The sequence below is a fragment of the Peribacillus sp. NPDC096379 genome, from assembly GCF_044762875.1.
Lineage (GTDB): Bacteria > Bacillota > Bacilli > Bacillales > DSM-1321 > Peribacillus.
Map to the genome: position 1 here is coordinate 403,483 of NZ_JBIWFD010000001.1, position 57,671 is coordinate 461,153.

55 protein-coding genes and 2 pseudogenes (2 of these 57 only partly in view) are annotated in these 57,671 nt (G+C 37.6%); 48 read left to right on the top strand and 9 right to left on the bottom strand.

Annotated features, from left to right (window positions below; translation table 11 throughout):
- From ACIQZI_RS02060 to yunB, 8 genes are all read left to right on the top strand, one after another.
- Positions 1-1,178, top strand: partial view of an NAD(P)/FAD-dependent oxidoreductase gene (locus ACIQZI_RS02060; protein WP_403071992.1) — the 3' portion only. Its footprint begins 4 nt before the window's first position; only the last 1,178 of its 1,182 coding nucleotides appear in the window; the start codon falls outside the window, past its left edge; it ends in the stop codon at positions 1,176-1,178.
- 265 nt (positions 1,179-1,443) lie between these two features.
- Positions 1,444-2,439, top strand: coding sequence for a sugar-binding protein (locus ACIQZI_RS02065; protein WP_403068754.1), 996 nt, complete (start codon positions 1,444-1,446; stop codon positions 2,437-2,439).
- Positions 2,436-3,881 (top strand): sensor histidine kinase, encoded by a 1,446-nt coding sequence (locus ACIQZI_RS02070; RefSeq protein ID WP_062176506.1) that lies wholly within the window; start codon positions 2,436-2,438, stop codon positions 3,879-3,881. The genes ACIQZI_RS02065 and ACIQZI_RS02070 overlap by 4 nt, the downstream gene beginning before the upstream one ends.
- On the top strand, positions 3,878-5,362 hold the full coding sequence (locus tag ACIQZI_RS02075; RefSeq protein ID WP_403068758.1) for a response regulator transcription factor: 1,485 nt from the start codon (positions 3,878-3,880) through the stop codon (positions 5,360-5,362). The genes ACIQZI_RS02070 and ACIQZI_RS02075 overlap by 4 nt, the downstream gene beginning before the upstream one ends.
- Before the next feature lie 113 nt (positions 5,363-5,475).
- The gene (locus ACIQZI_RS02080) at positions 5,476-6,750 is read left to right on the top strand and encodes an ABC transporter substrate-binding protein (protein WP_403068761.1); all 1,275 of its coding nucleotides are present in this window, start codon (positions 5,476-5,478) and stop codon (positions 6,748-6,750) included.
- Positions 6,751-6,896: 146 nt separating this feature from the next.
- Entirely contained in the window at positions 6,897-7,862 is a 966-nt protein-coding gene (locus ACIQZI_RS02085; RefSeq protein WP_403068764.1) for a carbohydrate ABC transporter permease, read from the top strand.
- 1 nt (position 7,863) lies between these two features.
- Positions 7,864-8,685, top strand: coding sequence for a carbohydrate ABC transporter permease (locus tag ACIQZI_RS02090; protein ID WP_403068767.1), 822 nt, complete (start codon positions 7,864-7,866; stop codon positions 8,683-8,685).
- Between the two features lie 91 nt (positions 8,686-8,776).
- Positions 8,777-9,553: a sporulation protein YunB gene (gene yunB / locus ACIQZI_RS02095; protein WP_403068770.1), complete on the top strand. Its 777-nt coding sequence runs from the start codon at positions 8,777-8,779 to the stop codon at positions 9,551-9,553.
- A gap of 382 nt (positions 9,554-9,935) precedes the next feature.
- Here yunB and ACIQZI_RS02100 read toward each other — a convergent pair whose 3' ends face one another.
- The gene (locus ACIQZI_RS02100; protein ID WP_403068773.1) at positions 9,936-11,774 is read right to left on the bottom strand and encodes an ABC transporter permease; all 1,839 of its coding nucleotides are present in this window, start codon (positions 11,772-11,774) and stop codon (positions 9,936-9,938) included.
- A 16-nt stretch (positions 11,775-11,790) separates the two neighbouring features.
- Entirely contained in the window at positions 11,791-12,552 is a 762-nt protein-coding gene (locus ACIQZI_RS02105; RefSeq protein WP_403068776.1) for an ABC transporter ATP-binding protein, read from the bottom strand.
- 407 nt (positions 12,553-12,959) lie between these two features.
- On the opposite strand from ACIQZI_RS02105, the gene ACIQZI_RS02110 reads away from it, so the two are divergent.
- The 7 genes from ACIQZI_RS02110 to ACIQZI_RS02140 all read left to right on the top strand — a co-directional run bounded on the left by ACIQZI_RS02110 (position 12,960) and on the right by ACIQZI_RS02140 (position 17,300).
- Positions 12,960-13,553 carry a TetR/AcrR family transcriptional regulator gene (locus tag ACIQZI_RS02110; protein ID WP_062176529.1) on the top strand — a complete coding sequence of 198 codons (594 nt, stop codon included), beginning with the start codon at positions 12,960-12,962 and terminating at the stop codon, positions 13,551-13,553.
- Positions 13,550-13,900, top strand: coding sequence for a DMT family transporter (locus ACIQZI_RS02115; protein ID WP_403068780.1), 351 nt, complete (start codon positions 13,550-13,552; stop codon positions 13,898-13,900). Before ACIQZI_RS02110 ends, ACIQZI_RS02115 begins: the two co-directional genes overlap by 4 nt.
- Entirely contained in the window at positions 13,900-14,211 is a 312-nt protein-coding gene (locus ACIQZI_RS02120) for a DMT family transporter (RefSeq protein WP_062176533.1), read from the top strand. The genes ACIQZI_RS02115 and ACIQZI_RS02120 overlap by 1 nt, the downstream gene beginning before the upstream one ends.
- A 399-nt stretch (positions 14,212-14,610) precedes the next feature.
- Positions 14,611-14,913: a hypothetical protein gene (locus tag ACIQZI_RS02125; RefSeq protein ID WP_403068783.1), complete on the top strand. Its 303-nt coding sequence runs from the start codon at positions 14,611-14,613 to the stop codon at positions 14,911-14,913.
- A gap of 204 nt (positions 14,914-15,117) precedes the next feature.
- On the top strand, positions 15,118-16,053 hold the full coding sequence (locus ACIQZI_RS02130; RefSeq protein WP_403068786.1) for a phosphotransferase family protein: 936 nt from the start codon (positions 15,118-15,120) through the stop codon (positions 16,051-16,053).
- A 181-nt stretch (positions 16,054-16,234) separates the two neighbouring features.
- Positions 16,235-16,564: a PadR family transcriptional regulator gene (locus ACIQZI_RS02135; RefSeq protein WP_403068789.1), complete on the top strand. Its 330-nt coding sequence runs from the start codon at positions 16,235-16,237 to the stop codon at positions 16,562-16,564.
- 16 nt (positions 16,565-16,580) lie between these two features.
- Positions 16,581-17,300, top strand: a complete 720-nt coding sequence (locus ACIQZI_RS02140) for a pentapeptide repeat-containing protein (protein ID WP_403068792.1) — start codon at positions 16,581-16,583, stop codon at positions 17,298-17,300.
- A gap of 231 nt (positions 17,301-17,531) precedes the next feature.
- Here the strand turns inward: ACIQZI_RS02140 and ACIQZI_RS02145 are convergent, their stop codons facing one another.
- Genes ACIQZI_RS02145 through ACIQZI_RS02155 form a run of 3 tightly spaced genes read right to left on the bottom strand, consistent with a single transcriptional unit; the run spans position 17,532 to position 21,149 of the window.
- Positions 17,532-18,611, bottom strand: coding sequence for a Ger(x)C family spore germination protein (locus ACIQZI_RS02145; protein WP_403068795.1), 1,080 nt, complete (start codon positions 18,609-18,611; stop codon positions 17,532-17,534).
- Positions 18,601-19,692, bottom strand: a complete 1,092-nt coding sequence (locus tag ACIQZI_RS02150) for a GerAB/ArcD/ProY family transporter (protein WP_403068798.1) — start codon at positions 19,690-19,692, stop codon at positions 18,601-18,603. Before ACIQZI_RS02150 ends, ACIQZI_RS02145 begins: the two co-directional genes overlap by 11 nt.
- A 23-nt stretch (positions 19,693-19,715) precedes the next feature.
- Positions 19,716-21,149: a spore germination protein gene (locus ACIQZI_RS02155; protein ID WP_403068801.1), complete on the bottom strand. Its 1,434-nt coding sequence runs from the start codon at positions 21,147-21,149 to the stop codon at positions 19,716-19,718.
- A gap of 232 nt (positions 21,150-21,381) precedes the next feature.
- Here ACIQZI_RS02155 and ACIQZI_RS02160 point away from each other — a divergent pair, with 232 nt between their 5' ends.
- The 17 genes and pseudogenes from ACIQZI_RS02160 (at position 21,382) to ACIQZI_RS02240 (ending at position 36,826) form a co-directional block, all read left to right on the top strand.
- Positions 21,382-21,585, top strand: coding sequence for a hypothetical protein (locus ACIQZI_RS02160; protein ID WP_403068804.1), 204 nt, complete (start codon positions 21,382-21,384; stop codon positions 21,583-21,585).
- Between the two features lie 399 nt (positions 21,586-21,984).
- Positions 21,985-23,199 (top strand): MFS transporter, encoded by a 1,215-nt coding sequence (locus ACIQZI_RS02165; RefSeq protein ID WP_403068807.1) that lies wholly within the window; start codon positions 21,985-21,987, stop codon positions 23,197-23,199.
- Between the two features lie 239 nt (positions 23,200-23,438).
- Positions 23,439-23,651 (top strand): annotated as a pseudogene (locus ACIQZI_RS02170) (helix-turn-helix domain-containing protein); the annotation flags it as partial.
- 45 nt (positions 23,652-23,696) lie between these two features.
- A complete protein-coding gene (locus ACIQZI_RS02175; RefSeq protein ID WP_403068813.1) occupies positions 23,697-24,059 on the top strand; it encodes a transposase in 363 nt (120 codons plus the stop codon).
- A gap of 148 nt (positions 24,060-24,207) precedes the next feature.
- The gene (locus ACIQZI_RS02180) at positions 24,208-25,248 is read left to right on the top strand and encodes a LacI family DNA-binding transcriptional regulator (RefSeq protein ID WP_403068816.1); all 1,041 of its coding nucleotides are present in this window, start codon (positions 24,208-24,210) and stop codon (positions 25,246-25,248) included.
- A gap of 164 nt (positions 25,249-25,412) precedes the next feature.
- Positions 25,413-26,411 carry a Gfo/Idh/MocA family protein gene (locus ACIQZI_RS02185; protein WP_403068819.1) on the top strand — a complete coding sequence of 333 codons (999 nt, stop codon included), beginning with the start codon at positions 25,413-25,415 and terminating at the stop codon, positions 26,409-26,411.
- 14 nt (positions 26,412-26,425) lie between these two features.
- A complete protein-coding gene (locus tag ACIQZI_RS02190) occupies positions 26,426-27,676 on the top strand; it encodes an ABC transporter substrate-binding protein (protein ID WP_403068822.1) in 1,251 nt (416 codons plus the stop codon).
- 44 nt (positions 27,677-27,720) lie between these two features.
- Positions 27,721-28,608 carry a carbohydrate ABC transporter permease gene (locus ACIQZI_RS02195; RefSeq protein WP_403068825.1) on the top strand — a complete coding sequence of 296 codons (888 nt, stop codon included), beginning with the start codon at positions 27,721-27,723 and terminating at the stop codon, positions 28,606-28,608.
- Positions 28,605-29,435, top strand: coding sequence for a carbohydrate ABC transporter permease (locus ACIQZI_RS02200; RefSeq protein ID WP_403068828.1), 831 nt, complete (start codon positions 28,605-28,607; stop codon positions 29,433-29,435). Before ACIQZI_RS02195 ends, ACIQZI_RS02200 begins: the two co-directional genes overlap by 4 nt.
- A gap of 20 nt (positions 29,436-29,455) precedes the next feature.
- Positions 29,456-30,418 carry a sugar phosphate isomerase/epimerase family protein gene (locus ACIQZI_RS02205; RefSeq protein ID WP_403068831.1) on the top strand — a complete coding sequence of 321 codons (963 nt, stop codon included), beginning with the start codon at positions 29,456-29,458 and terminating at the stop codon, positions 30,416-30,418.
- Entirely contained in the window at positions 30,406-31,581 is a 1,176-nt protein-coding gene (locus ACIQZI_RS02210) for a Gfo/Idh/MocA family protein (RefSeq protein WP_403068834.1), read from the top strand. The genes ACIQZI_RS02205 and ACIQZI_RS02210 overlap by 13 nt, the downstream gene beginning before the upstream one ends.
- A gap of 215 nt (positions 31,582-31,796) precedes the next feature.
- Entirely contained in the window at positions 31,797-33,131 is a 1,335-nt protein-coding gene (xylA, locus tag ACIQZI_RS02215; protein ID WP_403068837.1) for a xylose isomerase, read from the top strand.
- A gap of 108 nt (positions 33,132-33,239) precedes the next feature.
- Complete coding sequence (xylB, locus tag ACIQZI_RS02220; RefSeq protein WP_403068840.1) at positions 33,240-34,742, top strand: xylulokinase; 1,503 nt, start codon at positions 33,240-33,242, stop codon at positions 34,740-34,742.
- 607 nt (positions 34,743-35,349) lie between these two features.
- Positions 35,350-35,780 (top strand): annotated as a pseudogene (gene tnpA, locus ACIQZI_RS02225) (IS200/IS605 family transposase).
- Between the two features lie 139 nt (positions 35,781-35,919).
- Positions 35,920-36,282, top strand: coding sequence for a transposase (locus ACIQZI_RS02230; RefSeq protein WP_403068843.1), 363 nt, complete (start codon positions 35,920-35,922; stop codon positions 36,280-36,282).
- Between the two features lie 11 nt (positions 36,283-36,293).
- Positions 36,294-36,488 carry an LCP family glycopolymer transferase gene (locus ACIQZI_RS02235; protein WP_403068846.1) on the top strand — a complete coding sequence of 65 codons (195 nt, stop codon included), beginning with the start codon at positions 36,294-36,296 and terminating at the stop codon, positions 36,486-36,488.
- 14 nt (positions 36,489-36,502) lie between these two features.
- Positions 36,503-36,826, top strand: a complete 324-nt coding sequence (locus ACIQZI_RS02240) for an LCP family protein (protein WP_403068849.1) — start codon at positions 36,503-36,505, stop codon at positions 36,824-36,826.
- Positions 36,827-37,062: 236 nt separating this feature from the next.
- On the opposite strand, the gene ACIQZI_RS02245 is transcribed toward ACIQZI_RS02240, so the two are convergent.
- Positions 37,063-38,208: a CAP domain-containing protein gene (locus tag ACIQZI_RS02245; RefSeq protein ID WP_403068852.1), complete on the bottom strand. Its 1,146-nt coding sequence runs from the start codon at positions 38,206-38,208 to the stop codon at positions 37,063-37,065.
- A 297-nt stretch (positions 38,209-38,505) separates the two neighbouring features.
- On the opposite strand from ACIQZI_RS02245, the gene ACIQZI_RS02250 reads away from it, so the two are divergent.
- Both ACIQZI_RS02250 and ACIQZI_RS02255 read left to right on the top strand, forming a co-directional pair.
- Positions 38,506-38,817, top strand: coding sequence for a rhodanese-like domain-containing protein (locus ACIQZI_RS02250; RefSeq protein WP_403068855.1), 312 nt, complete (start codon positions 38,506-38,508; stop codon positions 38,815-38,817).
- A gap of 308 nt (positions 38,818-39,125) precedes the next feature.
- Positions 39,126-39,308, top strand: coding sequence for a sporulation protein Cse60 (locus tag ACIQZI_RS02255; RefSeq protein WP_403068858.1), 183 nt, complete (start codon positions 39,126-39,128; stop codon positions 39,306-39,308).
- A gap of 193 nt (positions 39,309-39,501) precedes the next feature.
- Here the strand turns inward: ACIQZI_RS02255 and ACIQZI_RS02260 are convergent, their stop codons facing one another.
- Entirely contained in the window at positions 39,502-40,773 is a 1,272-nt protein-coding gene (locus ACIQZI_RS02260) for a BaiN/RdsA family NAD(P)/FAD-dependent oxidoreductase (protein WP_403068861.1), read from the bottom strand.
- 233 nt (positions 40,774-41,006) lie between these two features.
- On the opposite strand from ACIQZI_RS02260, the gene ACIQZI_RS02265 reads away from it, so the two are divergent.
- Positions 41,007-42,629 carry a putative polysaccharide biosynthesis protein gene (locus ACIQZI_RS02265; protein ID WP_403068864.1) on the top strand — a complete coding sequence of 541 codons (1,623 nt, stop codon included), beginning with the start codon at positions 41,007-41,009 and terminating at the stop codon, positions 42,627-42,629.
- Positions 42,630-42,853: 224 nt separating this feature from the next.
- Positions 42,854-43,567 carry a pseudouridine synthase gene (locus ACIQZI_RS02270; RefSeq protein ID WP_403068867.1) on the top strand — a complete coding sequence of 238 codons (714 nt, stop codon included), beginning with the start codon at positions 42,854-42,856 and terminating at the stop codon, positions 43,565-43,567.
- Between the two features lie 128 nt (positions 43,568-43,695).
- Here the strand turns inward: ACIQZI_RS02270 and ACIQZI_RS02275 are convergent, their stop codons facing one another.
- Positions 43,696-43,917 (bottom strand): DeoR family transcriptional regulator, encoded by a 222-nt coding sequence (locus tag ACIQZI_RS02275; RefSeq protein ID WP_028392313.1) that lies wholly within the window; start codon positions 43,915-43,917, stop codon positions 43,696-43,698.
- 351 nt (positions 43,918-44,268) lie between these two features.
- Between ACIQZI_RS02275 and ACIQZI_RS02280 the strand changes: the two genes are divergently transcribed.
- The 5 genes from ACIQZI_RS02280 to ACIQZI_RS02300 all read left to right on the top strand — a co-directional run bounded on the left by ACIQZI_RS02280 (position 44,269) and on the right by ACIQZI_RS02300 (position 49,583).
- The gene (locus ACIQZI_RS02280; protein WP_403068870.1) at positions 44,269-45,561 is read left to right on the top strand and encodes a M48 family metallopeptidase; all 1,293 of its coding nucleotides are present in this window, start codon (positions 44,269-44,271) and stop codon (positions 45,559-45,561) included.
- 197 nt (positions 45,562-45,758) lie between these two features.
- Positions 45,759-46,952, top strand: coding sequence for a GTP-binding protein (locus ACIQZI_RS02285; protein WP_403068873.1), 1,194 nt, complete (start codon positions 45,759-45,761; stop codon positions 46,950-46,952).
- Between the two features lie 385 nt (positions 46,953-47,337).
- Complete coding sequence (gene coaA / locus ACIQZI_RS02290; protein WP_062176583.1) at positions 47,338-48,288, top strand: type I pantothenate kinase; 951 nt, start codon at positions 47,338-47,340, stop codon at positions 48,286-48,288.
- A 38-nt stretch (positions 48,289-48,326) separates the two neighbouring features.
- Entirely contained in the window at positions 48,327-48,782 is a 456-nt protein-coding gene (locus tag ACIQZI_RS02295) for an RrF2 family transcriptional regulator (RefSeq protein ID WP_403068877.1), read from the top strand.
- 90 nt (positions 48,783-48,872) lie between these two features.
- Positions 48,873-49,583, top strand: a complete 711-nt coding sequence (locus ACIQZI_RS02300) for a DsbA family oxidoreductase (RefSeq protein WP_403068880.1) — start codon at positions 48,873-48,875, stop codon at positions 49,581-49,583.
- A gap of 119 nt (positions 49,584-49,702) precedes the next feature.
- On the opposite strand, the gene ACIQZI_RS02305 is transcribed toward ACIQZI_RS02300, so the two are convergent.
- The gene (locus ACIQZI_RS02305; protein ID WP_062176592.1) at positions 49,703-50,125 is read right to left on the bottom strand and encodes a VOC family protein; all 423 of its coding nucleotides are present in this window, start codon (positions 50,123-50,125) and stop codon (positions 49,703-49,705) included.
- A gap of 387 nt (positions 50,126-50,512) precedes the next feature.
- On the opposite strand from ACIQZI_RS02305, the gene ACIQZI_RS02310 reads away from it, so the two are divergent.
- The 7 genes from ACIQZI_RS02310 to dat form a co-directional block, all read left to right on the top strand.
- On the top strand, positions 50,513-50,947 hold the full coding sequence (locus ACIQZI_RS02310) for a DUF4064 domain-containing protein (protein WP_403068884.1): 435 nt from the start codon (positions 50,513-50,515) through the stop codon (positions 50,945-50,947).
- Between the two features lie 226 nt (positions 50,948-51,173).
- Complete coding sequence (locus tag ACIQZI_RS02315; protein WP_062176597.1) at positions 51,174-52,619, top strand: DEAD/DEAH box helicase; 1,446 nt, start codon at positions 51,174-51,176, stop codon at positions 52,617-52,619.
- A 414-nt stretch (positions 52,620-53,033) separates the two neighbouring features.
- Positions 53,034-53,564, top strand: a complete 531-nt coding sequence (gene lepB, locus ACIQZI_RS02320) for a signal peptidase I (protein WP_403068888.1) — start codon at positions 53,034-53,036, stop codon at positions 53,562-53,564.
- Positions 53,565-53,994: 430 nt separating this feature from the next.
- On the top strand, positions 53,995-54,942 hold the full coding sequence (locus tag ACIQZI_RS02325) for a VanW family protein (RefSeq protein ID WP_403068891.1): 948 nt from the start codon (positions 53,995-53,997) through the stop codon (positions 54,940-54,942).
- Positions 54,943-55,199: 257 nt separating this feature from the next.
- Positions 55,200-55,889, top strand: a complete 690-nt coding sequence (gene pssA, locus ACIQZI_RS02330; protein WP_062176605.1) for a CDP-diacylglycerol--serine O-phosphatidyltransferase — start codon at positions 55,200-55,202, stop codon at positions 55,887-55,889.
- A gap of 141 nt (positions 55,890-56,030) precedes the next feature.
- The gene (gene pepV / locus ACIQZI_RS02335) at positions 56,031-57,443 is read left to right on the top strand and encodes a dipeptidase PepV (RefSeq protein ID WP_403068895.1); all 1,413 of its coding nucleotides are present in this window, start codon (positions 56,031-56,033) and stop codon (positions 57,441-57,443) included.
- A gap of 19 nt (positions 57,444-57,462) precedes the next feature.
- Positions 57,463-57,671: the 5' portion of a D-amino-acid transaminase gene (dat, locus tag ACIQZI_RS02340; RefSeq protein ID WP_403068898.1), read on the top strand. 661 nt of this gene lie beyond the right edge of the window; only the first 209 of its 870 coding nucleotides appear in the window; it begins with the start codon at positions 57,463-57,465; its stop codon lies off the right edge, out of view.

The window sequence follows — 57,671 nt, forward strand, 5'->3', positions numbered from 1 at the left end:
CAAAACATATTGTTATCTTAGGTGCAGGTTACGGCGGACTACTTACTGCTTTAACTGTTCGTAAATATCTAAGTAAAGAACAAGCAGAGGTAACTGTTGTAAACCAGTTCCCAACACACCAAATTATCACTGAATTACACCGTCTAGCAGCACATAATGTTGCTGAAGAAGCGGTTGCAATGCCATTGGACAAACTTCTAAAAGGCAAAGATATCGATCTTAAAATTGCAAAAGTTGAATCATTTTCTGCAGACAATAAAGAAGTGAAATTATCAAATGGTGCTACTTTATCATATGATGCTCTAGTTGTCGCTTTAGGAAGTGTAACGGCATACTTCGGTATCCCAGGACTAGAAGAAAACAGCATGGTATTAAAATCAGCCAATGATGCGAACAAAATTTACGCACATGTTGAAGACCGCATTCGTGAGTATGCAAAATCTAAAAATGAAGCAGATGCAACCATTGTAATTGGTGGCGGTGGGCTAACTGGTGTTGAATTAGTTGGCGAACTTGCTGATATCATGCCTGAGCTTGCGAAAAGCCATGGTGTAGATCCGAAAGAAATTAAATTAAAGCTTGTAGAAGCAGGTCCGAAAATCTTGCCTGTACTACCAGAAAATTTAATTGAACGTGCAACTGCAAGTTTAGAAGCGCGTGGCGTTACATTCTTAACAGGTCTTCCTGTAACAAATGTTGCTGGTAATGAGATTGATTTGAAAGATGGTCAAAAAATCATTGCGAATACATTCGTTTGGACAGGCGGCGTACAAGGGAATCCACTAGTTGGTCAGTCTGGACTTGCAGTCGATCGTGGCCGTGCGACAGTTAATGAATATCTACAATCATCTTCTCACGCAGATGTATTTGTTGTCGGTGACAGTGCTGTTGCCTTCCCTGAGGAAGGTGGTCGTCCATACGCACCAACTGCACAAAACGCTTGGCAAATGGGTGAATTAGTAGGATATAACTTATTCGCATATTTACAAGATGCAACGTTTGAAAAATTTGCACCAATTAATTCTGGTACACTTGCAAGCCTTGGCCGCAAAGATGGTGTTGCAACAGTCGGTGGCAACGATATTCCACTTAAAGGTCTTCCAGCTACACTAATGAAAGAAGCAAGTAATATCCGTTACCTTGCACATATTAAAGCTTTGTATAGCTTAGCTTACTAATTGAACGGTAAAAATACCCGTTGTTGCTTATTGAAATAAGTAGCAATGGGTTTTTTTATAACAACACTTGGATTATTTTACCGATTATGGAATTTTTGCTTTAATTCGAAAAAATCTTCATTGATTGCTCCATAAAAATAGAGGAGTTCTAAAGAATTTGGAGTAATTCTTTATCCAAAGCTGTTATTTATTCATAGTAGATCGCTTTGATTGACTCTTCTAGAGTACTTTTGTACTCAAACGACGGAGAAGGAGATAGATTACGATGTTAATAAAGCGCTTACTTTATTTGGTTGTTTTCCTTGCTTTTTTATTGGCATCTGGATGCACCATTTATTTTGGCAAGGAAACCTTTCATACCCATGAGAGTTTAGCTCAAACAAATCATCAGTTTAGTTATCACTTTGTGCTAATACCCGAAGAAGTGGATAACGAATATTGGCGGCTTATTGAAGAAGGCGCTCGTGAAGCTGCTACCATATACAATGTAAATTTAGAGTATCTAGGCCCAAAGCAAGCCGATAGTGACGAGCTTTTAAAAACGATCGATGTGGCGATTGCTGGGAAAATTGATGGAATTTTAACGCAAGGAATGAAAGACCAGGAGTTTATTAGTCTACTTAATAAAGCGGTCGGAAAAGGAATCCCTGTTGTGACGGTTGATACGGATACCCCAAATAGTGAGCGGACGAGCTATATAGGAACTGATAACTATTATGCAGGTTTTTTAGCGGGGAAGGCGTTGATAGCTGATACGACAGGTGAACAAAAGGTAGCCATTATCACCGGTCGCTTCGCGGCTGCTAATCAGAAACTTCGAGTACAGGGCTTTATGGATGCAGTGGAACGAGAAAAACGGATTGAAATTGTTGATGTTCAGGAATCGAATATCACGAAAATTGGTGCAGTGAAAACGACACATCAGCTACTTATGAAACATCCTGAGGTGACGGCGTTTTACGGAACGAGCGCACTGGATGGTATCGGTATTGCTCAAGTAGTGGAGTCGAAGAACATAAATAATCTTTATATTCTTGCGTTTGACACACTTCCTGGAACGCTTAAATTAATGGAAAAAGGAATAATAGATGCAACAGTTGTTCAATATCCGAAGCAGATGGGATACAAAGCAGTTGAAGCACTATTTGAATTAAAGCAAGGAAAAGAAAGGGAAGAAATTAAACATACGGATACGACGGTTATTCATAAACAAGACTTACCTTTTACTCAAGCCACGTTCATTGGGGGAAGACGTCCATGAACTCGATTCGTTCGAAACTTGTCATCTATTTTTTAGTGTTTGTTGTTCTATTTAATTTCGTATCTTTTGCTATTTTTTTTAGCAGCAAGCAAATGGTTTCAGAATATCATGAAAGCTTTCGGGGATTTCTGCTCTTAAATGAAATTTCACAGCAGTCCAGTAGGATTTATGAAACAATTAATGCGTATGTAGTGGAACGAAATGATACATATATTGTAGAATATCGGGAAATACGAGGGAAGTTTATCGGAAATGAAAAACGTCTAAAAAATGCAGCGATAAGCGGAGTAAACCATCAATCGCTTGAAACGTATCGAGCGATGATGAACAGCTTGCTTGATGAAAGCGAAGCAACCATTGCTTCTGTTCAATTAGAGGATGTAGATGTATATTCGTTTCATTTAAAAGAAATTCAAAATATCTCCAATTATATTCAGGAAAAAACATTAAGCCTATTAAACGTAGAGCTTACTGAGTATCAAGATTTCTACGACAATATGGAGAAGCGGAATACGTCATATCAATGGTTTACGATTAGCTTATTCACCTCTACCATTCTCCTTGCATTATTAATCGCAGTATTTTTTTCAAGAGGTCTTACTAGACCCATTTATAGCCTAACAAAAGCTGCTAAAGAAGTGTCTGCTGGAAAACTGGACGGTGAGCAGGTTTTGATTCAGTCGAATGATGAGATGAAAATTCTGAGTGAATCTTTTAATCAGATGAGAACGAATATCCGCCAGCTTATCGTTGAAATCAGGCAAAAATCCGAACTCGATCGGCTGTTAAAGGAATTAGAGCTTAAGCATTTACAAAATCAAATCAATCCCCATTTTTTGTTTAATACGTTAAATACGATTTCAAGAACGGCCTATCTAGAAGACGCCCATCTCACTTCAAGACTGATAGAATCTGTTTCTACTATATTGCGCTATAGCTTAGAAGACTTGGATAAACCGGTGACTCTACGTGATGAAGTGAAGGTTGTCCAAGAGTACTTCTATATTCAAAAAAATAGATTTATCGATCGGATTATGTTTTCCACAACGATTGATGAAACATGTCTCGATTTGGGAATACCGAGCCTTATTTTGCAGCCAATCATTGAAAATGCTTTTATTCATGGTGTTGAGGACCTCGAGGATAATGGAGAAATTTCTTTACATATTTATCGCCAACCGGATTATGTCGTCGTGGAAGTGAAGGATAATGGAAAAGGCATGGATCAAGAAATGGTGTCTGCTTTGATGAATGAAAAATCTTCTGTTGAAGGTCACCACGAAAAGCGTATGGGACATTCTACGGGAATTGGTTTCAAGAATGTACATAAACGACTGCAATTATTTTATCAACAGGCTGATTTAATGGAAATTGACTCAAGTTCAGAAATCGGTACGACGGTCAGAATTCTTATTCCTGAAAAAGGGTGTGATTGTGGATGAAAGTTGTCATTGTAGATGATGAATTGGTGGAGCGAAAAGCAATGAAAAAGCTTATTGAAGAAAATTTTTCCGATATTAAAGTGATCGGTGAAGCAAAGAACGGCAGAATAGCGATTGAACTCGCAGATGAATTACAGCCGGATGTTATGTTCATCGATATTAAGATGCCCGGACTGAATGGATTAGAAGCCATTGGGCTCATTCGCAAAAGTCAACCGCAGATCAAGTTTATTGTAGTATCAGCTTACGCTACCTTTCAATATGCAAAGGAAGCGATGCAGGAAGGTGTTAAAGAATATCTATTAAAGCCAGGCAAAAAAAATGAAACCATTGAGACGATTCACCGTGTCTATAAGGAATTCCAAATAGAGAAGGAATCAGACGCATTGTTACAACAAACCTTTTTAGAGGCAAGAAAAGTAGCAGAGCAACATGTGCTAATGAAGATTATGCAACAGGATCGTACGGAAGAAACAGAGAAAATGGTTCGAGATTTGTTTCCTGAGATGAAAGTGGGCTTTTTTCACGTGTATTCTTGTTCGAATCAGCATCAATATCAACTACTAAGTCATGGTCTATCACAACTTTCACCGCATCCATATATTATCGGCGAGTTAACAAGTGAGCGAGTAGCTGTCCTTTTTTTCTTAAATGAAAATCTTTCTTCACAAGGAAAAGTTCATGCATTAACAGTGGCGCGGGATGTAACGGTATTCGTAAATAAAAGGGAGCAGGTACAAATGCGGTGCGGAATTGGATATCCAGCAACCATCAAGAAGCTTGCTAAATCTTATCAAGAATCGGCACTTTCCTTAAATCAATTGCGAATAAGGGATGGAAGTTATTATGGCTTTCCACGTCAAGAAAAAGAGGAGGAGTCCAACGAAATAGGCGAAGTGGTTTTACAGCATTTATTGTCGGGGGATTACATAACAACCATCGCACATTTTGAGCAGTACTACGAACAATTCATGGTAAATAATAGAGAAATCTTAGGTATGGAGCGAATTAGGGAAGATTTGATCAGTGCGAAACGACAACTAGAAAACCAAGGTGTATTTGTAACCGATTTAGATGTAATCTCCATTCAATCAAAGCAAGGCTATTTGGAATTAATCGCTGATCTTTGTGAGCGGATATTGCTGCATCATGAAGGACAAAAAATGGTATCCAAGGCGAAGGCGTATATTCACGAACATTTTCAATCATCACTTAGTTTAGAGACGATTGCTGAGTATATTCAGCTAAGCCCTACTTATTTTACGAAGCTTTTCAAAGATCAGACTGGGCAAACCTTTATTGATTATTTGACTATCTACAGAATTGAACAGGCCATTCATTTGTTACAACGAACATCCCAAAGCTTAAAAGAGATTTCTTATGCTGTCGGCTATAAGAATCCCAACTATTTTAGCCGTGTTTTTAAGAAAATCACCAATAAATCGCCAAAAGAGTATCGAAAACAAATCATAAAAATGTGAAGATAATCGTAAAATAGTTTAGAAAAATGGGACCATTCCCTCTCCTCCTCTTCCTTATAATTAAAAATAGATAGCGCTTTCATATACGGTGATGATGAGGAGGAGGATGAACAATGAAGAAGAAATTGATATTGACGTTCTTGGTCGTGTTTTCACTTATTCTTTCTGCATGTAGTTCAGATACAAGCTCTACTGGAGAGAAGGGCGATGGTAAAGAAAAGCTTGATATCTTTAGCTGGTGGACGGGCGCTGGGGAGGAAGACGGGTTAAAAGCGCTTATTGCGCTATTTGAAGAAAAATATCCTGATATCCCCATTGAAAATGCAGCCGTTGCGGGTGGCGCAGGGACAAATGCGAAGGCCGTACTGACGAGCAGGATGCAAGGGAATGATCCGCCAGCAACATTCCAAGTTCATGGTGGTTCAGAGTTGAATGATAGCTGGGTGGCAGCGGACAAAATGGAGAATTTAAATGATCTTTATAAAGAAGAAGACTGGAATGATAAGTTCCCGAAAGAGTTGATTGATCTCGTTAGCAAGGATGGAAAGATTTACTCCGTACCGGTAAATATTCATCGCAGTAATGTTCTTTGGTATAACAAAAAAGTGTTTGATGAGAATGGATTAAAAGCTCCTACTACTTTTTCAGAGTTTTTTGAGGTGGCAGATGCATTGAAAGCCAAAGGAATTACCCCACTTGCATTAGGAGATAAAGAACCTTGGACAGCTACTCATTTATTTGAAACAATTCTACTTGGGGTACTTGGTCCTGTTGATTACGGGAAGGTTTGGACAGGTGACATTGCTTTAGATGACGCAAAAGTGGTGGAAGCAGCGGAAACGTTCAAAAAGATGCTCACCTATGTGAATGAAGACCACAGCTCTCGCAATTGGCAGGATGCTTCTCAGCTCGTTGGCAATGGAGAAGCTGCGATGAACGTAATGGGAGATTGGGCAAAAGGATATTTTGTTAATGATTTAAAACTTGCTGTAAATGAAGATTTTGGCTATATCGCTACACCAGAGACAGACGGAGACTTCATTGTTATTACCGATACTTTTGGTCTTCCAAAAGGGTTGAAGAATGCGGATGATGTGAAAAAGTTTTTGGGTGTATTAGGATCTGTTGAAGGGCAAGATGTTTTTAACCCATTGAAAGGTTCGATTCCTGCACGGATCGATTCAGATCTATCTAAATATGATCAATATGGAAAAGACACAATTGAAGAGTTTAAAACGGCTAACCTTGCTCCTAGCTTAGCGCATGGGTCGGCTGCTCCAGAAGGTTTTGTTACGAAAGTGAACCAGGCTGTTAACATCTTTGTCACACAAGGAGATGTCGATCAATTTGTTGGTTCCTTGAAATCAGCAGGATCTGAACTTAAATAGTTGTTACTAAGGTGGGGGTGTCTTATAAGGGTCTGACCTCGTACACTAAACCAGTATAAAGTGTCTTATACTGTATTTAGTTGTTGCGGGGTCTGACCCTTTGCTCTGGGATACCGCCTCTTTTTCTTAAAAGGGAGGTTAATTCAGTGGAACTAGTCAAACAAAACAATCCTCAAAAAGTGGTGCGGGCTACGAAAAGGAAGAAAAAATTATCGACAGATCATATGATGGCATTAGCCTTTTTACTGCCCTCTTTTATCCTTATTGTTATTTTTGTTTATGGATTTATCGGTTGGACAGGTTATGTTTCATTAAGTAATTGGAATTCTCTCGTTCCGGACTTCTCTTTTGTAGGGTTGAAAAACTATCTATATCTGTTTGGCGATTTTCGATTTCAAGCTGATTTAAGAAATACCTTATTCTTTACGATTTTATTTATCGGCTTAGTCATAATATTTGGCTTATCCTTAGCCATTTTACTTGATCAAAAAATCAAGGGTGAGTCCGTTTTTCGAAATCTTTTCTTTTTCCCGATGGCCTTATCCTTTGTTGTAACAGGAGTTGTTTGGCAATGGTTGTTGAACCCCTCTACAGGTGTTAACTTATTTTTAAAAACATTTGCAATTCAACCGAAATGGTATACAGATACAACGATTCTAGCTGGTTTCAAATGGGGGCAAATCGAATTTGGTCTGCCAGTTGCGATGATTGCAGTTGGAATTGCTGCTGTTTGGCAAATGACCGGCTTTTCACTTGCGATGTATATTGCAGGGCTTCGTGGTATTCCTGACGAAACGCGTGAAGCAGCTAGGATGGACGGGGCAACAGAATTACAAATTTATTGGAAAGTAATTCTTCCTCAATTACGGCCCATCACAGTCAGTGTGATTATTATTATGGCACATATATCCTTGAAAATATTTGACTTGATTTATTCGATGACAGGACCTGGAGCGAATTTTGTAACAGATGTTCCTGGTATTTACATGTTCGAAACAACATTCCGGGGAAATTATTATGCGAATGGTGCTGCGATTGCGATCATCATGCTGTTGAGTGTGGCAATTTTCATGGTGCCTTATTTAATTCGTAGTCGAAAGGGGGAGGCTTAGGATGGTATTACGCAGCATATCTAAACCATTGATCTACGTCCTATTAATTGCAGTAAGCATCTTTTTCCTCATGCCCATTTACGTGTTGATTATTACAAGCTTAAAACCATTAGAAGAAATTACTTTAGCGAATATGTGGAAATTACCGTCTGTTCTAGATATGAGCAGCTATTCGGAAGCCTTCTCGAAACTTGCTCCCAATTTAATGAATTCCTTTTACCTAGTCATTCCGGCAACAATTCTATCAGCCATGCTTGGGGCGATGAGTGGCTATGTGCTATCGAAATGGAAATTCAAAGGGTCAGAGATTTTATTTACGCTGATGTTGTTCGGCATGTTTATTCCTTATCAAAGTATTCTAATTCCCCTTATTCAATTTTTACGTGAGGTGGGATTGTATAATACGATACCTGGTTTAATTTTAGTCCATGTGGTTTATGGCATTCCTATTGCAACACTGATGTTCCGTAATTTTTATGTGAACATTCCCGATGAAATGATTGAATCAGCCAAAATTGATGGCGCTAATTTCCTAGGAGTCTTCCGCCATATCATGATTCCCTTATCCATTTCCGGTTTTGTAGTCGTATCCATATGGCAATTCACAAATATTTGGAATGAATTTCTATTTGCAGTAACCATTACGACATCTGATCAACAACCTGTTATGGTTGCTTTGCAAAATCTTTCAGGAAGCCAAATTGTTCAGTGGAATGTCCAAATGGCAGGTGCTTTACTTGCGGCACTGCCAACATTGATTGTTTATATTCTGCTTGGAAAATATTTTGTAAAAGGTCTTTTGGCCGGGTCTGTGAAAGGATAAATAAGAAGATTCAATGCAGATAACCTTCCTTTTTGTTATTTTTGTTCTGGAAATAAATTGAACAATCATATAACTAAGTAGGGGGGTTTTTATGGCTAAGTACAGAAGATTCAAGTTCGCACGTGGACCTCTGCCTACAAGGTATGTAATCTTGATTACGTTTCTTTTTTTCATTATATCTACGGTTTTTAGTGGTTGGGTGATTAATAAAAAAATTGAACCTCATTTAATAGAAATAGCAGAAGCGAAAACCAGGGAATTTGCGGTTGAAGCAATAAATGATGCAATAGAGAAAAAGATCAGTCAAAATGTTGATATTAGAAAGCTAATCGTCACTCATCAAGCAGGAGATCAAATAGGGTATAGCTTTGACCCTAGTATTTATAATCATGTTGCTTCCGAAACAACATTACGAGTTCAAGAATATTTAGAAGCGATAAAAGAAGGAGAGCTTGAAACTTTACAAACATTTAAAAATGATGAGTTTATCGACTATGAAAGTTCGGTGAAAGAAAAAGGTGTCATCTATAAAATTCCTTTAGGTATGGCTTCAGATGCCGTTTTGCTCGCAAATCTAGGGCCTAAGGTGCCTGTTCGCTTTGAAATTATCGGGGATGTGACATCAGAGGTGGAAACAACTACGAAGGAAACGGGAATTAATAATACGATTCTTGAAATATTTGTGAATATTAAGGTGAATATGCATGTGATCATTCCTTCGGTTGAAAAAGAGATTACTGTAGAAAATCGTGTTAAAATTGGTGATTTGATTTTACCAGGAAAAGTTCCGACGTACTATAATGGCGGTGGCAAACAGAGCGACGTAAATCCAATGGTTATTCCTGACAAAAAGGAAGAGAAGGAATAAAGTGAACCTTCAATCAGTGGGGGTTTTCTTCATCCCCCATTGATTGTTAGTCCCGTTCTAGTGTCGCTAATACCTCCACTTCGCTTCGGTAAAGCGACACTACGAACCCGATTGGTTCAACTAAACCTTTGAAGACCACAAAGGTAAGTTTCACTGTATCTCATCAATCGGGCTTTAACGGGCAGTTGTCCCCCACCTAAGCTTCTTCGATTCCTCTAAGCCTTGAGGTGCGGGTCTTGACTTTCCGTTAATGCGGGGTAAAACCAAATACTAGTCGGTCTAAAAAAGCCAAGGGCCAGACGCCACAACTTCTATATCATGAAAATACAGATTCGGAGTTGTGGCAAAGCCCCTTTTTAAGATACTCACTTGCAGTCTTATCTTATTCTTTTGGCAACACGATTTGTTTGTACAATTTTACAGTAATTACATAATACAGGCTGTAAATGATTAAGAATATGATAATTGGAACCCAAATTCGGTAGTACGGATTTAAAATAATGAAAGAGAACATATTCATACCAATCAACACATGAGTAAGGCCAATGATTGCAGGAAATAGGAAGATAATAAATAATTCTTTATAAACAGATGTTGAAAGCTGAGAGCGTCTGACGCCGATTTTCCTTAGCATTTGGTAGCGTGATGTATCTTTAGAAGCACCTGATACTATTTTGAACATGAGGCAGCTTGCCATCATCGCGAGAAAGGCAATGCCTAAAAAGAGGCCCATGAACATCGTCCCGCTTGTAAAGCTACTATACATATTATAAAAGGAATATTTGCTTGTTAAGTCATCTGCTGTTAGGTTTGGTTCTTTCTCTAACACAAGCATGTCAATTTCTTGCCATTCATGTAAATAGTCCATGAACTTGTCGCTTTTTCCAATATACACAAGCATCTCTTGTCCCTGTATTTCATGATACGTTTCTGCATCTAAGACGATCGTTTGCTTAATTTCCCGGTAATTGGTTTGTAGATTCCATAAGGCTCTAGCCCATTCATCTGAGAGCTGTTGGCCCACTTCTGGGTTCTTCACTTCACGTAATAAAATCTTGCCTTGGGGAAGGGCTTCCGTGACCCGTTTGAATTTGGGCTTTTTTCCATCTGAAAGTAATAGGAGCGGACGTTGATTATCTAAGTCATCACGTAAATAATACGTATAGTCAGCATCTTCTTTGAATCGGTATTGATTCTCTTCGGTAAAATGAACGCTTTTTAAGATCGCTTTTTCTTCTGCGTTCGGATTTTTTATGACAACATCGTATACATTCATCATTTCTGCCATTTGTGAGGCACTATTTTTAAAAGCAAGACCAGCAGATATTGCACCGGCCCCAAGAGCAATAAGCATGGCTACAGTTGCTAATATCTTCGTCAAACCTTGAATTCTAAAATTCAATTGGGCGAATGTGAAAGATGTGACACCTTTTGTCGTCCAGCGTTTGTTGGCTTGTATTCGTCGGACTATGACAGGAAGGTAGCCTATGAACAATAAGTAGGTTCCGAGTGTCGTGAATGTTGGTGCTGCGAACAAGCCAATCTCTCGCAACTGTTCCATGAAAATTAAAGAAACATAGCCTAGGCATAAGGTTATTAGACCAAGTAAGATCAACCAACTGTTTTTCTTTTTCTGAATCGGCATCTCATCAGGATGAACGTCGGAATAGATCAGCTGTAACACTTGAACTCTCGATAACTTGATATGATTGATTAAAGCGGTAAATAAAAATACGACGATAAAAAAGGCAAAGGTTGCCAATACAGCTGGTAGATAGAATGATTGATAGCCCTCTAATGTGATGTTGAGCTGTCCGGCAAGTAGATAGCCAACGATGAAAGCTAGTCCGATTCCAACGGTAATTCCAATGACTAAAGATGCTGCACCAATCACCATTGTTTCAACAAACATAATCTTCTTGATGCTCTTTTTCTTAGCCCCAAGCATCATATACATTCCAAATTCCTTTTGTCGTAAAGAGAGTAGAAAGGTGTTAGTGTAGAGCATATACATAATGGTTACGACTGAAAGCAGTACAGAACCAACAATAAAGACGAGTTGAATGTTTCTGATCATTGCATTGGACTTAATAAACTCTGTATTCCAAGAAAGTGTTTGGAACATATAGAAAACGGAAATTGTCATGACGAGCCCGGATAATAAGACAAAATAATCTTTCAGTTTACCCTTCATGCCAGCGAGTGATAATTTTAGTAACATCGATAATTCTCCTTTCTTATGCGTTCTTTGTTCCAAGCTGCGCAAGCACGTCTAGAATTTCTTTGTAAAATAATTCACGAGTGGACGAACGGTGAATTTCCTTATGAAGCTTGCCATCTTGGATAAAAATAATTCGTTGGCAGTAACTTGCGCTATATGCATCATGGGTCACCATCATGATGGACACATTTTGCCTGTCATTTAAGTCTTTCATGGTTTCAAGCAAGCTTGTGGCATTTTTGGAATCAAGTGCTCCTGTCGGTTCGTCTCCTAGAATGACAGTTGGTTCGTGAACGAGAGCTCGGGCAGCGGCAGAGCGCTGCTTTTGACCACCTGAGATTTCAGCAGGATATTTTTGCAGCAATTCTTCAATCCCTAAACGTTTCGCGACGGTCATGACTTTTGCATCCACATTTTTAGCGGGCGTTCCTTGTAAATACAGGGGGAGGGCAATGTTTTCGGCAATTGTCATATTCTCGAGCAAGTTGAAGTCCTGAAAAATGAAGCCTAATTTTTGTGAGCGAAAATCAGAAAGTTCATCTTGCCCCATATCGGTAATATCGACATTGTCAATTTTAATTTCGCCAGACGTGACTTGATCAAGTGTTGAAATCACATTCAATAACGTCGTTTTCCCCGATCCGGAAGGCCCCATGATTCCAACAAACTCTCCTTCTTGCATCGAAAAAGAGACATCGTTTAGCGCCTTAAACTGGTTGCCGCCTTTTTTCCCATAAACCTTTTGAACGTTACGTACTTCTACTACTGGTGATTTCATTTATATGTCCTCCTTTGTATTAATAATAAATGTGTGTATTATGTAATACATACACTTTGTATATGTGTACTATACACGTAGTACATTGATTGAGTCAATCATTGTTTTTTGCAAGTTAAACTAAGCCGTCAAAAACAAAAGAGGGTGTATGATTGCAAAGTGGTCCATACAATCTACGAATCGAATTGCATAATGGAACAAAAAAATACGGAACCTAAAAAAAGCTTGTCCCAATAATATGTGTACATATAATAGAGAGCATATCCCCTTCCCCTGTATAAAGGGATCCGCACACTACAATACTTGGCTCTCCCTTTTCATGACGGATTGTTTCAAAACATTCATGGTTTGACACACACACAGATCTGTGAGATTATATTCCTAACGACCGTTAGGGAGGTTCGATTATGAGTGCTGAGTTAATTCGTAACGTCGCTCTTATTCAGTTTGCAAGAGATGGATATGAAGGGGCGTCACTTAGTAAAATAGCGGAAGAAGTCGGCATAAAAAAACCAAGCATTTATGCTCATTATAAAGGCAAGGATGAGTTGTTTTTTGCTGTCGTGAACTATGCGATAGATACGGAAAAAAGAAGAATCATCGAATACTTTCAATCGCAAGAAAATAAACCGATTGAGGATGTGTTACGAGGTTTTTTTGATTGGATTGAAAAAGAAAACATGGAAAATGATCATGCGAGATTTCTGTTACGAATTTCCTTTTTTCCTCCTTCAAAGCTGCACCAGGATGTTTGTGATCTCGTGAATCCATTCCTTGAACAAATGCAGCGAATATTGGCAAGATGGCTCCGAAACAGAAGTAGAAGTCTCTACATTTCAAACGCGATGGACTATGCGCTTGCTTATCTTACACTGGTTGATGGAACGGTTCTCGAACTGATTTACAGTGGGTCTGTGCCCTACAAAAAACGTGTTCGTGCTGCATGGCCGATTTTTTGGCGTGGGTTATTTACAAAAGAGGAAGGAGTGGATGAAACATGAATCGGAATTGGATCTATGTACTACTAGCAGGAATCCTTGAAATTGTTTGGGTTTCAGGGTTGAAATATTCCAATAATACATTGGAGTGGGTTCTAACAGGAGTAGCCATTGTTATTAGTTTCGTTGTGCTAGTAATAGCAACCAAACACCTGCCGGTTGGAACGGTGTATGCTGTTTTCACCGGAATTGGCACAGCCGGAACCGTGATTGTAGAAATGGCCGTTTTCGGTGAACCCTTTAAATTAGTAAAAATCGTACTCATCGGAACCCTTCTTTGTGGGGTAATCGGATTAAAGGTGTTAACGAGTGAGGAAGAAGATACGAAGGTAGAAGGAGGGAAAGCCTAATGCATTGGGCAGCGGTGATTTTGGCAGGCAGTCTAGAAATTTTTGGTGTGATCAATATGAAGCGCTTGGCAATGAAGAAATGGGATGCGGCGCTTTATCTAATTCTATCGTTTGGTGTCAGTTTTATGCTGTTATCTTATGCAATGACTGAGCTTCCTATGGGGACAGCCTATGCAGTTTGGACGGGAATAGGTACAGTCGGAGCGGCTTTAGTTGGGATGTTCTTATACGGTGAAGCAAGAGAATGGAAGCGACTAGCATGTATCGCATTGATTCTCAGCTCGGCCGTTGGTTTGAAGCTTATTTCTTAAAGAAAAATCTGTCGATTAGGCAGATTTTTTTAGGTTGAGCATAAAAATGACTATTATGTTAGGGATGGACGATCAGTATATGGTTAATGCAAGTGCGTATTCAAAAAAGAGGATAAAAAGAGCCGAGAAGTTTTGCGAGCAGACATCTAAAATCTTTCGCGAATGCAGTAACGTTTGGAACCGGGCCTGCATAGGATGTGCTGATTTCCGTTTTGCGCACAAGGCGTACGCGATTTTAACAGAAGGTCATTTTTGAAAAACCTTTACAATAAAGCATCACAAGGTCTAGGTGTAAATGGGTACGGTCATATAGGTGAATAGAATGAAAGACAGAAGTAGTATTGCTAATTTTATAAATATTTAGTAATATTTTTTAGAGTAAGCTCGTACAGGAGGATCATGATGCGAATCGTATTAGAGCTCATCCGGATTATGGCGATATTTCTTATTCTAGGAACCATACTTGGCCAAATAATCAAGTTTGTTTTCGTATCTATTGGTTTACATACGGATCAATATGATTGGCTTTGCGTGATAGCCATCTACATGTCTCTATTTGTGTTATACCGAGATAAGCTACAATTTTCTGGTTGGTACAAAGGGAAGGCGAGAGAAAAACTACCGATTCACATTTCCCAGCTAATGCTTGCTACAGCAATTTTGTTAATTGTTTTAACACCGGTGTTCAGTTTGTTGATGTAATTGAATATTTGATATGAAAATAGCCTGCAATCTTTATAGATTGTGGGTATTTTCGGTCTTATAACCCATTAGACATAGGCTTTTTTCATTTATTATAATGGAGTATAGAGATAACTGAGGCTTTAGGATGTTTAAAACATCCATATGAATTTATCGTAAAGTAACAAAATTACAGCTTTCTGATCGAATTAGAAGACAAATATTTTGAATAAAGGGTGGATGGGATTGGAAGATCATTTATCGAAATTTGTATTGGATTGGGTGTTGAAGTCTGTAAATCCTCAGGCTAGCGTTGTATCCGTTCAACGACTTCCTGGGAGTACTTCATCAAGAATTTACTGTATTTCTCTCTGTAATGAAAGGAATATAGAGAAATATGTTTTACGCCAGATTGATGATCGCGAATGGCTTCATGAAGAACCTGACCTTGCTTATCATGAAGCAGAAAGTCTGCGTCTTGCCTTACATTTGGATATTAAAACACCAGAAATAATTGCATGGGATGAAACAGGCAGTTCTTGTGGAGTACCCTCAGTGTTGATGACAAAGCTAGATGGGGATGTGGAGTTAATCCCGAAATGTATGGACAACTGGTTGAATGGCTTGGCGGAGACACTATCAACGATTCACATGTTAGAAGGCGTTGATTCCCCATGGAATTATTATACATATAATGACATATCATCATTCGATATTCCGACATGGTCAGACTATCCTGACGCATGGGGCGAAGCAATTAGAATAGTGCGAGGATTCCGGCCAGAGGAAAAGTTATGCTTCATTCACCGAGATTATCATCCAGCAAACGTTCTTTGGAGTCAAAACAAAGTCGGTGGAGTCGTTGACTGGGTGAACGCGTGCTTGGGACCAGCTGGGGTTGATGTGGGACATTGTCGCCTTAACCTTGCACAACTGTTTGACGTTGCCACGGCCGATCATTTTCTAACTGCTTATCAGCATTATGCGGGTTCAGCTTTTCGCTATGATTCATATTGGGATCTCGTTTCCTTGATTGATATTCTTTTTGGGCCACCAACAGTTTATCCTGGTTGGGCAGCTTTTGGTGTAACTGGATTGACGGATGAAATGATGAAAGAAAGGTTGGATGCCTATTTGTTAAGTATCTTAAGAAAAATTTAAGGAATGTAAGAAGAAAGCTGTGACAGTAAAGATTGAACTGGTCGCTGCTTTTTATTGTGCGTGCAAAAGAGAGAAAATAATCAGGATTAGTGGTTAATCAATCGATGTATTAACCTAATTAAATATATTACCTTGACTGTCATGGTAACTCGGTATATATTATACTAAAGGGGGTGAGCCTTTGGGAGATATTAAACTATCTTCTGATTTGCTTCGTGGCCATTCAGATACGATGATTTTAAAGCTGCTTTTAAGTGGTGATAAATATGGCTATCAGATTAGTAAAATGATCTATGCGAATTCAGGTGAACAGTATGAATTAAAGGAAGCCACCATGTATTCAAGTTTAAAGAGAATGGAAAAAGAGGGAAGTATAACGTCCTACTGGGGCAATGAAAATCAAGGTGGACGAAGGAAATATTACAAAATCACGGCAATTGGTGAAGACACATATGAACAAAATATAAAAAATTGGGAGCAGGCTAAACAGATTCTAGATGGTCTGCTTTGAAAGGATGATTTAGAGGATGCAAGAACAACTAAACAAGTACGTCCATAATATCTTTGCCCCTTATCAAGAAGTGAAAACGGCGAAAGAGCTGGAAGAAGAGCTTTTGAATAATTTAAATGAGAAATTTAATGATTATAAAAAGAGTGGATACAGTGATGAGGAAGCTTATCAAATGACGATTAACTCGATTGGTGAAGTGTCGGAATTAATCGAATCCATCAACCTCCAGCAAACTGAACTTCAAAAAGCGATACAAATGGACTTCTCACGATCAAGTTTAGTGGATTCCGATTTTCGTTCAGTTTCCGTTCACGACGGTAAGTTTAACAGCAGTGATTTAAAAGGGTCCGATTTTTCCGATTCCGATATAACGAATAGTACGTTTAAATCCAGTAATTTGGCAGATACCATTTTTGTGAATGTGAATCTAACAGAGACGCTTTTTAAAGCAGCTAATTTAAAGGGAGCGACGTTCAAAAATTGCATCTATGAAAAAACCTTTTTCAAAACAAGCAATTTGGCGGGTCTGAATTTTGAAGGTGAGACGTTTGAGGGTACGGTATTTGAAGGGTGTAACTTAAAAAAGGCATCGTTTAAACATAGTACTTTAAAAAACGTACAGTTCCGCTTATCCGATATAAAGAAAGCTGATTTCAGCGGCGCCACGATGGATAAATTGACGTATAATTTTTTGAAGGCAGGAAAAGCGGACCTTAGTAATGTAACGGTCGTTTAAGAATTTGGAATTGGAAACCGTTAATATGATATGTAGCTCGCAAAGTTAGTTCCAGCGCGCAAATCAGAAAAGCGGCTCGCAAAGTGTTGAATCCGGTTCGTAAATCAGATGTCGGTTCCGAAAAGTGGGTGTACCACATCATAATCACGATTTTCGTTATAGATAGTACGTTAAAAGCAGTGAGAGTTGTCCATTCTCACTGCTGTTTTGCAATTTTTGATGAATCGACACTTATTCCACCGCTCCACTTTCGAGAATATTCAATTTGACATTCACTTGAAAGGGGATATTTGGATATAATTTCTTCCATTCCTTCTTATCCCAGCTTCTCGTTCTTGTTCGTACTTGTTCACCAACTCCAAGCGGGTCGACATCAAGTTTCTGAAGTTTTACAATTAGTTTTTCAGCTCGTTTTTTTAATACATTTTCCATCTTCTTTTCAATTTTTCTGATCTCTTTTTTATCAACCTTATCACCAGTGAACTCTCGTAAAACCGCTTCTATGTTTAAATTAATTATGATAGGCGAATTGGTCATCGGTTCAGGGATGTTGTATGAAACTTTTGAGGAAATATTGTAGACGGACGCAAATAACTTTTCCCCTAATTTCGCTGAAAAGCCTTCTTTGTTAGAAGATTGTTCTACTAACATTTTAAAAATGACATTTTCATGCTCTTTTGTTTGATACACGAATACCCCCTGATTAAATAGGGCGACACCAGTAATGAGTGGATTCCCATTTTTAGGCTTGATTATTGGGAGAAAAGGGTCCATACCTTCTGCATTCTGCGCATATGAAAATAAATGCAGATTAGTTTTTGGGAGAATTCCGCTTTGGATATTATGTTCAATCGCATTTGATAAGTATGTGCCTTTATCTACGTTTCCTAATTGTTTGATTAGGACATCTTCAGCCTTGCCATCTACAATGGCTAAATACACGGTATTCCCAACAGAAGGATCGCGAATTAATGTATCTGTCATTCGCGTTAAATCATGTTTAGCAAGCTCCTTACTATATAAGATGACTTCTATTTTTCCACTGTAAATGGGTTTATCCGTTTGTTGATTCATTTTCTGTCTGACGTCTTTGCTCAAAGAAGCAGTCGCCGTAAAGGTAACATTATTTACTTTCTTATCCGGCATATAGTAAGGAATGACAGCGGTAGATGTAAAATGGTCTTTATCGATGTAATCATAACTGACGGCTGTTGCTATGTTAATTTCATTTAATACTGTAGGTTCGATATCCATACAACCCGAAAGAAACAAGCTCATAATCGAAGATAGTACTATGGTTTTAATTCTCATGCGTTTTTTTCCTTATTTTTGACATAATGTATGATAGACAAAGCAGGATAGGGATATAAACTGTATAAAGAATAAAACCAACATAGGACATATAATCTTGAAAGGTATTGACAGTTTCACGATCTTTCAAAGCGAGTGACATAACAATTAATATCACTAGAAAAAGAATGGATATCCTGTTAGGTTCTACTTTAAATAGGACAGACGTTCCTTTCGTAGCTGCCCAAATAAATAGGCAAATATTAGGGAGGATAAAGATCACCCATGTTGCGATGCCGATATATTCAAACCGTTCTATAAAAGGAACTTCGACGATACTCCAAAAAGACAGCGTAGCCCATACATACCTGCTGATTTGATTTTCGGAGTAAAATCCGATTGAAACAATCGTCAGCAATAAATACGATAGGATTGATAAAATATTTGCCAGTTGCGCCCATTTATTTGCTTTTTTTTGATGCTTGATTAATGGGTAGAACATCAGTAAAGTCGAAAAGCCCATATAGCTAAGTGACATATCTCTCGCTGCCAAAGCTATTTCTTTATATGAGTGATTCCATACTGGTAATAAGTTGCGGAATTCTGTATATTCCAATGGGAAAAAGATTGTTAATATCAAATAAGAAGGAATGATGACGCCCAAAAAGCATATTCCAGTTAAAACTTGAAAACCTCCAGAAACTGTATAATAAATTAAGAGTGCAAAAACGATACTAAAAGTCATTACATTAATTTGTGGAAACATCCATGCCTGAACAACTTCAACATAGGCTCGATAAACAGCAATGCCCATGAGCAGCCAATAGGTGATCCAGATCATATTCAAAAAGCCACCTAGGACTTTTCCGAAAAGTTGAGTATGGATGCCCATTAAGTCCTGCTTCTGCGAATTTAGAAGAGTAAACATACACCAAATTACGATTGAGAACAGGAGTCCAGCAGCAATGACTGCAATCCAGGCATCGTTTCCGGCTGATTTTATGATGAGTCTTTGAAAGCCCAGAACTCCTACCCCAATTTGTACTTTTAAAACGAGAAAGAAGACTAAGAATGGAGAAATTTGTTCATTTTTATTAATCATATGTGAATAGAGTCTCCTTTTACTTAGTCTTTCTGTTTTGGGGCAGGGCGTTTAGATAGCAATGAAAATGGCAGACGGATAAGAGAATCCTTTAAGCTCTGAAGCTTTGGCGGGTATAGTGGCTCAAGATAAGGTCTTCCTAGTGTCGTGATTCTTAACAAATGTATAAGCATAAAACAAAAGCTTATCGCAACACCTAAGATCCCAATATAATAAGCCATTAACAGAAATGGGAATCGGATGAGCCGAATCGTATTACCCATTTGATAAACAGGTGTTGTAAAGGAAGCAAGAGCTGATAATGCTACAATAATTAATAGTACATTACTCGTTAAGCCCGCTTCGACCGAAGCTGTTCCTATGACGATACCACCAACGATACCAATGGTTTGTCCTACTTTGGTAGGTAGCCTCGCCCCAGCCTCACGGAGTAACTCAATCACCAATTCCAACACAAGTGCCTCTAGAATAGGAGGAAAAGGAATCCCGCTTCTTGAAATAACAAGCGTATTAATCAGATTTTTCGGCAATAATTCGTAGTGATAAGTTAGAATTGCTACATATATCGGTGTAATTAAGATTGAGAATAATACAGCAAAAAATCGGACGAGACGAAAAAATGAAGCCATTGTCCAATTAATAAAATAATCCTCAGATGCAGTAAAAAATTCTACTAACGTAGCTGGTCCTAGAAGTCCGTGTGGTGCACCATCTACTAATATGACGAGCTTCCCTTCACCTAGAACGGCAGCTAATCGGTCCGGTCTTTCCGTATCAATAAACTGTGGAAATGGTGTATTTTTTTTATCCACTATCATTTGAGAGATATAGGAACTATCAATAATCTGTTTCACATCTAAATTTGAGATTCGTTGAATAACGGTTGTAACATTCTTTTTGTTACAGATTCCATCAATATAGAGGACCGCCACTCTTGATTTTGATAATTTTCCTACAGTTAACTCCTCTACCTTTAACTCTTGGATTGGCAATCTCTTTCTAATGAGATTCAAATTCGTATCGAGCGATTCTACAAGAGATTCTTTTGGCCCAATCACGCTAAACTCTACCTCAGGCAATGAAATAGTTCTGGACTTTTGTGAATCAGCTTTTACTAAAACGGCCTGATCATCTTTCCCTTCCATTGTTATTGAAATATAGCCAATTAATAAATGATTTTGCATATCGTCTGGAGTCTGAGTGAAAATCAAATTTTCAATTGGCAAGGCTTGAACAGCATTTTCAAGAGTGGACGAAGATTTATTTAAATATGGAAGCAGGTCTCTATGTAAAATATCAGTGTCGATTAAAGTATTAAAATAAGAAATACAGAGAGCATCATGCTCTAAGCCAAACATAAAGCTTGTAAAATCTTTTGACTCCTTTAGCTGCTGTATGACTTCATTGAATTGAGGTGTTTGCGATTGATTGCTTTTTTGAAAGGGGAACTTTTTCACTTTTAGTCACCTCATAATTCTTCGTTTGACATATATTTTAAGCAAAATGGAAATTATTATGCGTATTAGCTAAATTAGTCATCCTAGAATAGGGAAATCTTGTTAAAGAAAGGCTAGACTTTGGTTTAGTCTTTTTTTGTTTTGAATTTTCTGAAATTTTATGTTGGTTTGTGTAAAATAATGTTAAAATGATCGTAGTGAGTTCAATCTATTTGTTTGGAGGTAAATCAAAATGACAATTGTAGTTAAGCCAAAAATGTTGAAAGCTAGTAGCGTCAGAGCTATTAGTAAATTTGCTGCTTGGTGTTATCTTGAGTCGTATCATATCGTTTCAGAAGAAGAGCTAGATGATATTTTTGACAACAAAGATGAAACATACATTAAAAAATTGTTATTACATGGTTTACAATCTAAAGGATTACTGATAAAAGATTGAAAGATTAATAACTAAGCTACAAATAGTCGGGAGAATTAAGCGGTCATATTTACAACGAAAAATATTTTGTCTCATATTTCAATTAGTATTGCAACCGTCTTTCTAACCTGATAATATAAATATCAATATAATATTTCCTTTTAATACGGTCCAGAGAGGCCGAAAAGGGTGGCTTGATAGTCTTATATTATTAAGTCTAACTTCGTGCATTCATGCCCTTTTGTCCTCTGTGACGGAAGGGCATTTATTTTTGTTTGAATAGCACCTCTTTTAAATAAAGTCCTGTGAGACTTGAAAAGAGAATGGAAGATTTTCTTGTAATTGATGAATTGCATATCCATTCCCTCAAAGCATCAAGAGTTTTTTTACGGCAAGAATAATACTGGAGGGTGGAACACTATGAATTATCGTAATAAAACAGTTGTAGCATCAGTAGCAGGTTTAACGTTAGAAGGCATGGACATTATGTTTATCTCTTTTGCCATGTCGATGATTATTGCGGAGTTTCACATTGATTTAGCAACGGGAGGGCTTATTTCTTCCATAACGAATATCGGCATGCTTGCAGGTGGGATGATCTTTGGGATCTTGGCAGATAAGTTTGGCCGGGTGCGAATTTTTACCTATACGATTATACTGTTCGCTATAGGTACAGCTCTAACAGGACTCGCTACAAATATAGAGCAAGTTTATGTGTTCAGATTTATCGCTGGACTTGGCGCTGGAGGAGAGTATGGGATTGGAATGGCTCTTGTTGCAGAGGCATGGCCAAAAAATAAACAAGGACGGGCTTCTTCTTATGTCAGTATTGGAGCCCAATATGGTGTCATTCTCGCAGCGTTACTTAGCGCCATCATTCTACCTAACTTGGGCTGGAGAGCATTGTTCTTCGTTGGTGTCCTTCCGGTAATATTTGCATTTATTGTGAGGAAAAACTTAGATGAATCTCCAGAATGGATGGAAGCTCAAAAACAGAAAAAGGTCGTCAACAAACAAGAGAAAGGCAAACTGCTTCAATTGTTTGAAACTAAAAGAACAGCGATGACGACGATTTCCCTAGCCATTATGGCAACGGTGCAGATTGCAGGTTACAATGGTTTAATGATTTGGCTACCATCCATGTTGCAACAATCTCAAGGTTTGTCTGTTTCAAGTTCAGCCCTTTGGACAATTAGTACAGCAGTTGGAATGATCATTGGGATGTTAACCTTTGGACAATTCATGGATCGATTTGGCGCGAAACGTGCTTTTGGTATTTTCCTACTTGCCTCCGCATGTGCTGTATTTCTTTACTCGTATGCAGAAGGCAGTGCAGGTGTATTAATCGGTGGTGCCATTGTTGGTTTCTTTTCGAATGGGATGTTTGCCGGATATGGAGCGTTAATCAGCAGTTATTATCCTGTTCAAATTAGAAGTACAGCGACCAACACAATATTCAACTTTGGTCGAGCGATAGGTGGACTGTCACCAATCCTCGTTGGTTATATTCTGCAAAGTTATGATATGACAGTAGCTATGACTTATTTAGCAGTCTTATACATCATCTCTTTTGTTGTGATGCTTAGTCTTAAGAAAAGACAACCGACAACTTTAATAGATGGACTAAATCATTAACACAAGAAGAGTGTCCGATATGGGCACTCTTTTTTGTGCGACAAGCAGTTGCACCTAAAATTGAGTTTCATGTCAGATGGACGTTTGTGAGTTATTCTTCCGCTAAAAGCGTGTTATGTGCCCAAAAAATGATGCAATAGTAACTGGTTCATTCTTCGTTTTTTATTGTGTTTTTAGAGCGAGTTGTATAATCAAATGCAACAATGCCCGAAACGAGAAAAGTCATAGATAAACCGTGTATGATTAAGTCGACAAAAACAAATCGATACGGAGGCTTTATCTATGACCAATCACATTCTACCACAAATAAACGCACTTTTAAGCGTTTAACTCTTTTTGATCGTGGGAAAATTGCTGCCTTACATGATGAAGGAAAATCGATCCAAGCTATCGCGGATGCTGCTGGTTGTCATAAAAGTACCATTTCGTGTGAACTAAAACGGGGTAACGTTACTTAAACGGCCACCTGCTTTAGTAGGTGGTCGTTTAAGAAGGAGATGCGTATTGTCACCAATTTAATGAACGTTTCGCCAGAAGTGATCGCCGACATGTACAAAGCAAGATGGAGAATCGAAACGTTCTTACGCTGGATAAAACAGAACCTAAATGTTCCTGTTTTATTTGGCACGACTGAAAATGCCGTTTTTAATCAGCTGTTTACTGCCTTAATCGCTTATATCCTATTAAAATGGCTCTATTCGAAGACATCTGAAGGACGAGTATTCAAAAAGTTATCATTTATCTCTTTTCAAAGACAACGACTAAAAGATAACTTACCGATTGACTGGCATTCTGAAATGGCTGTTAATTTAAAAAAATACAAGAAATCACAAGGGATAGTTTTGTCTAATTTTGGATAATCAACACTCATGGATATTGATCTTAAATCACGCATATCCCCACCATTCAAATTAATTTATCAATGTTTAAAAGTGGGGATAGCACAAATCTTTAGTAATATGTTATAACATATTTAAGTGTTTATATTATTTCATGTAGGTGAGGAAAATGAAAGTAACAGCCAAAATGATTGCTGAGGCATTAGGAGTGTCTACAGCAACTGTAGATCGAGTGCTAAATAATAGGAATGGAGTGAGGGAAAAAACAATTAAAAGAGTAAAAGAGAAAGCTGTAGAATTAGGATATAAACCAAATACGGCAGCTAAATTTTTAGCAACTCAAAAAAAGACGGAAATCGCTTTTATTTTACCTGTCGTTCCTGATTATTTTTGGAATGAGATTGAAATGGAAATAAAACAGGCAGCAAAAGTGTACGAGGATTTTGGATTAAGTGTTCATATACATAGAATTCATACGTTCCCAAAGGGGAGTCAAATCAATTACATTAAAAAAATAATTGATGAAAATCTATATGATGCATTGGTTATTTCACCTCATGACGCAGAACCTTATATAAATGTAATAAACGAAGGAGTTAAGAAGGGTATACCTATTTTCACTTTAAATAATGATGTGCCACAAAGCAAAAGAATATTGTATGTAGGTGGAGATTATTATCAAGCTGGCTTCTTAGCTGCAGAGCTTATACATCTATTTTCAAAGAAACTAAATGATGTTGTGATTATTAAAGAAGATGAAGATTTTTTTCAAATGACAAATAAAGAAAAAGGTTTTAGAGATTATTTTAATAACAACAGTATTGGTGCTAAAATCCATGTTCATACTATTTCTTCTACCAATGTTATGAATAGCCTCTCAGAAGAGTGGGAAAAAAGAACTCTTTATGCTACTGATGCAATATATGTTGCTAATGGCATTTTAGGTGATGTTGCAGAATTCCTATATGAAAATAACAAAGAGGATTACAAATTATTAATAGGGCACGACATGAGTGAAAAGGTTTATAAATTTCTTCATAATAACGTTATTAAATCAGTCATTTGCCAAGATCCTGCAAGTCAAGCAATGATAACTGTGAAACAAGTTTTTGAATATATAGTGTTAGGGGAGCAGAATGAAAAGTCTGAAATAATTATTAAATTAGAGATTGTAACAAAAGCCAATTCAAAATACTTTATAAATTTTTGAAAGAATGATTGACGTACATCATTTGATAAATTAAGATATAATTATTAAACGCTTACAAAATATAATCAGAAAATTGGGAGGTATCGAAATATTCATATTTTTTTTAGAAGAAAATGATGAACGTACATCATTTTACAGAAAAATAGAAAAGGGAGAGATAACACATGAGTAAATTAAAAGTGATTCAAGTAGGAACAGGAGGGTTTGGAACTTCCTGGATCGAAATTTTGGATAATTTTAATGAAATTGAACTAGTCGCAGTTGTAGATGTGAATTTAGAAAATCTTGAAAATGCAAAAGGAATTATTAAAAACAATTCAGTTGAATATTTTAATGATCATTTGGAAGCCTTTTCAAAAATTAATGCTGACATTGCTGTAATAATTACACCGCCTCAAACCCATAAAAAATTAGCGCTCGATGCATTAGCTCATGATTTAAATGTCTTCCTGGAAAAGCCTATCGCTCAAACGTTTGAGGATGCTAAAGATTTATTAGAAAAGTCAAAGCAACATAAAAAGTTCATTATGATAAGTCAAAACTATCGCTGGAGACCTGAAATAGAAGCAGTTAGAAAGGCTGTAGAAAAAGAGCTAATTGGAAAAGTTGAATACGTTGAATGGAATTTCCGTCGTGCTACAAAATTTGGCGGTTGGAGAGATCAGTATAATGAGATATTAATAGAAGATATGAGTATTCACCATTTTGATTTAATGAGACACATTCTAGGAGTTGAGCCTACTACGGTTTTTGCTAAAAGTATGAAGCCCTCGTGGAGTTGGTTCAATGGCAATGGAACAGCTAGTGTAATTATGAAATTTGAAGATATATTCATCAATTATTTTGGTAGTTGGGTGACTAGAGGGAAAGAAACTTCATGGAATGGGGAATTTAAACTAGTTGGGGAAAAGGGCGTTATTGAGTTAAATGATGATTGTCCAACCGTTACTTTTGAAAATGGATCCTCGGAAAAGATAGAAGTGGAGGACATGCAATATGAAGATCGAAATTACTCGATTTATGAAATGGTAAGTGCTATTAAACAGGGCAGAAAACCTGCAACAGATTTGAGCGACAATATAAACAGTTTTGCAATAGTTGGTGCAGCATTGGAATCAATCAAACAAGCAAAGGAAATTAATGTTCAAGAATTAATAAAATAAGGGGATACCAGAAAATGAAAAATAAATTGTTTCTATTCACTAGTATTCTATTAGTAATCTTATTAGCTGCTTGTAATAATTCGGGATCTACAAGTTCAACTGATAATAAGAATACAGAAGGAAAAGTTGTAATTAAGATATGGGATTATTTATCGCCCGACTCTTCATCAAGTAAAGAACAGAACGCATTAATCGAGCAGTATGAAAAAGAAAATCCTAAAATTAAATTTGAAAGAACTTATATACCCTTTGCAGATTTAAAAACTAAATTGCTCCAAGGAATTGCAGGAAATGACTTACCAGATATTGTAGTCATTGATAATCCTGATCATCAATCTTTTTCAGAAGCCGGAGTTTTTGCTGATATTACTAAGGAAATTGAGGACTGGGGACAAGCCGATAAGTATTACCCTGGTGCGATAGAATCAGCAAAACTAAATGATAAATATTATGGTATTCCAAATAATAGCAATGCTTTGGCGATTTACTATAACAAAGATTTATTTAAACAAGCTGGTATAAATGAAATTCCTCAAACATGGGAACAATTTGCGGAAACTGCAAAAAAATTATCAACTGGAGATGTAAAAGGATTTGCAATGGCTGGAAAAAGAAGTGAAGAAAGCACTTTTCAATTCTTACCTTTTATATGGCAGACTGGCGCAGATTTAGACTCTTTTGATAGTCCAGAGGCTAAAAAAGCTATGAGTTTTATACAAAACCTTGTTAAAGAAGGTTCATTATCAAAAAATATGATTAATTGGGATCAAACAGACGTATTAGTTCAATTTCAAACTCAAAAAGCAGCAATGATGGAAAATGGCCCTTGGCAAATTCCAACTTTAAAGGAAAAATCAAAAGATTTAAATTGGAGCGTATTCTTAATGCCAGAAGATAAAGTTTCGGCCTCTGTTCTTGGAGGAGAAAACTGGGCTATTACAGCAAATTCAAAAAATAAAAAAGAGGCTTGGGATTTCTTGAAATGGACTCAGCAGCCAGAAATCCTCGGTCCTATGCATGAACTTGGTGGTAGATTGCCAAGCAGAGAAGACCTAGGGTCAGATTCAAATTATATTTGGCAGAAGGATGAAAATGTAAGTGTATTTATGGAGCAGTTAAAAACGGCAAAACCACGTGCATACGGTACTAAATATCCTGAAATCTCCAGTTATATTCAAGAATCAATTCAACGGGCTATTACTGAAGAAGATGTAAATAAATTAATGGACGATACTGCTAAGAAGATAGAGCCATTATTACCGTAATAAATTAGTGGGAGAGGGCTTCCTCTCCTGTTAGGAGGTTTGTGATGAATAATTCTTTGAAAAAAAGTTTGCCTCTCTACACCTTTATATTGCCTACAGTTATTTTTGTTCTTTGTTTTATGATTTACCCCATCGTTTATAATATTATTGTTAGTTTCCAAGATTTAACGATTAAAAACTTAAATACAGGTGGTTCATTTATTGGATTAAAGAATTATGTAGATATCATTCAATCAGAAAAGTTTTTCATTGCTTTGAAAAATACATTTATTTATACGTTTGCATGTATCTTTTTTCAAGTTGTAATTGGTTATCTATTAGCATTATTTTTTAATCAAGATTTTCCATTTCGTAATTTCTTTAGATCAATACTTCTGTTAGCTTGGATGACTCCCTTAGTGATAACAGGAACATTGTTTAAATGGCTTTTTGATGTGGACTACGGTGTAATCAATTACTTATTAATGAATATTCATCTTATCGATAACCCAATCAATTGGTTAGGGCAGGAAAGTACCGCATTAACAGCTGTTATTATTACTAATGTATGGGTTGGTATTCCGTTTAACATGATTCTAATTTTATCGGCTCTCCAATCATTACCAGGAGATGTGTATGAAGCTGCAAAAATTGATGGAGCAAATAAATTGCAAATCTTTGCAAAAATAACGTTACCACTAATGAAACCAACACTTTTTGTTGTTTTAGTACTGGGTATTATTTACACATTTAAAGTATTCGATATTATTTTGATCATGACTGGTGGCGGACCAGTCAATGCGACACAGGTATTGCCTTTCTTCGGATACGAACAAGCTTTTGTTAATTTTAACTTTGGGGCAAGTGGTGCAGTGGCATCAATTATTTTATTAATCCTAATGTGTATTTCACTTGTATACCTGTATTTGATTAAAAAGGAGGAGTCTTCGTGAGGAAGTATAAGGCAAAACAATATTTGCTTCTTCTAATCGCTATCATCTTTACAATTATTTTCTTGTTTCCAATCTATTGGATGATTACGACATCAATTAAGCCAATCCAAGATGTTTTTGCGACACCTCCGATGATTATTCCTGAGAAAATTCAATTTGACGCTTATGTAAAAAATTTAATAGAAGATCAAAGTCTACTTCCCTATTTAAAAAACTCATTTATTATTGCTACCGGGACGGCCCTTTTCACTTTACTAATTGCATTGCCGTGTGCTTATGCCCTGGCAAGATTTCGACTGAAAGGGGCTTCAATATTAATACTGGTTTTATTGATTACACAGATGATACCTGGGATTATGATGGCCATGCCACTATTTATTCTGTTCAGTAAGTTAGGACTTTTAAATAGCTATTTGGCATTAATTATTGGTAATACAACGTCTGCACTTCCTTTTGCGATTGTAGTAATGAGACCTTTCTTTTTATCAATTCCCAAAGGATTAGAAGATGCAGCTGTAGTAGATGGATGCAATAGATTTACAGCTTTCATTAGAATTATTTTGCCATTGACAAAGCCAACTGTTTTAACCGTTGGAACATTTAGCTTTTTGTTTGCTTGGGGTGATTTAATATTCGCGTTGACATTAGCAACAGATGAAAAAATCCGACCGTTAACAATGGGATTAACGAAGTTTATCGGTCAATACGGAACTCAGTGGGATAATTTAATGTCAGTTTCTACAATTGCAGCAGCGCCAATTATTATTATGTTTCTATTATTGCAAAAGTATATTGTAAGCGGAATCACAGCGGGGTCAGAAAAATAATTTAAATGGAGTGATAAATTATGAAATTAGGTGTATTTGCTGTACTATTCTCAAAAAAGACTTTAGAAGAAATGTTGGATTATGTGAAAGAAAGAGGATTGGATACTGTTGAAATCGGGACTGGGGGCTATGTTGGAAATGCACATTGCAACCCTAAAGAGTTACTAGCTGATGAAAACAAGCTGGAAAAATTTAAACAAGCCTTCGAATCAAGAGGTATTCAAATTAGTGCATTAAGCTGCCATGGGAATGCTCTACATCCGAACATAGAAATTGCTAATGAGCATCATGAAGTTTTCATCGATACAGTTAAGCTGGCTTCTAAATTAGGCGTTGAAAATGTAATCACATTTTCGGGGTGTCCTGGTGAATCTGAATATTCCAAACACCCTGTTTGGATTACATGCCCGTGGCCAGATGATTTTACAATTGTAGTAGATTGGCAGTGGGAAAATAAAGTCATTCCTTATTGGAAGAAACAAGCTGAGCTATTGGAAGAATATAATGTAAGAGTGGCTATAGAACCACATCCAGGATTTGTTGTCTATAATACAGAAACTGCACTTCGCTTAAGAAGTGAGTGTGGGGAAAGAATTGGTACGAACTTTGATCCGAGTCACTATTTCTGGCAAGGAATGGATCCTGTTAGTAGCATTAAAGCTTTGGGAGATGCTTTGTTTCACTTTCACGCAAAAGATACGCAGATTGATCCACAAAATACTTCTCTAAATGGTGTGCTTGATACAAAGTCATATCGGGATATCGCTAATCGTTCATGGGTGTTTAGAACAGTAGGATACGGCCATGGAGAAGATGTATGGAGAGATATTATCAGTGCTCTTCAAGTAATCGACTATCAAGGTGCAATCAGCATTGAGCATGAAGACGGATTAATGAGCGTGAATGAAGGCTTTACAAAAGCAGTAGAATTTTTACAAGAAATAATTATTAGTGAGGGGGCCAAAGACTTATGGTGGGCTTAAAGAAAGAAATCAGAATCGGTATGGTCGGCTATAAGTTTATGGGCAAGGCTCATTCTCATGCTTACCGGGACGCTCCTTTCTTTTTTAAATTAGGTTTGAATCCAGTGAGACAGGCAATTTGTGGAAGGAATGAGGAAGGTGTCAGAGAAGCTGCTGAACAATACGGCTGGAACAGTTATGAAACAGATTGGAGAGAATTAATCGCTAGAGATGATATAGATCTAATTGATATTGTTACTCCCAATAATAATCATGCAGAAATTGCTATCGCTGCTGCTGAAGCTGGGAAGCATGTATTTTGCGAAAAACCGCTGGCTATGACTCTTGAGGAATCTAAAAGAATGCTGGAAGCTGTGGAAAAAAATAATGTGATGCATATGGTGAATTACAATTATCGGTTTTCTCCAGCAGTTCAGTATGCCAAAAAGCTTATCGATGAGGGAAGAATAGGTAAAATATTTCATATCCGAGCAAACTATCTCCAAGATTGGATTATGAATCCCGATTTCCCTTTAGTTTGGAGGTTGGAAAAATCAGTGAGTGGTTCTGGCTCTCATGGAGATTTAGCGGCTCATTTAATAGACTTGGCTCGATTCCTAGTTGGGGAATTTGATGAAGTATCTGGCATATTGGAAACATTTATTAAGAAGCGACCGGCTGTTGAAGATAGTTCTGGACTAAGTGGAGTAGCTTCAACTACAGACTTCAAGAAAGTAGAAGTAGATGATGCAAGTATATTTTTAGCAAAATTTAAAAATGGAGCGTTAGGGACTTTCGAAGCTACCCGTTTCGCTGGTGGGAATAGAAACGCTAATAAATTTGAAATAAATGGTGAAAAAGGCTCCATAAAGTGGAATGCTGAAAATTTAAATGAACTAGATGTTTACTTTGCATCTGATGAAGAAGGGCTACAAGGATTTAGAAAAATAAATTGCACAGAAGAACCTCACCCTTATGCGAATGCCTATTGGCCAGCTGCACATATTATTGGTTATGAGCATACGTTCATTAATTTAATTGTTGAATTAATGAAGGGTTTGGAACAGGGAGAATCTACTTCTCCGAATTTTGTAGACGGTTACATTAATCAAGCTATTATGGAAGCTGTAGAAAAATCGTCGGAAAACAAGACTTGGGAAAAAATTGATAAATATATTGAATAGAAAGTTTACGATCAATGAGTAGGGAGAAACGCGTCAAAAGAAGAGGAATTATTTTACCCATATAACACAAGTTTCGCACACTAAATCAGGCAGGTAAGCTCTGATATAGCTAGGTAAACTGGAACCCCCTTTATTGAATCGCATTTTGAGAAACGAATAATCAAAGCAACGAGCGAGTAATTCAGCATTCTTAAGACTATTTTGGAGGAATGAAAATGAGCTATTTTAAAAATGTTAATCATGTAAAATATGAAGGTCCAGATTCTACGAATGCTTTAGCATATAAATATTACAATCCAGAAGAAACAGTTAACGGTAAGAAAATGGAAGATTTACTGCGTTTTTCCGTCTCTTATTGGCATACGTTTACAGGAGAAGGTACAGATCCATTTGGACAAAGTACAATGGTACGTCCGTATAATAAATTTTCTGGAATGGACTTAGCAAAAGCACGTGTGGAAGCTTCGTTCGAATTTTACGAAAAGTTAAATGTCCCATATTTCTGCTTCCATGACTTTGACGTTGCACCTGAAGCAGATTCACTAAGTGAAACGTTTAAGAACCTAGATGATATTGTTGCAATGATTAAAGAGTATATGAAAACAAGTAAGACAAAATTATTATGGAATACTGCTAATATGTTTTCTCACCCACGTTGGTTACATGGGGCAGCAACAGCGCCAAATGCTGATGTATTTGCCTATGCAGCAGCTAAAGTAAAAAAAGGTCTAGAAATTGGTAAAGAACTTGGTTCTGAAAACTACGTGTTTTGGGGTGGTCGTGAAGGATACGATACTTTGCTAAACACAAACATGAAGCTTGAGCTTGATAACCTTGCTCGTTTCCTCCATATGGCAATAGATTATGCGAAAGAAATTGGTTATGACTCTCAATTTTTAATTGAACCAAAGCCGAAGGAACCTACAAAACACCAATATGATTTTGATGTGGCAACTAGCCTTGCATTTTTACAAACATATGATTTAAAGGATCACTTCAAATTTAATATTGAAGCAAACCATGCAACACTAGCTGGTCATACGTTTGAGCACGAATTACATGTAGCACGTATTAACGGTATGTTAGGCTCAGTAGATGCAAACCAAGGAGATACATTACTTGGTTGGGATACAGACGAATTTCCAACAGATTTATACTCTACAACACTAGCAATGTATGAAATTCTCAATAATGATGGTCTTGGAACAGGAGGATTAAATTTTGATGCGAAAGTGAGAAGGGGTTCATTTGACCCTGAAGACTTGTTCTACTCTCATATTGTAGGAATGGACAGCTTTGCTATCGGTACAAAAGTAGCTCAACGTTTAATAGAAGATAAAGTGTTAGACAATTTTGTTGCAGATCGCTATAGCAGTTATACAGAAGGAATTGGACTTGATATTGTTGAAGGAAAGACAAACTTCCATAAACTAGAGCAATATGCTTTACAACTTGACACGATTGAAAATAAATCTGGTAGACAAGAATACTTAAAAGGAATTTTAAATAAGTACATTTTAGATGCTGTTGCGAGTGTAAGTGTTAAATAACTAAACTATTATCAATACTCTAAGTTATAGACATGTTAAACAAAAGTACAGGAACACTTAAGAGTGTTCCTGTACTTTTAACTAAAGCTTTTAAAAGGGTGAACTCTCATGAAATACGTGATCGGAATTGATTTGGGAACGAGCGCAGTAAAAGTATTATTAATGAATGAAAAAGGAGAAGTTTGTAATGAAACTTCAAGGTCATATCCTTTAATACAAGAACAGTCTGGTTATAGTGAACAAGATCCTAATGTGTGGGTAGAAAAAACACTAGAAGCATTAAAGGAGCTTGTAGAGCAATTCGATGGAGAAGTAGATACTATTCAAGGGATCAGTTATTCAGGTCAAATGCATGGACTTGTTTTACTAGATGAAGAGAATAACGTGTTACGTAATGCTATCCTATGGAATGATACGAGAACAACAGAGCAATGTTATCAAATATACGAAATGATTGGAGAAAAACGTCTGTTAGAAATAACAAAAAATCAGGCATTAGAAGGTTTTACTTTGCCCAAATTACTCTGGGTTAAACAATATGAGCCAGATTTATTAGAAAAAACAGCCGTATTTATGTTACCCAAAGATTATTTACGCTTTAAAATGACTGGTCTAATACATAGTGAATATTCAGATGCTGCTGGTACACTATTATTAAACGTCGGTCAGAAACAGTGGAGTGAAGAGCTATGTCAGTTAGTAGGTATTGATATAAAAAATTGCCCACCTTTAGTAGAATCCCACGAGTGTATAGGAACAATTACTGAAGAAGTTGCTGAAAAAACTGGTTTAACTCCATCAACCAAAGTATTCGCAGGTGGAGCCGACAATGCTTGTGGTGCAATCGGTTCAGGAATTCTTTCGGAAGGAATGACATTATGCAGTATTGGAACATCTGGTGTTGTTCTTTCTTATGAAGAACGAAATGATCGGGATTTTCGGGGGAAAGTCCATTATTTCAATCATGGAAAACAAAATGCATTTTACACAATGGGAGTAACATTAGCGGCCGGACATAGTTTAAGCTGGTTTAAAGATACTTTTGCGGAAAAAGAATCGTTTGAACTATTATTAGCTGGTCTAAAAGATGTTCCTATTGGATCAAATGGTCTATTATTTACTCCTTATTTAGTAGGAGAACGTACACCATATGCAGATTCCAACATACGTGGAAGTTTTATAGGTATTGATACTTCACATAAACGAAGTGATTTCGCACGAGCAGTGATTGAAGGAATTACTTTTTCTTTGAATGAATCAATCGAAATATTCCGAGAAAGCGGGAAAACTATTGATTCAATCATTTCCATTGGTGGTGGAGCAAAAAATGATACATGGCTTCAAATTCAGGCAGATATCTTCAACGCTACAATTATTAAATTATCTAGTGAACAAGGTCCGTCAATAGGAGCTGCAATACTAGCTGCATACGGTTGTAATTGGTACGAATCCATTGAGGAGTGTGCAGATACTTTCATAACCTCAGCTAAAACATATATACCTGTGCCAGAAAACGTCGAAATGTATAGACAGCTTTACCATTTATACAAAAATGTGTATGCACAAACAAAAGAACTAAACCAAGGATTAATGAAATTCAGGAAAAAGTAACAATCAGTGGATAAGGCAGGTTCCTAAAAGCTTTATCGTAGAAAAAGTTTTTTCAAAATAAAGAAAAAACATTTAAAAACAAGTTTATTAGGTTTTTCTTGCAATATTATAGAATCAATAGAGTTCTAAACGGCTATTGATAACTCGGTATTTACCATCATAACGCTTCTGTTTTGAAGGCTTTCTACTAGTTCTTTAAATGTGTTTAAATCTTTAATGGTAACATTTTTTTGCCGGTCCATTGAAAAAAAGACCCCTTAACTAAAAAATGACCCACCGTGGTCCGCATTGCTAAGAGGCGTGGTGGGTTCTGTTACTTACAATATACAGGTCAGCTGAAAACTGTACAGTCCTTACGTTTACATCTCGTGGCGATGCCCTGATAGATCTTGAAAGAATAATTGCTCAATGTCGGACGAATAACTGTATTCAAGAATTAAGATCAACTGTAATCATTCAAATTGGAAAAACTCCTTCGTCTTTACAGAAAGGATAATCATTCATAGTTGGTAAGCTTTAACTTACAAATGCGTGGTCTAGCTCCATTGTCTTTAGACGGCATACGCTTTTAGCCTTGAACTTATGTGTCTATACTTGAGGTATGAGTATGGATGGATATAAAAAAAGCAGCCATGCAGTCTATGACATCAAGTTTCATGTGATATGGGTGACGAAATATAGGTATAACGTGTTGCGAGGTCCCATTGCGATAAGAGTGAGAGAGCTAATCAGACAGGGGGGGAAGCGAGAGGAATCACAATCTTGCAATGGAGTGTGGGAAAAGACCACATCCACCTTTTGCTATCGTGTCCACTAAGTCTAGCTCCAAGTAAAATCATGCAATATTTGAAAGGGAGGTCATCGAGATTATTGCAGGATGAGTTTCCGGAACTTAAAAAGAAGTATTGAGGTCAGCATTTATGGGCCAGAGGATATTTTTGTACCACGGTTGGAGCAGTGACAGAGGAAATCATTAGAAATTATATTGCGAACCAATTTCATGAGGAAAAGAACGAAATATTCAAGATTGAAGAATGAGTTTAGTCTCATTTAATAGGCTTTAGCTTAGGGGCTTTCAGAAGACTTGAGTCTTAGGTAACGACTTTAGTCGTCGACATCTATGTCTAAATCCACCTGCTAAAGCAGGTGGTCGTTTAAGGATGATTACGGCAATGAGATGCGTGTTGTCACCAATTTAATGAACGTTTCGCCAGAAGTGATCGCCGACATGTACAAAGCAAGATGGAGAATCGAAATGTTCTTCCGCTGGATAAAACAGAACCTAAATGTTCCTGTTTTATTTGGTACGACTGAAAATGCCGTTTTTAATCAGCTGTTTACTGCCTTAATCGCTTATATCCTATTAAAATGGCTCTATTCGAAGACATCTGAAGGACGAGTATTTAAAAAGTTATCATTTATCACTTTTCAAAGACAACAACTAAAAGATAACTTACCGATTGACTGGCGTTCTGAAATGGCTGTTAATTTAAAAAAATACAAGAAATCACAAGGGATAGTTCTGTCTAATTTTGGATAATCAACACTCGTGTGGATATTAATTACTATGCTGTTGTTGATTTTGCTGGCTATTCGAAAATTGTCGACATTATCGCACCTGACGGGATAGAGGTTGAAATGCCATATGAAATATCTTATGGAACTGATATGACACTACATCTAGGTAAACAAATTTTGCATGGTAAGGAATTGGTAGGATATGTTACTTTCGTCAAGATCGCTTAAGTGATTTTGGCCGAGTGGCAAGGCAACAAGAAGTGGTGTCTATGATTAAGGAACAGGTTGCGACTATGCAAAGTGTAGTTAACCTTCCAAAGTTACTCGGAGTTGCGGATCCATATATTGATACAAATGTAGGTATAGGAACAATGTTTGCAATTGGAAAAGGTTTAATTGCTGGAAAATCTAATGAAATGGAGTCTTTAAGAATTCCTATTAAAGATTCTTATGGTAATGAATGGGTTAACGTGGGGCCCGTCCTCAAAATTGATTATGAGAAAAACAAACAAGCTTTAAAAGAATTCTTATCACAGGACAATGAAAACCTCGCTAGTCAGGAATAAAAAAGCAAAAAAAGATCTGACATCATTGCCTTAGTTCATTAAGTCAGCGAGCGTCAGACTTTTATATTTTAGGCAATAGTATGTGCGGCAAAACAAGAGAGTTCAAAAAAAGAAACTCAAATTTGAGTTTCTTTTTTATGTAGATCTAATATTTACAGTTTGTTCGCCCTCTTCTTTATTTATGAACCTTATCCCTTTTTGTCTCCGTTTATATACGATTTTTGACATGCACATACTTATTCCATTACATAATTCTCTGTGAAATAAGGTCTCGATTCGGAGTTGAAATCGACGCCGACTCCTAGTTCTTGATATTCAGGGCGGAGCTTATTTTCCCGGTGTCCAAGTGAATTCATTAATCCTTCGTGGGCAAAGATACTGCTTTGCTGGCCTGCCGCAAGATTTTCTCCTGCCATGCGGAATGTGATAGCATCCGCTTCCATTCTGTCGAAAGGAGATTCACCCTCGAGGTTGGTGTGGTTGAAGTAGTTGTGAACAGCCATATCGGTACTATGATCGCGAGCTGTTTTTCGAACTGCGTTATTCCAGGAAAGTACGCCAAGGTTATGATTGACTCTCGCTGCATTCGTAAGATCGAACAATTGGTACTCGAACCCTTCCTTTAAATAAGGACTAGGCTTACCGAAGAAATCTCTCTTCTTTGCTTCAAGATTATCACTTATAATTTGCAGTGCGGTGACCGTATTATTTTCATGCTTGTCGTAAAAAACCGTTATATAGCTATGATCGATATGAAACGTATTGTACTCTTCATTGTCCAATTGATAAAAAGTTAACCCTTTTTGAATTTTTGTTAACGGGTTTCCTAATTGTGAAAGGACTGTTTCTTTAGTTGTGCCAAGTTTCAAGCCTTGTTTCGATGAAATAAGATCCTGATTCGTATAAAATCCAGCCACTTTCTCTTGTTCATCATAAGCGACCATGAAAAAGTTCTGGTAATTCTCATGATAGGCATGCCATTCCACCCCGTATTCATTTAGAGAAGAACGTTTTGGTGTGCCAACCTGACTTTCCACATCTGCTTTCGAATCACCGAGCTCTATATTATGGATGGAGAAGGCTTGTTTCGGTGTAGCTAACGAAGGCTTCTTAACTGGATTCACATCAGGCTGTTCTTTGTCTAATGAAGAATCTAATTTTTCATTCACCATGCCAAACAGATTCCTGGCACCATCCTTCAGCTTTTCCATGCCAGATGAAACTTCCGGTGAATTTTTTAGAGAAGTTACGTCTGATTTCAGCTCCGAGAATGCAGCTTGAAAACCCGATTCCCTAAGCTTCTCTCCATAAAAAAACCAAAATACACCGACAATAATCAATATAGTAAAAAGAAAGCGTACCTTTTTCAAAAATTGTTCCACTCCTTCCTCCATGTCGGTATCTATGACTATTCTAGTTGTTTTATTGTACCAGTTTAGAAAAAAGCATGCATACTTTGATAACTGGAGTTTTATGGTGAAAATAGTCTTCTTCCTGAACTTTATTGAAGAAATGGTTGAAGCCAACTTCATCTAAGTTCGTCTATAAGCAAAAGTGAAACGCTTGAACCGATTTGTAAGGAATATTCTTTTCTTAACGCCCAATCCGCCAAAATTTCAATCAACCAATATCCTTGCTATAATAGATGGGAAAGATTAATTGAGATTGAGGTGCTTATAATGGAAGAAATTAAAACGATTACCCCAGAAGAGGTAGAAGCTAAACTTGAAGCAGGAGAAAACTTGGAACTTGTTGACGTTCGTGAAGATGATGAAGTAGCAGAAGGAATCATTGAAGGGGCTAAACATATTCGGATGAACGATATTCCTGCCACACTTGACTATTTTGATAAAGAGAAAGAATATATTTTCATTTGCCGTTCAGGAGGCCGCAGCGCAAACGTAGCGCATTATCTACAAGAGCAAGGCTACAAGGTCGTGAATATGGTAGGTGGAATGCTTGAGTGGAATGGTGAAGTAATTGTGAAATAAGGAAGACCTTGACGGGCGTTTTCTATAAAAAACATTCATGAGCGTCTACTTTAAAATCCAACGATGAAAAAGGTTCAGGTACTCAAATTGTAATACCATATGAAGGTGGCGGTGCGGGGCTGATTTGGCGAAGCCCCGCCGCTTTTCATCTGAGTTGGATCAGACGCCACATCTATTATATATGGTTTATTAATGTATGACACAATAAACCATATGTAGAGTGTGAGGTCAGACCCGTTTTTTTCAAAAAAATGAATAGTATCATTACTTTTAGGGCACTCTGTATTTAAAAAGGCAGGGGATGGCCGATGATTCAAGTAAAGTTGTTTGATTATGAGCATGAAAAGGATCTAGAAGATGAAATCAATGTATTCCTTGAGGATATCCGTGAAAATAAACTTGTTGACATCAAATACAATATTGCGACGACCGGGGAAGAGGAAGATGATCAAATCTATTGTTTTAGTGCGATGATTATCTATAAGAAGTGACAGCAGTATATAGAGAAAAGGAATTCAACCCACGGCTGATATAATCGAAAATTGGCTGATATAGGCAAGTGTTTTGACAGAATCACTTGGCAGAACTGCTTCATTTAATAGAATATTCCCGAAGATCATTTATTTATGTGTCAAATTGAAAAAGAGCAGATACCAATTATGATTTTGGTATCTGCTCTTAATATTATGCGTGACCTTTAGCATAGAGAGCTGCGTTCATTCCCGCGAGCCGCCCTGTTACAAGCGCCGAGGTAATATTGTAGCCTCCGGTGTAGCCGTGAATGTCTAAGATTTCACCGCAAAAATAAAGACCTGGCATAATTTTCGAGCCCATTTCCTTTGGTTGAATTTCTTTCACAGATACTCCGCCACCGGTAACGAAGGCTTTTTCGATCGAATGAGTACCATTGACAGTGAATTGGAAGTCTTTGCATAGTTCCACAAATCGTCGGACTTTTTCATGTGCTAAATTGCCACCTTGTTCTTGCAAATCGATGCCACTTTTTTCAAGCAGAAAATGCAAATAGCGCTCAGGAAGTAAGCCTTTTAACGTATTCTTAATCGCTTTTTTCGGGTCATCTTTCATTAGTCTAATCACTTCTTGAAAAACTTCTTCTTTGTTTGCATCCGGCAAAGCGTCAATGTTCATCATTACAGCTTGCGATTTTGCTTTTTTTAATTCTTTGACAACGAACTGACTACAGCGGAGAACGGCGGGGCCAGAGATGCCAAAGTGGGTGAAGAGCATATCCATCCTGTGCGTGATCAGCGGTTTACCCTTTGCGTTCAATACACTCAAGGAGACGTCGCGAAGTGCGAGACCTTGCAGAGATTTGTCCTTAATGAATGGCTCATTGCTTGTTACAGGTACTTCAGTTGGGAAAAGCTCGGTAATCGTGTGACCGGCTTTCTTTGCCCATGCATAGCCATCCCCAGTCGAACCCGTCTGAGGTACAGATTTACCGCCGACTGCTACAACAATGCTACCTGCCGTGAAGGTTTGGCCATCTTTTAAACGTACACCTGCAGTTTTTCCATTTTCATAGAGAACTTCAGCAACAGGGGAATTTTTATAAACTGTTACTTTCAAGCTGTTCATACGCTCAAGCAAAGCATCGACAACGCTTTGGGCACTGTTATTAACAGGAAACATCCGCCCATGGTCTTCTTCTTTTAACTCAACACCAAGCTTCTCAAAAAATGCGATAATATCTTCATTATTAAATTCGGAAAAGGCACTATATAAAAAGCGTCCATTTCCCGGGATATGTTTAATAATTTCATCTATCGAAAGGCGATTGGTAACATTACAACGGCCGCCACCTGATATGGCAAGCTTTCGCCCAAGTTTTTCTCCTTTATCAACAAGAAGCACATTCGCTCCTTTTTCTCCAGCGGCAATTGAAGCCATTAATCCAGAAGGACCGCCGCCAATTATTATTACATCATATTTCATGTGATCACCAGCTTTACTATTTTCATTTCTTCATTATATAGCATAACTAGCTAGGAAGTAAAAACGACATGTGAAAACATTTGCTTGTGCCCCGTGTGAGATTTTGCTAAAATTTTTGAGATGATAATGAAAAAATGCTTATTTTAAAGGTCAATATAGATTTTTTAATAGAAAGGGAATATGGTAAGATAGAGAGCGTGAAAACGTAACTGACATAGGCAGGAAGGGATTAGATGTCTTCAAAGCTTTTAAAAGGAGCGTTCATATTAACGCTCGGTTCGGTTTTATCGAAAGTGTTAGGGCTGTTATATGTGATACCGTTTGACGCATTGATGGGAGTAAAAGGAGCTGGTCTGTATTCCCATGCGTACGTTCCATATACGATCTTTATCAGCATGGCTACAGCTGGAATGCCGCTTGCCGTTTCTAAAACGGTTTCTAAATACAATTCATTAGAAGAATATGCGGTTAGTCGAAAATTATATAAGTCAAGTTTGAAACTTATGTTAGTAACAGGGGTTTTAGCTTTTATCGTAATGTATGCGTTAGCTCCTGTGTATGCTAACTTCGTAAGTGTCGGTGAAAAAAGTTTTACAGCTGATGATATTACAGCTGTAATTAGGGCAGTAAGTTTTGCATTGATTATCGTACCATTTATGAGTATTATCCGTGGCTTTTTTCAAGGGCATCAAAAAATGGAACCAACGGCTATTTCGCAAGTAGTTGAACAAATCGTTCGGATTGTTTTTCTACTTGCTGGTGCATATGTCGTACTGAAAATAATGGATGGTAATCTTGTAACAGCGGTCAGTGTTGCAACATTCGCGGCAGCAATTGGTGCAGTTGGTGGGTTATTCGTTCTTTTATGGTATTGGAAAAAAGAAAAACCTTACTTAAACGACCTTTTGAAACAAGACAAAGGGACAATGGATATTTCATTGCCTCATATTTATAAAGAGATTCTCATTTCTTCGATCCCATTCATTTTTGTATCGGTCGCTATGCCTGTTTTCCAGTTTGTGGATAACTTGACGTTTGAGAAGACTTTGGTTTCGATTGGTTTGAGTGGTGACTTTGCCGAATCAGCTTTTGGTATATTAAATTTTAATGCACAAAAGTTAGTTGTGATTCCAATGACACTAGCGACTGCCTTTTCGATGGCTCTTCTTCCATCCGTGACAAAGGCTTATGTGAGTGATGATGACAAAGCCTTTCGTCATCAACTAGATCAGGCATTTCAAATTTTACTATTTTTAACGATCCCTGCCGTCATTGGGATGGCAACTTTAGCTGATCCGATTTACACTGCGTTTTTCGATCATAATCCATTAGGGACGAGTATTCTTGCTACTTATGCTCCAACAGCGATTTTATTTGCGTTATTTTCTGTGTCAGCTGCCGTGCTACAAGGGATTAACCAGCAAAAATATTCAGTGTTAAGCTTATTAGTAGGATTACTAATTAAATTGAGCATAAATATTCCATTCATAAAAATGTTTGAATCAGTAGGAGCGGTATATGCAACTACCTTGGGGTACATCGCTGCCTGTGCTTTGAATTTATTTTTTATTCATTATTTTACAGGATATCGGTATAAGCTTGTGATAAAGAGAACAATTCTTATGAGCGTATTTACGGCAATTATGGGACTTGTAGTTTGGGGAGTAGAAAGTTTATTAGGCCTGTTTTTGGATCCTGAAATCAAACTTCAAGCAATTGTAATTATTATCATATCCGCTATCTTCGGTGGTCTCGTCTACGCAGCTTTCTCTCTAAAAAGTAAATTAGCACACCGCTTATTTGGCAGTCGAATCGATCGTTTAGCACAGAAACTGGGTGTAAAGGCGAAGGTTTAATTAAAAAGAAAATAGGGAAGAGTATGAATCTCCCCATAATAGATAGAGGATGTCCCAAAAGGGTCTGGCCCAGCACTCATCACACAGTTTATCGTGTTTCTTACACTTTGTTTAAACTGTCTGTAGTAGTTGTGGGGTCTGACCCTTTTCTTGTTATAATAGAATGAATGCATATAAACAAGACATGTTAAAGAGATGCCAGATCAATCGTACCGGAGGAACTTATGAGAATTGATAAATTATTAGCAAATGTGGGCTACGGTAGCCGAAAAGAAGTGAAAAGTTTACTTAAATCAGGCGCTGTCGTCGTGAATGAACAAGTTGTGAAGGACGCGAAGGCGCATGTTGACCCAGAAGTGGATCATGTGACGGTACATAACGAACCAGTGGTATATAGAGAGTTCATCTATTTGATGATGAATAAGCCACAAGGCCTTATTTCTGCCACGGAAGATAATTTTCAGGAAACAGTGATTGATATACTAGAACCAGAAGATGCAGCAATGGAGCCTTTTCCAGTAGGACGCTTGGACAAGGATACAGAAGGGTTACTGTTGATTACAAATGATGGCCAACTTGCTCACCAGCTACTTTCCCCCAAAAAGCATGTCCCGAAAACGTATTTCGCAGTGATTAACAGTGAAGTGACACAAAGCGATATCGAAGAATTTAGTAAAGGGGTAACGCTGGATGATGGCTATCATACTAAGCCTGGAGAGTTGAAAATTTTAAAATCAGGACTAACATCTGATATTGAATTAACGATTATGGAAGGGAAATTTCATCAAGTAAAAAGGATGTTTGAAGCGGTAGGCAAACGAGTCGTTTATCTGAAGCGTATTTCAATGGGCAGCCTTGGGCTTGATGAAGCGCTCGAACTTGGTGAGTACCGTGAATTAACCGATGAGGAACTTGAGGCTTTACGGAACGGACAATAATCATAAGCAAAAAAATGAGGCGGACTGTATGAGTCTGCCTCATTTCTAGTAGATGGGTACTATTCTTCTATGTCTTTAGTTTGTAAATACATGGTTGGAAATCTTTTAAAAAAACTGTGTCTTTAGCTTTAAGATGACATCTTTACTTTTTTGCTTGTTGTGGTCCATAGTCCGCGGCTTGGGCTTTTGACTAAGTCGTTATAAGCTAACACATTTAAATCGCGCTGTATTGTTCGAGGAGTGATGCCAAATTCTTCTACAAGGTCCTGAGTAGAAACCGTACCGTTATTACTAATAAACATATAAACGGATTTAATACGGGTTAACATGCGATTTGTTGAAGGTTTCAAAAAATCACTCCTTATTATTTTTCATTGGCACTAAAACAAATGAAAACAACCGATAAGATGGACAACATTCCAGCTGCCACTATGTACTTGCTTTACCCATCCTGAAACTCCCCTAAAACATTGCGCAAAATTTCAAGCTGTCATTTGCCTTTATTCTACCTCTTTATTGGAAGAAATTCTAGAAAAAAACCATGTAATTTACAAAATATTTACTTTTCACCGTTAATTTATGCGTGTATTCTCATTTTATTCATTTTCAATCGACTTATGGGAAAAAATTCCGATTGGTTTTATGTAAAGTGTTAGGTATAATTCCAATGTATTCATTAATAGTTAACAGGAGGAAAAGGGTTGCTAGAAGAAAGATTTAGAAATGATCTTGTTTATCGAAAAGAGAACGTGTACTTTATTTTCACAATGATTTTTAGTATTATGATGTATATTTTTTTAGCCTTTAGCATTATTGGAATTGTGATTATTGGAACGCTCATTTTATTGTCATTATTTGTCCATGGTTTATCGATGGCGCATATTCGCCGTAATGGTGTTCGGATCAGTGAAAGACAGTTTTCAGGGGTTTATGAAAAGGCAGAGTTACTTGCAAAAGAGATGGATATGAAGGTTCCCAATATGTATGTGTTGGAGTCTTCTGGGATGTTGAATGCGTTCGCCACTCGTTTTTTTGGAAAAAATATGGTTGTTATTTATTCGGAATTATTTGACTTATCAGAAGAGGGGAAGGAAGATGAGCTGATGTTCGTGCTGGCTCATGAATTCGCCCATATTAAACGAAGACATGTGTTGGTGCATATGCTTGTTCTTCCTGCGATGTTTATGCCATTACTTGGTGAGGCGTATATGCGCGCTTGTGAATATACATGTGACCGCTATGCGCACTTTTATGTGCAAAATACGGAAGCATCGAAACAGGCTCTTACCATGCTTGCCATAGGAAAGAAACTTGCTCCGAAAGTGAATCAGGATGCATTTGTGAACCAAATTCGCGAAGAGTCGGGATTTTTTGCTTGGTTAAGCGAAAAGCTCTCCACACATCCCCACCTTCCAAAGCGTTTAAATGCGTTGGATAATTGGTCATTTCCGGAAGAAAAGGAATTAATTAAAGAGAAAAAAGCAACGGTCATATTAGGGATTAGCCTCAGTATCCTGCTATTTGCGGCTCTGTCTATTGCAGCAGGTGTAAGTATTGCCAAAGCGGTATCGACTCTAGCCACTAGTGATTTCGCTGCTATGTTCTCAGATGACTATGAAATGGAAGAAGGCTATACACCGCTTATGATTGCAGCCTCCGAAAATGACACGGAGACCATGCTTTCGCTCCTTTCCGATGGTGCCGATATTAATGAAACCGACGATTACGGCCAAAGTGCACTTCATCAAGCAGTGTCCTATGAAAATTACGAAATAGCTAAATTATTGCTAGAAAAAGGCGCAACCGTTGATTTAGTAGATTCGTATGACACAACCCCGCTGAATTTTGCTGCTTATATGGGAAATATTAAACTGGTTACCTTACTTCTCGAGTACGGTGCAGATCCAACTAAAAAAGACTTGGATGGTCTATCGGCGATCGATTACGCGAAGGATTCGAATAACAAAGAATTGATCGAACTATTTAACCAATAAATTGAAAAGACTTTTTTCCTGAATTGGAGAGAAGTCTTTTTTTATAAATAAATTTTTTGAAAAAATATCTTGCATATCAACTACATACATGTTAATTTGTTAATGAATTATAAATCGTAATAATTACGATTTAAATTAAATCAATATGTATGTAGATTATTTGTAACGAGATAAAAAATTTAGAAGGGAAGATACGAATGAATAAAATTCCAGTAACAGTACTAAGCGGATATTTAGGAGCAGGTAAAACAACTCTGCTTAATCACGTCTTACATAACCGGGAAGGCCTTAAAGTCGCAGTGATTGTAAATGACATGAGCGAAGTCAATATCGATAGTGAATTAATTCAAAAGCAAGGCGGTTTTTCTAGAACAGAAGAGAAATTAGTAGAGATGTCTAATGGGTGCATCTGCTGCACATTACGTGAAGACTTACTTGTTGAAGTGGAAAAGTTGGCAAGACAAGGTGATATTGACTACATCTTAATTGAATCTTCTGGGATTAGCGAGCCTGTTCCAGTTGCGCAGACATTCTCTTATATTGATGAAGAAATGGAGATTGATTTAACTAGATTCTGTAAACTGGACACGATGGTAACGGTAGTCGATGCGAATCGTTTTTGGCATGATTTCGAATCCGGTGATTCACTGCTTGATCGTAAGGAAGCGGTGGGAGAAGACGACGTTCGAAATATCGCCGATTTATTGATTGACCAAATTGAATTCTGTGACGTTCTTATTTTGAATAAATGTGATTTAGTTGAATCAGAAAATTTGGGAAAACTAGAAAGAGTGATAAGAACGCTGCAGCCTGAAGCGAAAATTATTCGTTCTGTTAACAGTACAGTTCACCCAAAAGAAATTATGAACACAGGATTATTTGATTTTGACAGAGCAAGTTCCCAAGCTGGCTGGTTAAAGGAACTTAACTTAGGGCCTGCACAACATACACCGGAAACGGAAGAATACGGAATATCCTCTTTCGTATATGAAAGAAAATTTCCTTTCCATTCAGAAAGATTCAATAACTGGGCTGGATCGATGCCCATTCAAATTGTTCGTGCAAAAGGAATTGCTTGGTGTGCAAGTAGAAATAACTTAGCCTTGTTATTATCACAAGCCGGCCCATCTGTAAGCATTGAGCCAATCTCTTATTGGGTAGCCTCTCTGCCAATCGCGCAACAGGAAGAAATTTTACGACAAAACCCAGGTTTGACTGAAACATGGGACGAAGAATTTGGAGACAGACATACGAAACTAGTGTTCATCGGGCTGGATTTGAATGTTGAAATGATTACCAAAGAATTGGATGGATGCTTACTCACTCCGGATGAGTTTAATGATGAATGGAGTAAACTTAAGGACCCATTTGTCTGGCAGCTAACTCAGTAATAAGTAAACGAACAAGGAAAATGATGTGAAATCATAATTTATAAATCGTAATAATTATGATTTGATATTGCGATATAAGTTGGAGGAAAGATCTTCGTTTTTATTTTCACTTCAGATCGAAGACAGACTTGCTTAATATGTGGCAAGTTTGTTTTTGTTTAACTGCTAATTCATTTTTCCGTAAAGATTGTTTATCCTAGATCTCTTCTCACTTCTGATGGTTATTCTACTTAAATTTCTCCCAATGATTTTATGATGGTATTAGGATCGAAACATCTATTTTTGATAACATTTATCTTTTCCCTTTCATTCTTAGCTGAAATTATCTAAAATAGGGATGATCAAAAAAAGAAAATGTAGACGTTTTCAAAAAAAGGGGCCTGTGATGATTACAACCATGAATAGTTATTCGCCTTATATGACATTTACCAAAGAGGAATGGGCAAAATTACGTTTTAACACACCGATGACATTGACAGAAAATGAGTTAGAAGAATTACAAGGAATCAATGAGAATATATCAATGGATGAAGTTACAAATATTTACGTTCCGTTGGCTAGGCTTATTAATTTATATGCGACGGCTTCTCAACAACTTCATTCTGTCACTGATACTTTTTTTGGGAAAAGCACCCGTAAAATACCTTATATTATAGGGATTGCGGGTAGTGTCGCGGTTGGGAAAAGTACAACCTCGAGAATAATTAAGGCTTTGCTCTCAAAATGGAATAATCACCCAAAAGTTGAAATTGTAACAACAGATGGCTTCCTTTTTCCGAACTCTGTATTGGAGCAAAAAGGGTTAATGCAAAGAAAGGGATTTCCAGAAAGCTATGATATTCGCGAACTCATAAAATTTCTGGCACAATTAAAATCAGGCACTCCAACCATTTCATCCCCCGTTTATTCACATTTGTATTATGATGTCTTGCCAGGGGAAAATGAGATCATCGATCAGCCAGATATCGTGATTGTAGAAGGAATAAATGTGTTGCAAACACCTATACTTCAGGATCAGTCATTACCAAGTGTATTTGTCTCAGACTTCTTTGATTTATCTATTTATGTGGATGCAGTAGAGAGTGATTTGAAGGAATGGTATATAGACAGGTTCATGAAACTAAAGGAAACAGCTTTTCACAATCCGAAGTCTTACTTCCATCGTTATGCGTCTCTTTCCGATGGTGAAGCTTGCGTTGTTGCTGCGGATATTTGGAATCGAATTAATAAAGTCAATTTACTTCATAATATTGAGCCGACAAAGACACGAGCTGATTTAATTTTAACAAAGGCTGCCACTCATGATATTCATTCCATTAAGTTGAGGAAGATTTAAGCTGACTTTTTATAACAGAGAAGAAAGGAAACGCATAGATGACTGATAACAAATTAAGTCAAATTGGACCGCCGCGTTTTGCGATCGCCGTTCATGCTCTCATCTGGCTTGCCAAAAGTAGTAAATTGCAAACGAGCTCAATACTTGCTGAGCAGGTGAATTCTCATGCGACCTTCTTACGCAGAGTGCTTGCCCAGCTTGCAGATTCAGGGATTGTGGAAACAAAGGAAGGGCGTGATGGCGGGTACAGCTTGAAAATTCCGGCACAGAAATTGACGCTTGCTGATATATACATCACTGTTAAACCTGAATGCATACGTTATGGGGAAGAAGAAGTAGAGTGTGGTAAAGCGGGGAAACAATTGGACCAGTTGCTTGAAGAAATTCTAAACAAAGCCGAACACGAGACTATAAAATATTTAAAGGCAATTACTTTGGAACAAGTTATGGATACCATTGATTTTACCGATTTCGAAAAAAGCTATACAGGCTGATTATTTGCTGAATCATCTTGTGCAATTTATAATGTGCTTACTTAAGTTGCAATTAATCGTTTTGAAAAATAACATACAGGAGGTACAGCCATGAGAGTTGAAGTATGGTCTGATTATCAATGTCCATTTTGCTATATTGGCAAACGCCGTTTTGAAAAAGCATTGTCTCAATTCGCTCATCAATCGGAAGTTGAGGTTGAATTCAAAAGCTTTGAATTAGATCCAGGTGCAAAAAGAGATATGGGGATGAATATTCACGAAATACTGGCAAAAAAATATGGCACATCAGTTGAACAAGCGAAAGAAATGAGTGCCAATGTAATAAGCCAAGCAAAAGGAGAAGGATTAGACTATCACTTTGATACGATGATTCCTACCAATACATTTGATGCACATCGATTGATGCAATTCGCTGCTGCCAAGGGAAAAGAAAATGAAATGAACGAGACGTTATTTCATGCGTACTTTACAGAATCCCAGCATATCGGCGATCAAGAAACACTTGCTTCACTTGCTGAACAAGTCGGACTGGATAAAACAGAAGTAACTGGCATGCTTGCTAGTGATCAATTCACTGAAGAAGTAAGGGCAGATGAAAGTGAAGGAAGTCAGTTAGGAATTACCGGAGTACCATTTTTCGTTATTAATCGAAAATACGGCGTTTCCGGTGCCCAGCCGACGGAACTGTTTTTAGAAACATTGAATAAGGTTTGGACTGAAGAAAATCCACTGCAAATCTTAAATGAAGCCTCAACGGATAATAGTTGTACAGATGGATCTTGTGCTGTTCCTGAAAAGTGATAGCATTTAAATAGAAATGAATAGATATCATAAAGGTCTGGACTCACACACTATCCATTGTTTATAGCTTGTGAGAACAGACCTTTTTGTATGTTTGTTTTATAATAAAAAAAGTATAATTAATCCGTTTGATTCGGATAATCACAATATTCAATAATGGTTCCTTCAGTATCGGCAGGATTTAAATAGATAAGTCTTCTGCCATGTTTGTTGATACGTAAGGAATTTTCCAAAATCCGAATGCCCTGTTGCTTCAGTTCGAGTAAAGCTTCATCCAAATCTTCAACTCGATAGGCAATATGATGAACACCTTTGCCTTTCTGCTTAATGAATCGAGCAATCGGTGAAGTCGTGTTGTTTGTTGGTGCAAGCAGTTCGATTCTTTCCCCGTTTATTTCGATTATGGCAATTTCACTTTCTACCCCTATTGCTTCACTACTGTAACGATCTATTAATTGCCCGCCTAATATCTTCTGATAAAAATTAATACTACTTTCTAAATCACGTACAGCTATGCCTATGTGATCAATTATTTTATCCATATAATCCTCCAAGTTTACATCTATTCCTATAGTATAGTAGCACATGCCATCAATAAACGATGAATCATGACGTTTCTTGTTTTAAAATGATTAATGAGTAGTCTATTAACATTTGTAAAAATTTTACTTGCGTGAAGCGCACTACATTTAGTACGATAAAGGGAGAAAAGAGTCTATTCATTTGGGTTGAATTCTATCATAGCTTGCGTGAAACTGTGGAAATTCATGTTAAATGAAATGTATGATGCGCTTTTTTAGATAAAGTGAAACTTCAATCAGTGTGGGCTTGACTTTCCGTTAATGCGGGATAAAGATCGTATTTTTATAAGCTTTTTTTCAATACTGGCATTTAAGAATGAGCTGAATAATTATTTAGGGGGTATGGTGTTGAAACGTACAGGTGAGTATGTGCTAGGAATTATTGGGATGTTACTATCGGTTTTATTGACTTTTATTGGGATCTTTTTTATGGCCATGAAGCAAAATGATGGAATCAGACAAGCAATAGAAGGAGAAATATCAAATGATCCAACGATAACGATGGAAGAATTCTCTCTGGTGCTGGACGCTGTTGGAGGATTTGGCTTGATGATTGTAGTTGCATCGGCAATTGGTATTATACTTGGTCTTATTTCCATCTTCATTTTAAAAAGCAAACGCCAGAAGATGGCTGGAGTTTTCTTTATTATAACGGCTGTTCTTGTTGGCTTGCTATCGGTCGGCTTAGGATTGCTTCAGGCAGTTTTATTCCTGATTGCTGGAATCATGTGTCTTGTTCGTAAGCCGAAGAATATAGAAAAAGATCCATATGTAACGGTGTGAAAGAATTCATAGGAGGATGTCTCATAAGGGTCTGACCCTTGCTTTTGAGACATCCCCTTTTTATTTGATTCTGGCATTCAATTTAGTTCAAGCAATACGATCACTTTCAAACATGATCGTGAAAACAATTATTTATCCCAAACACCCATTAATATCGAAGTTTCGCGTATAATGAAACCTTGTACAAATGGGAAAGATAATAAAAATTCATAATAAAAGAGGCAAAATGATGAAAAGTTTTAAAGAATATAGATTAAGTGATGAAATTGTAAAAGCGTTAACGAGTATGAATTTCACGACTCCCACAGAAGTTCAAAGTAAGGTGATTCCGCTAGTGCTTGAAAATCGGGACCTTGTTGTGAAATCACAGACAGGGAGTGGGAAGACGGCTTCATACGGAATTCCGATTTGTGAGAAAGTGGATTGGAATGAAAACAAGCCACAAGCACTTGTCTTGACTCCGACGAGAGAGTTAGCGGTTCAAGTGAAAGAAGATATTATAAACATTGGCCGCTTCAAACGAATTAAAGCGACCGCGGTTTATGGCAAGCAACCATTTGCAAAGCAACAAGCAGAATTAAAGCAAAAGAGTCATATTGTTGTAGGTACACCAGGTAGGGTGCTTGATCATATTGAGCGTGGGACCATTGCTTTAGATAAACTAACTTACCTTGTGATTGATGAAGCAGATGAGATGTTGAATATGGGCTTCATTGATCAAGTAGAGGCGATTATCCAGACGCTGCCAAGAAATCGCGTAACCCTTCTTTTCTCAGCAACACTGCCGGAAAGTATTAAGAATATGACGCATAAATATATGAATAAACCAGGTGATGTTGAAATTAAGGCATCAGGTCTCACGACGAATACAATCCATCATACTGTGATCGAAGTCGAAGAACAGGAGAAATTTAGGCTTCTTCAAGATATGACGGTTGTAGAAAACCCAGATAGCTGTATTATTTTCTGCCGAACAAAAGACCGCGTTGATCAGTTAGTTGATGAGTTAACGGATTTGGATTACGACTGTGATAAAATTCATGGAGGGATGGTGCAGGAAGATCGTTTGGCTGTCATGAATGATTATCGAAGAGGAGAATTCCGTTATTTAATTGCAACAGATGTGGCAGCAAGAGGAATTGATATTGATAGCATTACACATGTAATCAACTATGATCTACCATTGGAAAAAGAAGGATATGTCCACCGTACTGGTAGAACAGGGCGTGCTGGGAAAACAGGACATGCAATTACATTTGTCACTCCTTTTGAAGATCGATTTTTAGCAGATATTGAGGCATATATCGGCTTTGAAATTGAAAAAAGAAGTGCTCCAACCGAAGAAGAAGTAACAAGTAAGCAGGCGGCATTCGAAACGAAAATGAATGCCCAACCAGTATTGAAAAAAGATAAAGCAGACGCATTAAATAAAGGAATTATGAAACTCTATTTTAATGGCGGCAAGAAAAAGAAATTACGGGCAGTCGACTTCGTTGGAACCATTGCCAAAATTAGCGGCGTATCTGCTGATGATATTGGGATTATCACCATTGAGGACCATGTATCTTATGTTGAAATATTAAATGGCAAAGGTCCACAAGTATTGCGGGTGATGAAGGATACGACAATTAAAGGAAAACTACTAAAGGTAAATGAAGCAAAGAAGAAATAATAAAGCCGATGCAACCAGGTCTAATCAAATATAGACTCTAGTAGTGTTATAATTCTTCAAGTGCGTGTTCAAAAAGGAGGATAAAAAGAGCCGAGAAGTTCGAGGAGCGCATCTCGAGAGGACCGGACTTGCACAGGATGTGCTGACTTCTGTGTTGCGCACAGGACGTGCGCGATTTTAGCAGAAGGTCATTCATGAGCTTTGAAGCAATTCGACAGCTATTTTTACCGGAATTTTTGAACATCTTCTTCAAGGTAACAAACAGAACAAATGGCCAGTCAAGTACAGTAGAGCAACCAGGAAATTGAAAACATAAACGTGCAATATGTGTATTAGGAATAATAAATATTGGATTTCAGTAGATGTTTTGGGGTATAAATAAGGCAGGGTTTTTAAGAAAGAGGGGAAAAGAGTTTGGAAGAGCGCAAAGAGATATTTTCATGGGTAAAGGCCATATTAGTCGCCGTTTTACTTGCTTTTGCTATTCGTACCTTTATATTTGCTCCAATTATCGTAGACGGTGAGTCAATGATGCCCACCTTGCACAATCATGAGCGTGTTGTACTGAATAAAATGGGTACCGACATTGAAGACATAAACCGATTTGATGTTGTTGTTTTTCATGCGACAGAAAAAAAAGATTATATTAAACGTGTTATTGGGCTTCCTGGTGATCGAATTAAATATGAAGATGATGTTCTGTATGTGAATGACAAACCAATAGATGAACCCTATTTAGCTGAATATAAAAAAATGACGGACGGTTTGTTAACATGGGATTTCACTCTGGACGAAACGGTTCCTGAAGGTCAATTATTCGTCATGGGGGATAACCGTCAAAATAGCCTCGATAGCAGAGAAATTGGAACTATTTCCATTGATCAAGTCGTTGGTAAAGCAAGCTTCGTCTATTGGCCGGTAAAAGAAATTAAATTAATCAAGTGAGACGAATAAGGATGACTGAAAAGGGTCTGACCTCATACTCTATACATAGTTTATAGTGTTACACACTTAAATTTAAACTATAGGTAGTGGGGGTCTGACCCTTCTTTATTTTGTTGAATGTTCTTAAGTCAGTCTCTAAAAGATGTGGTGCTATAGTGTTAGTCAAATCTATATACGAGGTTTTCACATAATCAGAATATATCGATCATATCCTGCTCCAATAGGGAATATACTCTATGGTTGTGTTTGCTAGTGGGATAGAAAAGTCCTGGAAATTTACTTGGTGAAAGCGGATAACATTTCATTGTCGAACAGGAAAGGACAGGTTATAATTGGAAATAAACCAAGCGTTTTTTAATAAAGATGTTAGAAAAGTAATAGTCTAGTAATAAATAGGAGAGAAAATTTGGGGAAATAGGTGGGAGGCAATTTGAAAAAATATCTTGTGTTGGTTGCGGCAATTACGATGGTCGGGGGATTGGTTCTGTACGGAAAACACGGAGAAGCAGCTACTCATGTAAAGTCTAATGAAGTCCAAGGCATCGGTCAGCATACGAAGCATGAGCTTCTGCTTTCTAAGAAAGAATGGATCGAACAGGAAATAACATTGCTTGATCCAAGAAATGGAAGCGAAATACAAAAACTTAAACCTTCTTCATTTAGTAATGAAGAAAACGCAGCGCTGATTGCAAGCGAACTAGAGAAAAAATATGATCAGCCTATGGTCCCAGCCCAACTAAATAGTGATGGGACATTGAAAGCCGGCAGTAACAGAGTCGTGTTTGATAAAGCAGCCTTTGTTACGGCATTACAGAATATAACGTTTTTTCAAAGAGAAATTGAAGTACCGATCACGGAAAGTGCACCTAATATAACGGCTGAAGCGGCTGCAAATGTGGATCAAGATGTGCTAGCCTCTTACAAAACCCACTTCAATGCTTCAGTTAAAGGAAGAACGACTAATATTGTTCTTTCCGCTAAGGAGATTGACGGGGTCGTATTAGGTCCTGGAGATAGGTTTTATTATAATTTAATTGCCGGTGAAGCTAATGCTGAAAGAGGCTATCAAAAGGCCATGGAAATTGTGAACAAGGAAATGGTAGAAGGAATTGGCGGTGGAATTTGCCAGACATCTAGTACACTCTATAATGCTATAGACAAGGTAGGCCTAGAAATTTTAGAACTACACCACCATTCGTTGGGGGTTTCCTATGTTCCGAAAGATCGTGATGCTACTGTAGCGTATGGAGTAAAGGACTTTAAGTTTCAAAACAATAAAGATTTTCCTATTATGATTAAGACTATAGTGGATACAAAAAATGGAACGCTTGAAGTCCAAGTACGAGCAGCCGATCAATCTGTTGCAAAAAAAGGCTAAGAACTTTGTGAGAATTTCTTTTTTAAACATCCTCCAATATGTAAATTGTAGGGATGAAATCGGGTAACAACAAAATTTAAAATCAATGATATACTATAAGTAGAGCCTGGCCTAGACAAAATTCTTTGTTTAGGTTTTGTCTTTTTTATGTGACGTACATAAAGTGAAACATCCATCGGTCTGATTTTATTCATCCCTCACTGATGGGTAGTTAAATCAGGATAAAAAATGATGTGGAAGGAGTGTGATGAAAGATAGTGAGATTTAAAAAGATGATACCGAATTTTGTGACGTTAGGAAATTTGTATTGTGGGTTTTTATCGATAGGCTTTGCGGCAAATGGTCAATATAGTAATGCAGCTATCTTAATCTTGATTGGCATGATGCTAGACAGTATGGATGGCCGGTTGGCACGAATGTTACAAGCAGACAGTATATTAGGAAGAGAACTGGATTCATTGGCCGATATTGTTACATTTGGTGTTGCTCCCTCGTTTCTTGTGTATTATACATATTTCTTCCACTTTGGCTTGTTAGGATTGATTGTAGCTGGACTGTTCCCACTATTCGGTGCATTCCGCTTAGCAAGATTTAATATTAGCTCATCCAAATCATCTATGAATTATTTTATCGGAGTTCCGATTACAGCGGCCGGTGGAATTCTGGCGTTACTTACCTTATTTGGAGGTAAACTACCCAATATCATCACGACAGTTGTCTTTACAGCGCTTTGCTTTTTAATGGTGAGTAAGATCCGAATACCGAGCCTAAAAGAAATACCACTTCCAAAATACGGGACCATTGTAACCGTATTTCTAGGCTGTTCTTTATTTGCAATTTATAAAGGCACCCAACAAAACTTTCCTTATCTCATCTATATCGCCACCCCGCTTTATATCACGTATTTAGGGTATCGATTTGTGAAAAGCAGGAAAGAATCAGAATGAAAATGGAGGTTGCCTAAAAAAGGTTTGATCCTTTTGGTATCGGGCAGTCTCTGGTCATTCATTTTAGATATCGTTAAAATGGTAGAAAATTTGGAAGCAATGATAAAATAGAACGATGATGTGAATAGGAGTGAATGTACTGTGAATAAAATAAATTGGCGGAATGAAATAGAGAGCCGGAAGTTGGACTTATTGCAGGACACACAAAATCTCTTGAAGATTAAAAGTGTTTTAGACGAAGAAAATGGAACAAAAGAAGCTCCATTTGGCGCAGGTGTAAAAGAAGCGCTCGACTACATGCTAGGGCTTGGAGAGAAAGCTGATTTCACGATTAAAAACGTAGACAATATCGCTGGTCATATTGAAATGGGAGAAGGGGAAGAGGTCGTCGGAATTCTTTGCCATGTAGACGTGGTGCCAGAAGGAGACGGCTGGGGCTCAGACCCGTTTGGAGCTGAAATTCGTGATGGAAAAATCTTTGCCCGCGGCGCCCTTGATGATAAAGGGCCGACAATGGCGGCTTTCTATGCGATGAAAACAGTGAAGGAGCTTGGTCTACCTTTAAGTAAGCGTGTGCGGATGATCATCGGTACAGATGAAGAATCCAATTGGCGTTGTGTGGACCGATATTTTGAAGTGGAAGAAATGCCAACAATAGGCTTCGCACCAGATGCTGATTTCCCAATCATTAATGCGGAAAAAGGAATTTGGGATTTTGCGATGATTCAAGGGCCGGCGAAAATAAATCAGAAGACATCCACGGTGAATGTGAAGAGCTTTACGTCTGGCCGCAGAACGAATATGGTGCCTGATTTTGCGACTGCTATTGTGGAATCGACGAATAGTGAAGAAGTAACGAGCCTTTTCAATTCATATGTAAATAGACATTCTTTAACGGGTATTGCCACTCCTATGGGGAATGAACTATTATTTGAGGTTAATGGTGTATCTGCCCATGCAATGGAACCAAATAATGGTGTGAACGCAGGGCTACACCTGGCAGATTTCCTATCAAGTCTAGAACTAGATGAGCACGCTAATACGTATTTCCGTTTTATTCAAGAGTATTTAATTGACGATACACGTGCGAGCAAAATTGGAATTGCCTATAGTGATGAAATGACGGGTGAGTTGACGTTGAATGCGGGCAAATTTAATTATTCGAGGGATAATGAAAGCAGCATTGGCTTTAGCATGCGTTATCCGGTTACGTATAAATGGGAAGAAAATTCAACGAAGCTAAAAACTCATCTGAAATCCTTGAATTGGAGCCTTGTAACGAATTCTCACTCCACTCCACATCATGTGGACAGTGAAAGCTTCTTAATTAAAACATTACAAAAAGTATATGAAGAAGAAACGGGTGAAAGAGCCGATTTGCTTTCAATCGGTGGAGGTACTTATGCCCGTTCATTGACAGAAGGAGTCGCATTCGGTCCACTGTTCCCAGGCAGTGAGGACCTTGCCCATCAAAAAGATGAGTATATTGTGATTGAAGATCTGTTAAAAGCGGCAGCTATTTACGTAGCAGCCATTTATGAATTGGCTAAGTGATAACAAGGGGGGAATCGGCATGGAAAAAATGATCCTTAATGGTGAAATACGTAATCGTAGCGAGATAAAGATGGAATTAGAAGACAGAGGCTACCAATTTGGCGATGGTGTATACGAGGTCATCCGAATTTATAATGGCAAGCTGTTTACGAGTGAAATGCATCTTACGAGGCTGATTGAAAGTGCGAGCAAAATCAGTATCAACATTCCTTATACGGTAGGAGAAAT

Excerpts from the sequence above, each read along its gene's own strand:
- ACIQZI_RS02105 (WP_403068776.1), bottom strand. The coding sequence starts at position 12,552 with ATGAAATCACCAGTAGTAGAAGTACGTAACGTTCAAAAGGTTTATGGG.
- ACIQZI_RS02075 (WP_403068758.1), top strand. The coding sequence starts at position 3,878 with ATGAAAGTTGTCATTGTAGATGATGAATTGGTGGAGCGAAAAGCAATG.
- ACIQZI_RS02315 (WP_062176597.1), top strand. The coding sequence starts at position 51,174 with ATGATGAAAAGTTTTAAAGAATATAGATTAAGTGATGAAATTGTAAAA.
- ACIQZI_RS02195 (WP_403068825.1), top strand. The coding sequence starts at position 27,721 with ATGAATAATTCTTTGAAAAAAAGTTTGCCTCTCTACACCTTTATATTG.
- ACIQZI_RS02255 (WP_403068858.1), top strand. The coding sequence starts at position 39,126 with ATGATTCAAGTAAAGTTGTTTGATTATGAGCATGAAAAGGATCTAGAA.
- ACIQZI_RS02300 (WP_403068880.1), top strand. The coding sequence starts at position 48,873 with ATGAGAGTTGAAGTATGGTCTGATTATCAATGTCCATTTTGCTATATT.
- ACIQZI_RS02185 (WP_403068819.1), top strand. The coding sequence starts at position 25,413 with ATGAGTAAATTAAAAGTGATTCAAGTAGGAACAGGAGGGTTTGGAACT.
- ACIQZI_RS02210 (WP_403068834.1), top strand. The coding sequence starts at position 30,406 with ATGGTGGGCTTAAAGAAAGAAATCAGAATCGGTATGGTCGGCTATAAG.
- ACIQZI_RS02165 (WP_403068807.1), top strand. The coding sequence starts at position 21,985 with ATGAATTATCGTAATAAAACAGTTGTAGCATCAGTAGCAGGTTTAACG.
- ACIQZI_RS02100 (WP_403068773.1), bottom strand. The coding sequence starts at position 11,774 with ATGTTACTAAAATTATCACTCGCTGGCATGAAGGGTAAACTGAAAGAT.
- ACIQZI_RS02110 (WP_062176529.1), top strand. The coding sequence starts at position 12,960 with ATGAGTGCTGAGTTAATTCGTAACGTCGCTCTTATTCAGTTTGCAAGA.
- ACIQZI_RS02265 (WP_403068864.1), top strand. The coding sequence starts at position 41,007 with ATGTCTTCAAAGCTTTTAAAAGGAGCGTTCATATTAACGCTCGGTTCG.
- ACIQZI_RS02190 (WP_403068822.1), top strand. The coding sequence starts at position 26,426 with ATGAAAAATAAATTGTTTCTATTCACTAGTATTCTATTAGTAATCTTA.
- ACIQZI_RS02150 (WP_403068798.1), bottom strand. The coding sequence starts at position 19,692 with ATGATTAATAAAAATGAACAAATTTCTCCATTCTTAGTCTTCTTTCTC.
- ACIQZI_RS02175 (WP_403068813.1), top strand. The coding sequence starts at position 23,697 with ATGCGTATTGTCACCAATTTAATGAACGTTTCGCCAGAAGTGATCGCC.
- ACIQZI_RS02180 (WP_403068816.1), top strand. The coding sequence starts at position 24,208 with ATGAAAGTAACAGCCAAAATGATTGCTGAGGCATTAGGAGTGTCTACA.
- ACIQZI_RS02270 (WP_403068867.1), top strand. The coding sequence starts at position 42,854 with ATGAGAATTGATAAATTATTAGCAAATGTGGGCTACGGTAGCCGAAAA.
- ACIQZI_RS02125 (WP_403068783.1), top strand. The coding sequence starts at position 14,611 with ATGATGCGAATCGTATTAGAGCTCATCCGGATTATGGCGATATTTCTT.
- ACIQZI_RS02295 (WP_403068877.1), top strand. The coding sequence starts at position 48,327 with ATGACTGATAACAAATTAAGTCAAATTGGACCGCCGCGTTTTGCGATC.
- ACIQZI_RS02260 (WP_403068861.1), bottom strand. The coding sequence starts at position 40,773 with ATGAAATATGATGTAATAATAATTGGCGGCGGTCCTTCTGGATTAATG.
- ACIQZI_RS02080 (WP_403068761.1), top strand. The coding sequence starts at position 5,476 with ATGAAGAAGAAATTGATATTGACGTTCTTGGTCGTGTTTTCACTTATT.
- ACIQZI_RS02115 (WP_403068780.1), top strand. The coding sequence starts at position 13,550 with ATGAATCGGAATTGGATCTATGTACTACTAGCAGGAATCCTTGAAATT.
- ACIQZI_RS02070 (WP_062176506.1), top strand. The coding sequence starts at position 2,436 with ATGAACTCGATTCGTTCGAAACTTGTCATCTATTTTTTAGTGTTTGTT.
- ACIQZI_RS02120 (WP_062176533.1), top strand. The coding sequence starts at position 13,900 with ATGCATTGGGCAGCGGTGATTTTGGCAGGCAGTCTAGAAATTTTTGGT.
- coaA (WP_062176583.1), top strand. The coding sequence starts at position 47,338 with ATGATTACAACCATGAATAGTTATTCGCCTTATATGACATTTACCAAA.
- ACIQZI_RS02090 (WP_403068767.1), top strand. The coding sequence starts at position 7,864 with ATGGTATTACGCAGCATATCTAAACCATTGATCTACGTCCTATTAATT.
- ACIQZI_RS02250 (WP_403068855.1), top strand. The coding sequence starts at position 38,506 with ATGGAAGAAATTAAAACGATTACCCCAGAAGAGGTAGAAGCTAAACTT.
- ACIQZI_RS02140 (WP_403068792.1), top strand. The coding sequence starts at position 16,581 with ATGCAAGAACAACTAAACAAGTACGTCCATAATATCTTTGCCCCTTAT.
- xylB (WP_403068840.1), top strand. The coding sequence starts at position 33,240 with ATGAAATACGTGATCGGAATTGATTTGGGAACGAGCGCAGTAAAAGTA.
- ACIQZI_RS02205 (WP_403068831.1), top strand. The coding sequence starts at position 29,456 with ATGAAATTAGGTGTATTTGCTGTACTATTCTCAAAAAAGACTTTAGAA.
- ACIQZI_RS02145 (WP_403068795.1), bottom strand. The coding sequence starts at position 18,611 with ATGAGAATTAAAACCATAGTACTATCTTCGATTATGAGCTTGTTTCTT.
- ACIQZI_RS02160 (WP_403068804.1), top strand. The coding sequence starts at position 21,382 with ATGACAATTGTAGTTAAGCCAAAAATGTTGAAAGCTAGTAGCGTCAGA.
- xylA (WP_403068837.1), top strand. The coding sequence starts at position 31,797 with ATGAGCTATTTTAAAAATGTTAATCATGTAAAATATGAAGGTCCAGAT.
- ACIQZI_RS02305 (WP_062176592.1), bottom strand. The coding sequence starts at position 50,125 with ATGGATAAAATAATTGATCACATAGGCATAGCTGTACGTGATTTAGAA.
- ACIQZI_RS02285 (WP_403068873.1), top strand. The coding sequence starts at position 45,759 with ATGAATAAAATTCCAGTAACAGTACTAAGCGGATATTTAGGAGCAGGT.
- ACIQZI_RS02065 (WP_403068754.1), top strand. The coding sequence starts at position 1,444 with ATGTTAATAAAGCGCTTACTTTATTTGGTTGTTTTCCTTGCTTTTTTA.
- yunB (WP_403068770.1), top strand. The coding sequence starts at position 8,777 with ATGGCTAAGTACAGAAGATTCAAGTTCGCACGTGGACCTCTGCCTACA.
- ACIQZI_RS02230 (WP_403068843.1), top strand. The coding sequence starts at position 35,920 with ATGCGTGTTGTCACCAATTTAATGAACGTTTCGCCAGAAGTGATCGCC.